Annotated in this window: 52 protein-coding genes, 1 tRNA gene and 1 pseudogene (1 of these 54 running past the window's edge); 26 read left to right on the top strand and 28 right to left on the bottom strand. The window is 67.6% G+C overall.

The window, feature by feature from the left end:
- Positions 1-345: 345 nt before the first annotated feature.
- Genes ACAG25_RS14780 through ACAG25_RS14770 form a run of 3 tightly spaced genes read left to right on the top strand, consistent with a single transcriptional unit; the run spans position 346 to position 5,127 of the window.
- Positions 346-1,092: a hypothetical protein gene (locus ACAG25_RS14780; protein ID WP_370489210.1), complete on the top strand. Its 747-nt coding sequence runs from the start codon at positions 346-348 to the stop codon at positions 1,090-1,092.
- Positions 1,089-3,257 carry an Rv1355c family protein gene (locus ACAG25_RS14775; protein WP_370489209.1) on the top strand — a complete coding sequence of 723 codons (2,169 nt, stop codon included), beginning with the start codon at positions 1,089-1,091 and terminating at the stop codon, positions 3,255-3,257. The genes ACAG25_RS14780 and ACAG25_RS14775 overlap by 4 nt, the downstream gene beginning before the upstream one ends.
- 7 nt (positions 3,258-3,264) lie before the next feature.
- Entirely contained in the window at positions 3,265-5,127 is a 1,863-nt protein-coding gene (locus tag ACAG25_RS14770) for a putative bifunctional diguanylate cyclase/phosphodiesterase (protein WP_370489208.1), read from the top strand.
- On the opposite strand, the gene ACAG25_RS14765 is transcribed toward ACAG25_RS14770, so the two are convergent.
- Entirely contained in the window at positions 5,105-5,890 is a 786-nt protein-coding gene (locus ACAG25_RS14765; RefSeq protein WP_370489207.1) for a hypothetical protein, read from the bottom strand. The genes ACAG25_RS14770 and ACAG25_RS14765 overlap by 23 nt on opposite strands.
- 261 nt (positions 5,891-6,151) lie before the next feature.
- On the opposite strand from ACAG25_RS14765, the gene ACAG25_RS14760 reads away from it, so the two are divergent.
- The gene (locus ACAG25_RS14760; protein ID WP_370489206.1) at positions 6,152-7,384 is read left to right on the top strand and encodes an acyl-CoA dehydrogenase family protein; all 1,233 of its coding nucleotides are present in this window, start codon (positions 6,152-6,154) and stop codon (positions 7,382-7,384) included.
- A gap of 10 nt (positions 7,385-7,394) precedes the next feature.
- A complete protein-coding gene (locus ACAG25_RS14755) occupies positions 7,395-8,537 on the top strand; it encodes an acyl-CoA dehydrogenase family protein (RefSeq protein ID WP_370489205.1) in 1,143 nt (380 codons plus the stop codon).
- A 19-nt stretch (positions 8,538-8,556) separates the two neighbouring features.
- On the opposite strand, the gene ACAG25_RS14750 is transcribed toward ACAG25_RS14755, so the two are convergent.
- The gene (locus ACAG25_RS14750) at positions 8,557-9,438 is read right to left on the bottom strand and encodes a universal stress protein (RefSeq protein ID WP_370489204.1); all 882 of its coding nucleotides are present in this window, start codon (positions 9,436-9,438) and stop codon (positions 8,557-8,559) included.
- Positions 9,439-9,562: 124 nt separating this feature from the next.
- Positions 9,563-10,330, bottom strand: coding sequence for an endonuclease/exonuclease/phosphatase family protein (locus ACAG25_RS14745; protein ID WP_370489203.1), 768 nt, complete (start codon positions 10,328-10,330; stop codon positions 9,563-9,565).
- A gap of 18 nt (positions 10,331-10,348) precedes the next feature.
- On the opposite strand from ACAG25_RS14745, the gene ACAG25_RS14740 reads away from it, so the two are divergent.
- On the top strand, positions 10,349-10,918 hold the full coding sequence (locus ACAG25_RS14740; RefSeq protein WP_370489202.1) for a nucleotidyltransferase: 570 nt from the start codon (positions 10,349-10,351) through the stop codon (positions 10,916-10,918).
- Here the strand turns inward: ACAG25_RS14740 and ACAG25_RS14735 are convergent.
- Both ACAG25_RS14735 and ACAG25_RS14730 read right to left on the bottom strand, forming a co-directional pair.
- On the bottom strand, positions 10,915-12,279 hold the full coding sequence (locus tag ACAG25_RS14735; RefSeq protein ID WP_370489201.1) for a diguanylate cyclase domain-containing protein: 1,365 nt from the start codon (positions 12,277-12,279) through the stop codon (positions 10,915-10,917). The genes ACAG25_RS14740 and ACAG25_RS14735 overlap by 4 nt on opposite strands.
- Positions 12,280-12,364: 85 nt before the next feature.
- Complete coding sequence (locus tag ACAG25_RS14730) at positions 12,365-13,963, bottom strand: PE-PPE domain-containing protein (protein ID WP_370489200.1); 1,599 nt, start codon at positions 13,961-13,963, stop codon at positions 12,365-12,367.
- A gap of 144 nt (positions 13,964-14,107) precedes the next feature.
- Between ACAG25_RS14730 and ACAG25_RS14725 the strand changes: the two genes are divergently transcribed.
- On the top strand, positions 14,108-15,661 hold the full coding sequence (locus tag ACAG25_RS14725; RefSeq protein WP_370489199.1) for an HNH endonuclease signature motif containing protein: 1,554 nt from the start codon (positions 14,108-14,110) through the stop codon (positions 15,659-15,661).
- Between the two features lie 48 nt (positions 15,662-15,709).
- On the opposite strand, the gene ACAG25_RS14720 is transcribed toward ACAG25_RS14725, so the two are convergent.
- The 9 genes from ACAG25_RS14720 to ACAG25_RS14680 form a co-directional block, all read right to left on the bottom strand.
- Entirely contained in the window at positions 15,710-17,137 is a 1,428-nt protein-coding gene (locus ACAG25_RS14720; RefSeq protein ID WP_370489198.1) for a carboxylesterase/lipase family protein, read from the bottom strand.
- Positions 17,134-17,640, bottom strand: a complete 507-nt coding sequence (locus tag ACAG25_RS14715) for a VOC family protein (protein WP_370489197.1) — start codon at positions 17,638-17,640, stop codon at positions 17,134-17,136. Before ACAG25_RS14715 ends, ACAG25_RS14720 begins: the two co-directional genes overlap by 4 nt.
- A gap of 1 nt (position 17,641) precedes the next feature.
- Complete coding sequence (locus ACAG25_RS14710; RefSeq protein ID WP_370489196.1) at positions 17,642-18,886, bottom strand: DUF1214 domain-containing protein; 1,245 nt, start codon at positions 18,884-18,886, stop codon at positions 17,642-17,644.
- Positions 18,886-20,037: a sulfotransferase gene (locus ACAG25_RS14705; RefSeq protein ID WP_370489195.1), complete on the bottom strand. Its 1,152-nt coding sequence runs from the start codon at positions 20,035-20,037 to the stop codon at positions 18,886-18,888. The genes ACAG25_RS14710 and ACAG25_RS14705 overlap by 1 nt, the downstream gene beginning before the upstream one ends.
- A complete protein-coding gene (locus ACAG25_RS14700; protein WP_370489194.1) occupies positions 20,034-21,158 on the bottom strand; it encodes an LLM class flavin-dependent oxidoreductase in 1,125 nt (374 codons plus the stop codon). The genes ACAG25_RS14705 and ACAG25_RS14700 overlap by 4 nt, the downstream gene beginning before the upstream one ends.
- 62 nt (positions 21,159-21,220) lie before the next feature.
- A complete protein-coding gene (locus ACAG25_RS14695) occupies positions 21,221-21,475 on the bottom strand; it encodes a DUF3297 family protein (RefSeq protein WP_370489193.1) in 255 nt (84 codons plus the stop codon).
- Positions 21,476-21,686: 211 nt separating this feature from the next.
- Positions 21,687-22,085, bottom strand: coding sequence for a DUF302 domain-containing protein (locus ACAG25_RS14690; RefSeq protein ID WP_370489192.1), 399 nt, complete (start codon positions 22,083-22,085; stop codon positions 21,687-21,689).
- A 23-nt stretch (positions 22,086-22,108) separates the two neighbouring features.
- Entirely contained in the window at positions 22,109-22,378 is a 270-nt protein-coding gene (locus ACAG25_RS14685; protein WP_370489191.1) for a metal-sensitive transcriptional regulator, read from the bottom strand.
- A gap of 60 nt (positions 22,379-22,438) precedes the next feature.
- Positions 22,439-23,068: a rhodanese-like domain-containing protein gene (locus tag ACAG25_RS14680; RefSeq protein ID WP_370489190.1), complete on the bottom strand. Its 630-nt coding sequence runs from the start codon at positions 23,066-23,068 to the stop codon at positions 22,439-22,441.
- Between the two features lie 168 nt (positions 23,069-23,236).
- On the opposite strand from ACAG25_RS14680, the gene ACAG25_RS14675 reads away from it, so the two are divergent.
- The 5 genes from ACAG25_RS14675 to ACAG25_RS14655 all read left to right on the top strand — a co-directional run bounded on the left by ACAG25_RS14675 (position 23,237) and on the right by ACAG25_RS14655 (position 27,908).
- A complete protein-coding gene (locus ACAG25_RS14675) occupies positions 23,237-24,616 on the top strand; it encodes a rhodanese-like domain-containing protein (RefSeq protein WP_370489189.1) in 1,380 nt (459 codons plus the stop codon).
- A gap of 32 nt (positions 24,617-24,648) precedes the next feature.
- The gene (locus ACAG25_RS14670) at positions 24,649-25,422 is read left to right on the top strand and encodes a sulfite exporter TauE/SafE family protein (protein ID WP_370489188.1); all 774 of its coding nucleotides are present in this window, start codon (positions 24,649-24,651) and stop codon (positions 25,420-25,422) included.
- A 19-nt stretch (positions 25,423-25,441) separates the two neighbouring features.
- Entirely contained in the window at positions 25,442-26,788 is a 1,347-nt protein-coding gene (locus ACAG25_RS14665) for a rhodanese-like domain-containing protein (RefSeq protein WP_370489187.1), read from the top strand.
- A gap of 155 nt (positions 26,789-26,943) precedes the next feature.
- Positions 26,944-27,270, top strand: a complete 327-nt coding sequence (locus tag ACAG25_RS14660; RefSeq protein WP_370489186.1) for a hypothetical protein — start codon at positions 26,944-26,946, stop codon at positions 27,268-27,270.
- A gap of 20 nt (positions 27,271-27,290) precedes the next feature.
- Complete coding sequence (locus tag ACAG25_RS14655) at positions 27,291-27,908, top strand: hypothetical protein (RefSeq protein WP_370489185.1); 618 nt, start codon at positions 27,291-27,293, stop codon at positions 27,906-27,908.
- A 91-nt stretch (positions 27,909-27,999) separates the two neighbouring features.
- On the opposite strand, the gene ACAG25_RS14650 is transcribed toward ACAG25_RS14655, so the two are convergent.
- From ACAG25_RS14650 to pgm, 3 genes are all read right to left on the bottom strand, one after another.
- Positions 28,000-28,072, bottom strand: a tRNA-Ala gene (locus tag ACAG25_RS14650).
- Positions 28,073-28,125: 53 nt separating this feature from the next.
- Positions 28,126-29,394 (bottom strand): MFS transporter, encoded by a 1,269-nt coding sequence (locus tag ACAG25_RS14645; protein WP_370489184.1) that lies wholly within the window; start codon positions 29,392-29,394, stop codon positions 28,126-28,128.
- Complete coding sequence (gene pgm, locus ACAG25_RS14640) at positions 29,391-31,025, bottom strand: phosphoglucomutase (alpha-D-glucose-1,6-bisphosphate-dependent) (protein WP_370489183.1); 1,635 nt, start codon at positions 31,023-31,025, stop codon at positions 29,391-29,393. Before pgm ends, ACAG25_RS14645 begins: the two co-directional genes overlap by 4 nt.
- 59 nt (positions 31,026-31,084) lie before the next feature.
- Between pgm and crcB (ACAG25_RS14635) the strand changes: the two genes are divergently transcribed.
- The 5 genes from crcB (ACAG25_RS14635) to mbtN all read left to right on the top strand — a co-directional run bounded on the left by crcB (ACAG25_RS14635) (position 31,085) and on the right by mbtN (position 34,926).
- Positions 31,085-31,465, top strand: a complete 381-nt coding sequence (crcB, locus tag ACAG25_RS14635) for a fluoride efflux transporter CrcB (protein WP_370489243.1) — start codon at positions 31,085-31,087, stop codon at positions 31,463-31,465.
- Positions 31,465-31,833 carry a fluoride efflux transporter CrcB gene (gene crcB / locus ACAG25_RS14630; protein ID WP_370489182.1) on the top strand — a complete coding sequence of 123 codons (369 nt, stop codon included), beginning with the start codon at positions 31,465-31,467 and terminating at the stop codon, positions 31,831-31,833. The genes crcB (ACAG25_RS14635) and crcB (ACAG25_RS14630) overlap by 1 nt, the downstream gene beginning before the upstream one ends.
- 92 nt (positions 31,834-31,925) lie before the next feature.
- Positions 31,926-32,186 carry a mycobactin biosynthesis acyl carrier protein MbtL gene (locus ACAG25_RS14625; protein ID WP_370489181.1) on the top strand — a complete coding sequence of 87 codons (261 nt, stop codon included), beginning with the start codon at positions 31,926-31,928 and terminating at the stop codon, positions 32,184-32,186.
- Between the two features lie 5 nt (positions 32,187-32,191).
- Positions 32,192-33,754, top strand: coding sequence for a long-chain-fatty acid--ACP ligase MbtM (gene mbtM / locus ACAG25_RS14620; protein WP_370489242.1), 1,563 nt, complete (start codon positions 32,192-32,194; stop codon positions 33,752-33,754).
- Between the two features lie 8 nt (positions 33,755-33,762).
- A complete protein-coding gene (gene mbtN / locus ACAG25_RS14615; protein ID WP_370489241.1) occupies positions 33,763-34,926 on the top strand; it encodes a mycobactin biosynthesis acyl-ACP dehydrogenase MbtN in 1,164 nt (387 codons plus the stop codon).
- A gap of 10 nt (positions 34,927-34,936) precedes the next feature.
- Here mbtN and ACAG25_RS14610 read toward each other — a convergent pair whose 3' ends face one another.
- Together ACAG25_RS14610 and ACAG25_RS14605 are read right to left on the bottom strand one after the other, a co-directional pair.
- Positions 34,937-35,536 carry a GNAT family N-acetyltransferase gene (locus ACAG25_RS14610; protein ID WP_370489180.1) on the bottom strand — a complete coding sequence of 200 codons (600 nt, stop codon included), beginning with the start codon at positions 35,534-35,536 and terminating at the stop codon, positions 34,937-34,939.
- Between the two features lie 61 nt (positions 35,537-35,597).
- Positions 35,598-36,023, bottom strand: a complete 426-nt coding sequence (locus ACAG25_RS14605) for a hypothetical protein (RefSeq protein WP_370489179.1) — start codon at positions 36,021-36,023, stop codon at positions 35,598-35,600.
- Between the two features lie 31 nt (positions 36,024-36,054).
- On the opposite strand from ACAG25_RS14605, the gene ACAG25_RS14600 reads away from it, so the two are divergent.
- Both ACAG25_RS14600 and ACAG25_RS14595 read left to right on the top strand, forming a co-directional pair.
- Complete coding sequence (locus ACAG25_RS14600) at positions 36,055-36,252, top strand: hypothetical protein (protein ID WP_370489178.1); 198 nt, start codon at positions 36,055-36,057, stop codon at positions 36,250-36,252.
- A gap of 81 nt (positions 36,253-36,333) precedes the next feature.
- The gene (locus tag ACAG25_RS14595; protein ID WP_370489177.1) at positions 36,334-38,166 is read left to right on the top strand and encodes a hypothetical protein; all 1,833 of its coding nucleotides are present in this window, start codon (positions 36,334-36,336) and stop codon (positions 38,164-38,166) included.
- 4 nt (positions 38,167-38,170) lie between these two features.
- Here ACAG25_RS14595 and ACAG25_RS14590 read toward each other — a convergent pair whose 3' ends face one another.
- The gene (locus tag ACAG25_RS14590) at positions 38,171-39,112 is read right to left on the bottom strand and encodes a DUF808 domain-containing protein (RefSeq protein WP_370489176.1); all 942 of its coding nucleotides are present in this window, start codon (positions 39,110-39,112) and stop codon (positions 38,171-38,173) included.
- Between the two features lie 114 nt (positions 39,113-39,226).
- Here ACAG25_RS14590 and ACAG25_RS14585 point away from each other — a divergent pair, with 114 nt between their 5' ends.
- On the top strand, positions 39,227-39,913 hold the full coding sequence (locus ACAG25_RS14585; protein ID WP_370489175.1) for an HAD family hydrolase: 687 nt from the start codon (positions 39,227-39,229) through the stop codon (positions 39,911-39,913).
- 2 nt (positions 39,914-39,915) lie between these two features.
- Here ACAG25_RS14585 and ACAG25_RS14580 read toward each other — a convergent pair whose 3' ends face one another.
- Both ACAG25_RS14580 and ACAG25_RS14575 read right to left on the bottom strand, forming a co-directional pair.
- On the bottom strand, positions 39,916-42,756 hold the full coding sequence (locus tag ACAG25_RS14580; protein ID WP_370489174.1) for an RND family transporter: 2,841 nt from the start codon (positions 42,754-42,756) through the stop codon (positions 39,916-39,918).
- A gap of 156 nt (positions 42,757-42,912) precedes the next feature.
- Positions 42,913-43,131: pseudogene (locus ACAG25_RS14575) on the bottom strand (acyl-CoA synthetase); the annotation flags it as partial.
- Between the two features lie 24 nt (positions 43,132-43,155).
- Between ACAG25_RS14575 and ACAG25_RS14570 the strand changes: the two are divergent.
- Positions 43,156-44,280, top strand: coding sequence for an acyl-CoA dehydrogenase family protein (locus tag ACAG25_RS14570; protein ID WP_370489173.1), 1,125 nt, complete (start codon positions 43,156-43,158; stop codon positions 44,278-44,280).
- Here ACAG25_RS14570 and ACAG25_RS14565 read toward each other — a convergent pair.
- The gene (locus ACAG25_RS14565) at positions 44,271-44,912 is read right to left on the bottom strand and encodes a TetR/AcrR family transcriptional regulator (RefSeq protein WP_370489172.1); all 642 of its coding nucleotides are present in this window, start codon (positions 44,910-44,912) and stop codon (positions 44,271-44,273) included. The two genes, ACAG25_RS14570 and ACAG25_RS14565, sit on opposite strands and share 10 nt — an antisense overlap.
- Positions 44,913-45,031: 119 nt before the next feature.
- Here ACAG25_RS14565 and ACAG25_RS14560 point away from each other — a divergent pair, with 119 nt between their 5' ends.
- The 3 genes from ACAG25_RS14560 to ACAG25_RS14550 are packed head-to-tail and all read left to right on the top strand — an operon-like array spanning position 45,032 to position 47,725.
- Positions 45,032-46,003, top strand: coding sequence for an oxygenase MpaB family protein (locus ACAG25_RS14560; protein WP_370489171.1), 972 nt, complete (start codon positions 45,032-45,034; stop codon positions 46,001-46,003).
- Positions 45,993-46,742: a nuclear transport factor 2 family protein gene (locus ACAG25_RS14555; RefSeq protein WP_370489170.1), complete on the top strand. Its 750-nt coding sequence runs from the start codon at positions 45,993-45,995 to the stop codon at positions 46,740-46,742. Before ACAG25_RS14560 ends, ACAG25_RS14555 begins: the two co-directional genes overlap by 11 nt.
- A gap of 23 nt (positions 46,743-46,765) precedes the next feature.
- Entirely contained in the window at positions 46,766-47,725 is a 960-nt protein-coding gene (locus ACAG25_RS14550) for a DNA polymerase domain-containing protein (RefSeq protein ID WP_370489169.1), read from the top strand.
- Here ACAG25_RS14550 and ACAG25_RS14545 read toward each other — a convergent pair whose 3' ends face one another.
- From ACAG25_RS14545 to ACAG25_RS14530, 4 genes are read right to left on the bottom strand one after another with little or no spacing between them, the layout of a single operon-like run.
- Positions 47,726-48,031 (bottom strand): STAS domain-containing protein, encoded by a 306-nt coding sequence (locus ACAG25_RS14545; RefSeq protein ID WP_370489168.1) that lies wholly within the window; start codon positions 48,029-48,031, stop codon positions 47,726-47,728. It abuts the gene before it with no gap.
- Positions 48,031-52,179 carry a SpoIIE family protein phosphatase gene (locus ACAG25_RS14540; protein WP_370489167.1) on the bottom strand — a complete coding sequence of 1,383 codons (4,149 nt, stop codon included), beginning with the start codon at positions 52,177-52,179 and terminating at the stop codon, positions 48,031-48,033. The genes ACAG25_RS14545 and ACAG25_RS14540 overlap by 1 nt, the downstream gene beginning before the upstream one ends.
- Positions 52,180-52,204: 25 nt before the next feature.
- Positions 52,205-52,570, bottom strand: a complete 366-nt coding sequence (locus ACAG25_RS14535) for an STAS domain-containing protein (protein WP_370489166.1) — start codon at positions 52,568-52,570, stop codon at positions 52,205-52,207.
- Positions 52,571-52,609: 39 nt separating this feature from the next.
- Entirely contained in the window at positions 52,610-53,287 is a 678-nt protein-coding gene (locus ACAG25_RS14530; RefSeq protein ID WP_370489165.1) for a PAS and ANTAR domain-containing protein, read from the bottom strand.
- A gap of 195 nt (positions 53,288-53,482) precedes the next feature.
- On the opposite strand from ACAG25_RS14530, the gene ACAG25_RS14525 reads away from it, so the two are divergent.
- Positions 53,483-54,313, top strand: coding sequence for a class I SAM-dependent methyltransferase (locus ACAG25_RS14525; RefSeq protein WP_370489164.1), 831 nt, complete (start codon positions 53,483-53,485; stop codon positions 54,311-54,313).
- Here ACAG25_RS14525 and ACAG25_RS14520 read toward each other — a convergent pair.
- The gene (locus ACAG25_RS14520) at positions 54,303-55,643 is read right to left on the bottom strand and encodes an APC family permease (RefSeq protein WP_370489163.1); all 1,341 of its coding nucleotides are present in this window, start codon (positions 55,641-55,643) and stop codon (positions 54,303-54,305) included. The genes ACAG25_RS14525 and ACAG25_RS14520 overlap by 11 nt on opposite strands.
- Positions 55,644-55,780: 137 nt before the next feature.
- Here ACAG25_RS14520 and ACAG25_RS14515 point away from each other — a divergent pair, with 137 nt between their 5' ends.
- A protein-coding gene (locus tag ACAG25_RS14515; protein WP_370489162.1) for an LLM class flavin-dependent oxidoreductase crosses the window boundary here: on the top strand, positions 55,781-56,779 show its 5' portion. Its footprint extends 156 nt past the window's final position; 999 of the gene's 1,155 nt are visible here — the first part of the coding sequence; it begins with the start codon at positions 55,781-55,783; the stop codon falls past the right edge of the window.

The raw sequence follows: 56,779 nt of genomic DNA, 5'->3' as shown, positions 1-56,779 counted from the left end.
CCGACACTCGGCCACGCATGTTAGCGAAAGATGTTGATTTATCGCATATACCGAGAAAGAACGATTGTCATACTCTTTGGGGGATTCGCTCGATTTCACTTCCCCGGATGTTGTCCGAGAGTTTATCGCCGAAATTCACCATACCAAATGGCTTCTTGCGGTATGTCTTTAGTGCAACCTCAGTTCCCTACCCAGTGGCAACAGGGAAATCAGTGTGACTAGCTGGAAACCGCGCGGACTCGGCGACATACTGAATGCGCCGTTTTCCGCGGTGAATACCAATTCCGACAAGCAGCAGTCGGGTTCCCCGCCGGGTATCTCGATTGCATGACGATAGGAAAAAACATGTCCGCTCCGCTCGCCCTCACCTCTTCCGAAGAGTTTGCCCTGCCGGCACGGCACGCCTGGTGGGACGCGGAAGCGCAATGCACGTTGGTGATGTCGCAACCGCACCTGGATCGCGACCTCTGGTTCGAATATCTCGAAGGCGCCGAACGCAGCTACCGCAAGTTCGGGGTCGACTGCGCCATCGACGTCGACGACATCAGCGACGGTCACGACACGGCCATGTTCTGGGCTGCACTGGACTCTGAGGGGCAGGTCATCGGCGGCCTGCGCGCCAAGGGACCACTGACAGGAGCCGACGACTCCCACGCGGTCGTCGAATGGGAGGGTCAACCCGGCTTGGCCGCGGTGCGCAAGATGATCGACGACCGCGTGCCGTTCGGCGTGCTGGAGATGAAGGCGGCCTTCGTCGATGCACAGAAGGGACAGTCCGGGGCGGTCACTCGGGCGCTCGCGCGCAGCGGCGCGCACGCCATGGCGGTGATGGACGTCCAGTTCTGCATGGCCACCTCTGCGCCCCATGTGCTGGACAAGTGGCGCACCTCGGGCGGTCTGGTCGCCGACATCCCCGCCACCCCCTACCCGGATCCGCGGTACCGCACCAAGATGATGTGGTGGGACCGCAGGACGTTCGTTCGCCACTCCGAGCCCGCACAGGCAGCCCGGATGATCGCTGATGTCCGCGAATTGGAGCGTGCGGGGGTCCTCTACGGCGGGCCGGCGGCGTTGCGCGATAATGCGTTGTGACGTTCGAGCCTCCGCAGTCCGATTCGTTCCACACCACCACCGTCGACGAGACCTCCTCGCAAGCCGTCATTCTCGATCCCGCCAGTGCGTCCGATGCGCGCACCATCGCAGCGCTGCGGGCCGACCCGCACGTGACGGTGATCGACCAGATCGACGGTCAGGCAGCGACATTGCGCAAGCTGCTGCCCACCCCGGATGACGACCTGACCGGCGAGCGCCCCCGGTGGGCGTACTACCCGTGGCGGCGCACACTGGTCGGCGTCCTGGGCCCCCGCGCGTACGCACGGACGCGAACGGATCGCAACCGCAACCTGATCACCATCGACGAACACGACAAGCTCGCGTCGTTGCGCGTCGGCGTGGTGGGTCTGAGCGTGGGTCACGCCGTCGCGCACACGCTCGCGATGCAAGGTCTGTGCGGACATCTGCGCCTGGCCGACTTCGATGACCTCGAGCTGTCGAATCTCAACCGCGTGCCCGCAACGGTTTTCGACCTCGGAGTGAACAAGGCAGTGGCAGCGGCGCGCCGGATCGCCGAGGTGGACCCGTATGTCGATGTCGAGGTGCTCGAGGCCGGTGTCACGGAGCAGACGATCGAGGCGTTCCTCGACGGCCTCGACATCGTGATCGAGGAGTGCGACTCACTGGATGTGAAGACACTGGTGCGGGAAGGTGCGCGCGCCCGGCGGATACCGGTGTTGATGGCCAGCAGTGATCGCGGCCTCATCGACGTCGAGCGGTTCGACGAAGATCCGCAGCGGCCGTTGTTCCACGGGCTGCTCGGCGATGTCGACGCAGCCGCACTGTCCACGCTCGACGGCCGGCAGAAGATCCCGTACGTCCTGCGCATCCTCGATGCGGCGAGCCTGTCACCGCGCGGAGCCGCATCGCTGGTGGAGGTCGGCCAAACACTGGCGACCTGGCCGCAGCTCGCCGGCGACGTACTCGTCGGCGCATCCACGGTCGCCGAGGCGGTGCGCCGTATCGCGTTGGGGGAACCCTTGCCGTCCGGACGCGTGCGCATTGATGTGGCGGCCGCGTTGGACGCCCTCACCGACCCGGTGGACGAGCCCGCCGAGCAACCTCGACCATCGCCCGACGACCCGAAGCACACACCGCAATCCGCCCCGCACGCCGTGGCGCTCGCCGCCGTCCGGGCACCGTCCGGCGGAAATGCCCAACCGTGGCACATCGAGACCTCGGCGCAGACCGTGACGATCCGGCTGGCTCCCGAGTTCAGCTCGTCCCTGGACATCGGGTTGCGCGGTAGCGCGGTCGCGCTCGGCGCGGCGGTCTTCAATGCCAGGGTCGCCGCCGCCGCGCACGGCGTGCTGGGCCCGCTGCGGTTCCGTGAGGACGACCGCGACCGGCTGCGTGCGGAGCTCACTCTCGAAAACGGCGAGGATCCCTACCTGGCCGACCTGTACCCGATGATCGAGGCGCGTGAGACCAACCGCCACGGCGGCAGCCGCGTGGCCATGTCCGAAGACGTCCGGTCGACCCTCGAAGATGTCGTGCGACGCGAAGGCGCGGGGCTCACCCTGCTGCACGAGGCCGACGACCTGCGCCAGGCGGGCCAGATCCTGGCCGCCGCCGACCGCATCCGGTACCTGACTCCGTACCTGCACGCCGACATGGTTTCGGAGTTGCGCTGGCCCGGTGATCAACCGGAGGACTCCGGGATCGACGTGCGCAGCCTCGAGTTGCCCACCGACCAGCTTGCAGTCCTGGATGTCCTGCGGCGTGGCGACGTGATGGCGATGCTCGCAAAGTGGGACGCCGGTACCGTTCTGGGCGCCGACACCGGCACTCGGGTGGCGCAGAGTTCAGCTCTGGCCGTGGTTACCGTCGACGACCGTTCCCTGACCGGCTATGCGCGCGGCGGCGGCGGCGCCGAGGCATTGTGGTGCACTGCGCAACGGCTGGGATTGGCCGTGCAACCCGTCTCGCCGGCATTCCTCTATGCCCACACCGATGAGGAAGTCGCCGCATTGTCCCCACCGTTCGCCGCCGAGTTGATGGAGCTCGGATCACGGTTTCGTCACGCGACGGGCACGAATGCCCAGCACGGCCTGTGCTTACTGCTGCGTTTGACCGAAGCGCCACCGACATCGGTGCGCAGTCGGCGTCGACCGCTCAGTTTCGATCCCGCGCCCGTATTCTGAGCGGACCATGTCAGCAAGCTCGGCGCCACCCACTCTCGACGCGGTCGTCACCTCGGTGGCCACCAAGTTGATGGTCGCCTCCGCGGCCACCACGGTCCAGGTCCACCAACAGGTCCTGGGCGACCTCGTCGAGTACTTCGGCGTCGACGTCAGCTTCCTTCGCTACAACGACCACGACATCAGAGCCTCCAGGCTCGTCGCGGAATGGCCCGTCCGTCCCGACATTCCGGACCCCGATCCCCTGGCGCTGGTGTATTACGCCGATGCCGATCCGGTGTTCGCGCACAGCGAACACGCCAAGCGGCCGATGGTCTTCCGCCCGGAACCGGCCACCGACGACTACCAGCGGCTCATCGAGGAGGGGCGCGCGGTGCCCCAGACGTCCTTGGCCGCGGCCCCGTTGGTGTCCGGCGACGTGACGACCGGCGTGCTGGGTTTCGTGAAGTTCGGCGATCGCGAATGGACCACCGAGGAACTCAACGCCCTGGAGGCCATCACCTCACTGATGGCCCAGGTACAGGCCCGGGTACTCGCCGAAGACCAGTTGCGCTACCTGGCCGAGCACGACGATCTGACCGGCCTGTTCAACCGCCGCGCGTTGCTCGCTCACCTCGACGAGCGGCTGGCCGCCGATCAGCCCGGTCCGGTCGCCACGTTGTTCTTCGACCTCGATCGCCTCAAGGCGATCAACGACTATCTCGGACACACCGCCGGAGACTGGTTCATCCGCATACTCGCCGAACGCCTGCGCCGGGAGGCCGACAGCGACTGCTTCATCGCCCGCCTGGGCGGCGACGAGTTCGTGGTCGTGCCGCGCGAACCCATGGACGCCGCGACCGCCGAGGCGTTCGCCTACCGCTTGCGCGGCTCCCTGAACGAACGCGTCTCGATCGACGGCGAGATGCTGACGCGAACCGCGAGCATCGGGATCGCCCTGGGCGCGCCGGGCCGGGACACCACCTCGGATCTGCTGCGCCGCGCCGACCAGGCGGTGCTGACGGCCAAGAGCACCGGCGGCAACGTCGTCTCGGTGTTCAGCGAGGAGATGGCGCTCAAGAGCGCCCTGCGCAACGACGTCGAGCTGCACCTGCAGAGCGTGATCGAGAACAGCGCGCTTCTGCTGCACTACCTCCCGGAAGTCGACATGCGCACCGGCGAGATCCTGGCCATCGAAGCGTTGGTGCGGTGGCAACATCCGACGCGGGGCCTGCTGTCACCCGAGTCGTTCATCGGGGTGGCCGAGTCGATCAACCTCGCCGGCGAACTCGGACGCTGGGTGATGCGGACGGCCTGCAGCGAGTTCGCCAGTTGGCGGTCACGCGGCATCGGCCAGAGCATCGTGTTGCGCCTGAACGTCTCGCCCGTGCAACTGGTGACCGACGGCTTCGCCGACACCGTGGCCGGGATCATCGCCGAGTTCGACATCGAACCGGAGTCGGTGTGTCTGGAGATCACCGAGAGCGTGGTCGTCCAGGACATCGAGACCACCCGGGTCACCCTCGCGGGATTGAAGGACGCCGGTGTGCAGATCGCGATCGACGACTTCGGAACCGGGTACAGCGCCCTGTCACATCTGAAGTCGCTGCCGGTCGACACACTCAAGATCGATCGCAGCTTCGTGCGCGAACTCGGTTCGGACCCCGGCGATCTCGCGATCGTACGGGCGATCATCGCGCTCGCCGAATCCTTCGGCTTGGAGTTGGTCGCCGAAGGCGTCGAGACCGAGGCCGCGGCTCTGACCCTGCTGCGGCACGGGTGTCACCGCGCCCAGGGTTTCCTGCTCTCCCGCCCGATCGGCGGCGCGGCGATCGAAACGCTCTTGGCCCAGGGCCGGATTCCGCTGAAATTCAGTACGTCTCAGCGCCTGTAGGGCCGTCCAGTAATTCCACCCGGCCGAACCGACTGCCCGCACGGCCCACCAGCGCCACGCGCAACGGCGCACTGTCCGACACGCGAGCCGACGCGTGCCCGGCCGTCTGGATCTGCGGACAGATGAGCACCCCGTGGCGGGCCCGGACGGCATACGGGCCGTCGTCGGTGCCGAAGACCACACCGGCGACCGCCCCGGCATCGAAGACCAGTCGCTGCACGCCGGTGACCGAGACCCGGTCGACGTCCCGCGCGTCGGCCTCGGCGCTCAACCACTTGTGAACGGCGGCAACGGGATCACCGTGATCGGCGGGCACCGTACCGACCTCGACGATCTCCCAGCTCTCTCCCCCGCTGAGCACCACCGTGGCCGACGGCCAGTCCGTCACCCGGGTGTAGAGATAGCCGGTCGGTGAACAAATGCATTGCGCCGCCCAATCCCGCATCCGCGAGCCGACGAACGGCGGTACCGTGGCGGGCGCCTTGGCCGGCGCCGGAGTGATCGCCCGCACGGGGAGCACGTCCTGGTGGCCGTCGAGGCCGGCGATGTCGAGGTCGGCGGTCAGCTCCCCGAGGTAGCTCATGGTTTCGGGGTCGGCGCAGTCGATCGGCCACCAACTACGGTCCGGCTCTTCGGTGGGCCGTTCGGCGACCAGCACGTCACCGTCTTCGTCCACCGTTGAGATGGCGGTCGCCAGGCCGGCGACGCCGGCGCCGGTGCAGACGACGTCGGCCTCGTCGTCCCATTCCATCTCCGCACACATGGTTATTCGCCTCACCGTTGCCTGGACGTGGGATGCACCGCGTCCCACAGCGTAGGACACGTCGGAGAACATGCACGAGGATGCCCGAATGTCGCCCGGATGCCGCCGCGCCGACCGACGAGGAGATTCGCCGATGCCGGCCGTGGCAACGTGAGGACATCGCCACCGCACGGCGTCGAGGCGATCGCGCCCACACCCTGGGTTCCCCCACTTAACTAACTAGGTTTACTGTGTCTGTAGCTCACAGTGGGAGGGAACTTCATGGATTTGGAGTGGTCACCGGCCGACGCGGCGTTCCGTGACGAGGTACGCGCCTTTCTCGACGAGAAGTTGACGCCCGAACTTCGTCAGGCCGGACGCCTGATGACCAGCGTGTATGCCGATCACGACGCCAGCATGGCCTGGCAGGCGATCCTGCACGAGCGGGGCTGGGCCGCGCCCGCCTGGCCGGTGGCCCACGGCGGCTGCGACTGGACGTTGACGCAGCACTACATCTTCAGTCGCGAGTCGACGTTGGCCGGCGCGCCGTCGCTGTCGCCGATGGGGATCCGGATGGTCGCCCACGCGATCATCAAGTTCGGCACCGAGGAGCAAAAGAACTTCTTCTTGCCGCGAATCCTCACCGGCGAGGTGTTCTTCTGCCAGGGATACTCCGAGCCCGAGGCCGGGTCGGATCTGGCCGCACTGTCGATGGCTGCCCGGGATGACGGCGACCACCTGGTGTGCACCGGAAGCAAGATCTGGACCACCCACGCGCGCGAGGCCAACTGGATGTTCGCGCTCGTGCGCACCACCCGCTCGGAGAAGAAGCAGCGCGGCATCACGTTCATCCTCATCGACATGGCGACCCCGGGCATCGAGATCCGGCCGCTCGTGATGACCTCGGGCGAAGAGGTGCAGAACCAGGTCTTCTTCGACGAGGTGCGCGTGCCCAAGACCAACGTCATCGGTGAGATCGACGACGGTTGGACGGTCGCGAAGTATCTCCTGGAATTCGAGCGTGGCGGCGGCGCGACCGCCCCGGCATTGCAGGTGATGGCCGAGGAGATCGCCACGGTCGCCGCCGAGCAGCCAGGCCCCGACGGCGGCCGCCTGCTCGACGATCCCGGTTTCGCCCGTAGGCTCGCCGACGCGCGGATCCGCACCGAAGTCCTGGAGATCCTCGAATACCAGGTGCTCGCAGTGGTCGCCGGAGGCGGAAATCCGGGCGCCAAGTCCTCGATGCTGAAGGTGCTCAGCACAGAGCTCAGCCAGACCATCACCGAGCTGGCCATGGAGGCCGCCGGCCCGCGGGGACGCGCGTACCAACCGCACGCGACCTTCCCGGGTGGCCCTATCGCCGATTTCGAGCCGCCCGAAGACGGCTATGTCACCGGCGAGCCATGGCAGGCGGTGGCTCCGCTGCGTTACTTCAACGACCGGGCCGGATCAATCTACGCCGGTAGCAACGAGATTCAGCGCAATATTCTGGCCAAGGCCGCTCTGGGACTGTAGGGGGCTCTGAATGGACTTCAAACTCACCGACGAACAAGAACTGCTGCGCAGCGGGCTCACCAAGTTCCTGAGCACCCGCTACGACCTGGAATCCAGTCGGGCCGCGGCCAAGACCGGTGCGGGCTGGCAGCCCGAGATCTGGCAGGGCTTCGCCGAGGAGCTCGGCATCCTCGGCGCCGCGCTGCCCGAAGAGTACGGCGGGATCGGCGGCGGACCGGTGGAGATGATGCTCATCGCCGAGGCGCTGGGGCACGCCCTCGTGGTCGAGCCCTACGTCGACACCGCGGTGGTGGCCGCCGGGCTGATCGAACGCGCCGGTGGCGACTCGGCCGCCGGGCTTCTCGAACAGATCGCCGCCGGGTCGGCCGTGGTGACCTTGGCCGCGGGTGAAGTCACCTCCGGGGACAACTGGCGCGACGTGCGCACCGTCGCCGAACGCGACGGCGACGATTGGGTGTTGACCGGTTCGAAGATCGTGTCGATGTCCACGCCGCTCGCCAGCCACGTGCTGGTCACCGCGCGGACCTCTGGCGAGCAGTCCGACACCGCCGGGATCTCGTTGTTCCTCGTCGACTTGTCCTCGACACCAACGGGATTGACGCGCCACGACTACCGCACGATCGACGACCGACGGGCCTCGGACATCGAGTTCGACCGGGTCCGGGTGCCGGGCTCGGCGCTGCTGGGCGCCGAGGGCGCCGCGTGGCCGTCGCTGGCCCAGGCTCGCGACGAAGGTGCAGCCGCGGTGTGCGCCGAGGCGGTCGGACTGATGCGCAAGGTGCTCGCCGACACGGTCGAGTACTGCAAGCAGCGTCAGCAGTTCGGCCAGCCGATCGGCAGCTTCCAGGTGCTCCAGCACCGCATGGTCGACATGTACATGGAAGTCGAACAGGCCGCTGCGGCCGCCCTGCTGGCGGTGCTCAAGCTCGACTCCGATGAAGACACCCGGGCGCGCGCGGTGTCGGCGGCCAAGGCCACCGTCGGACGCGCCGCCCAGTTCGTCGGTCAGCAGGCGGTGCAGCTACACGGCGGCATGGGCATGACCGAGGAGCTGGCCATCGGCCACTACTTCAAGCGGTTGACCGCCCTGCAGTTCGAGTTCGGTTCGACCGACCATCACCTGACACGGTATGCGCGGCTGACCGGAGTGTGACCGGTCAGCCCGCACCGCGTCATCGCCGCGCGACGATGACCGGAATGCGGGCCGACTGCACGACCTCGGAGCTGACCGACCCCAGCAGCATCCCGGTGAAGCCGCCACGCCCGTGGCTTCCGACCACCAGGAGCTGCGCGTTCTCGGCCTCCTCGAGCAGGCACCGGGCCGGCTGGTCACGCTTGACCACCCGGCGCACCCGCACGTCGGGATAACGTTCCTGGTACCCGGCCAGCCGTTCGGCGAGCAGCATGTCCTCCTCGGGCTGCACCTCGCTCCAGTCGTCTCCGGGCAGTACGTAACCGGCGTCGCGCCACGTGTGCACCGCGACGAGCTCCACCCCGCGGCGCGACGCCGCGTCGAACGCGATCTCGGTCGCGTGCTCGGACGCCGGGGAACCGTCGATCCCGACGACCACCGGCGCCTGCGCCGGGTGCGGGATCAGCGGGTCCTCGTCGTGGATGACCGCGACCGGGCAGCGGGCGTGCTGGACCAGTCCGGTGCTGACGGAACCGAGTAGTCGGCGTCCCCACTTGCCCAGCCCCCGGCTGCCGACGACGATCAGGCCGGCCTGCTTGCTGATGTCGACCAGCGCGGGCACGGGAGCACCGGTGACGATCTGCTCGTCGATGTCGACGAGCTCGTCGCCGCCGGCGGCGCGAGCATCCTGGGCTGCCGCAGCGAGGATTTCCTTCCCGGCACGCCGCAATTCCTCGTAGTAGTCGGCCGGTAACGGGGCCTGGACCCAGGCCTGCATCGTCGCGCCGGGCAGCACGTGCACCAAGGTGAGACGCATCCCGCGCCGCGCGGCTTCACGGGCCGCCCAGTCGACGGCAACCCGCGCCTCGGCGGATCCGTCGACACCGACCGCGACGCCCAAGGGTGCCAATGGAGTGGTCATCAACGCATCTCCTCACGTGATCGGCGGCCAGTGCGCCGCCCGACGTCTCGACCGTATCGCGTGCGTCACTGCTCTTTCAGGGGGACTCGGTCACCGAGTGCCGGGACCAAAGTCCATCGGCGGACTACCGACCGCGACCCAGCTGCACCATCAACGGCCGGTGATCGCTGATCGCCAGCGCCGGCGCCCGGGTTTCGGTGGCCGTCAGGCTGGGGTCGTCGGTCAGCACATGGTCGAGTTGTTGGGTCGGATGGTCGGAGGGGAAAGTCGGCGCGACGGCCAGGGCACGCAAGCCCGAGTGGCGACTGGCCGCCCTTCCCGACATGTTGAGGTCTCCGGTGACGATGTGCGGCCGCGGCAGACCCCGCACGTCCCGCAACAGCCGACGCAGCTGGACGCGGTTCCACCCGGGCACGAACGACAGGTGGGTGTTGACGACGGTGAGCGCCCCCAGCGGGGTGTCGAACCGGCCGATGACCGCAGCACGTGGTTCCTCGTCGATGACCTGGACGCGTCCGGGGGCGCGCAGGTACATCGGGAACCTGAACGGGATGCGCGGCAGGCGCACGACCTGCCAGTTCAGTGCGGGATAGCGGGACAGCAGCGCCACCCCGTACGCGGCGGTCCCCGGTTGTTCCTCGCCGGTGGCGGCCATCCAGGTGGCACCTGGGGTACCCGCGATCGCAGCGACGAAGCGGTGGCTGCGGGCACCCATCGCCTCGGCCGCCAGAGCCGTCAGATCCGCCAACCCGGACCGTTCCTGGATGGAGTCGACTTCCTGCAGTGCCAGGATGTCGGCGTCCAGTGCCGCCACGCAGTCGGCGAACCGGTCGAGGTCGACGTCTCCACCGGGGGTGCGCCCGTGCAGGATGTTGAACGTCACCAACTTCATGGGTAACCACTACCCACCATGTCCTGCGAACCCACAGCAGTAACCCACGAGGATCTGCGCGCCGCGCTCAAGCGCGCCGCGTCGGCACTGAACACCGACGGTCCACCATTCGCGTTGGCCGGCAGCTACGCGCTCTGGGTGCACGGCGCACCCGAACCCGTTCACGACGTCGACTTCGTGGTGGCCGAGCGTGACGTCGAAGCCGCCACCGCGACGTTGACCGACGCCGGATTCGACATCCGCCGCCCGCCCGAGCAATGGCTGTTCAAAGTGGCGATGAGTCCGGAGTCCCCCGTGGTGATCGACGTGCTCCACCGGATCAACGGGGTTCCCGTGCAGCCGGCGATGATCGAGCACGCGCCCCGACAAGACGTGCTGGCGGTGTGTATGCCGGTGCTGTCGCCGACCCAGGTGATCCTGCAGAAGCTGCGCGCGATGCACGAACACCATTGCAACATCGAGGCACTGCTGCCGCTGGTGCGTGCCGTACGCGAACAACTGGACTGGGAACTGCTGCGACGCGAGACTGCCGACCATCCGTTCGCCGAGGCGTTCCTGTTGCTCTGTGACCGCTTGTCGATCGGCTAGTTGTCGCTCAATGCCCCTGTTCTGCAGCGAGATTCGGCCTTGGCGCGGTACATGTCGACGTCGGCGTCGTGGAGCACCTGGGCGAGGTTGCGGCGGTCGTTCTCGGCGACGAGGGTGGCTCCGACACTGACGCCGATCTGCAGTCTCCGGGTTCCGATCTCCATCTCGGCGGCCAACGCCTCGTCGAGCCGGGCGACGATCGTCTCGAGATCCTCGACGCTGTAGGGACCTCGCACGAGAACGAGGAATTCGTCACCGCCGATGCGCGCGACGAGGTCCTGCGTACGCAGGGTCGCGCGCATCCGCTGAGCGGCGATGCGCAGCACGTCGTCACCGACCGGATGTCCATAGCTGTCGTTGACGGCCTTCATCCCGTTGAGGTCCAGGAACAATACGGCGGCCAGTCGGTCGGCTCCGGTGGCCACCAGCGCAGCAGCGGCCTGATCGAGTGCATGGACGCGGTTGGGCAGGCCGGTGAGCCAGTCGTGGTTGGCTTCGTGACGGAGTCGTTCGCGTGCGTCGTAATGTTCGGTGATGTCGGTGAACGACATCAGCACCGGCGAGGTGGCCGGGTTCTGCGGATCCAGCAGACATCCGTTGCCCGTCACCCACACTCGGCGGCCGTCGGCGCGGTCGACGCCGATCACCTCGCCGATGATTCCCATGCCCGTCTTGATGATCCAGTTCATCGGGTACGAATGTGCGCCGATGCGTTCACCTTTCGCGTCGAACATTGCCAGGTTGAGCCCTTGGTCGCGATGGTGCAGTCCGACGAGTTCGCCGGCGCCGGCACCGATGATGCGGCGGGCCGCCTCGTTGACGAACTGGACCCTCCCGTCGTTGCTGGAGATCATGATGCCGACGTGGAGCATGTCGAGTACGGCATACAGTCGGTCGTCGGGGCGGGCACCGGACGGCGCGGTCGTGTCGGAAGCCGCGTCGATGCGCACATTCTGGCGCGGCGTCGAGATGTGCGGTGCACACACCACCTCATAGAAGCGACCACCGGCATCGACGCGCAGCGTCGACACCGCGGGCATCGAGATGGTGGTGCCGTCGATGCGTCGCATCGTCACCTCGACAGGCGCTGAGACGTCGCCGTCGGCGTTGAGCGACTCCAGTCCACTGCGAACGGCGGTCAATGTCGCCGGGTCGACGAAGTCGGCGATGGGGCGCCCGACGACCTGTCCCGGCGACGACATTCCCAACGCACGCACCCCGGCCGGGTTGACGTAGTGCACGACCTGCCCGTCGTGACGGCAGATCGGGGACAGACTGGCGTCGAGCAACGCGCGGTACCGGGCTTCCGCGGCATCGTCCGCAGACGGAACGACGGGTATCGCGGACTCCCCCTGCACCACACTGCCCTTCTCACTCGACGGACAAAAGCACAGGCACCGTGGTCTTCACGGACTCCTCCCCGAGTCCTTGGCCCGCACCGGCAGACTAGCAAGCCGGGCGGATACTTTCGGGCGGATCGCTGGGTTCCTCTGACCCCGATGGTCCACGCGGTCGGGATTCGGGACCGGCGTCCTCATCATGCGACGACGCCAACGGCTCCGGCTCGTCCGTTGTTCCGCGCGTGCGTCCGTCGGTCCTTGTGTCCGCGCTGCGGCCGGTGTCGGCCTCCGGCGTCTCGGACGTCTTGCGGTGCGTGCGCCGAGAGGTCGGAGGCTCCTTGACGGGGTCATCGTCGGTGGTGACGACTCGAACCGAACTCGTAGGTTCTTCCCCGTTCAGTGCTTCCTGCTCTCCTCCTGACGGTGTCGTCACCTGCGGCTCGGTGCGATGCATCTGCCGGGAAGTGTCTGCCACCTCCTCATGCTCAGGAACGTGGCTTCGCGGCACCTGACGCGCAGGTGAAGCGACGGGGTCGGGAATCTGGAGCAGCGGAGGCAGGCCGACCAGCGCCAGGGCATTGTTGATGCCTTGGCCGACGGCGTTGACCAGGTCGACGACCAGCTTGACCGGGTCGATTCTCGGGATCAGCCGCGCCGGCGTGGGTTCCCACGGCGGGATGGAGCGGTCATAGCCGAGCTCGACGAGCACGCGGAAGAACGGCTCGACGACGTCGATGACCGGCTCCGGTACACCCACTGTGCGTAGAGGTCCGAACAGCGGCAGGTCCGGATTCTCGAAGAGGTAGTAGCTCGAGTCACCATAGGTGCCCTGGTAGGCCGGCGACTCCGTCGGGTCCGTCGCGGGCAGACTGACATCCAAGAAATGCAGGTGCACGTAGACGATGCCGAGAATCGCGTTCAGGTCGGCGAGAAAATTCAGCGGATACAGCGGGAAATCGGTGAACCCGTCGTACTGCTTGGTGATCACCACGGTGTCGAACGGCGTGTCCGTTGCCGCAGGGCCGTTGAACAGTAGATCGAGGATCGGAATGTAGAAGCCGGGGAAGCGAGACATCAAGCCGCCGTTGGGCAGATTCGGGTCCGCGGCCAGCACGAAGTCGATGTCCGGGACAGCCGCTGCCCAATCGTATTGTGCAGCCAGCCTTCTCTTCACGACGTTCGCAACCCCCGCGCCCTGCGAGAGTCCGTAGATCAGTCGGTGAAGGTTTACGTTGGCGGCGATGGCCGCCTCCAATTGGTCGGCGCCGATCTTCAGCGACTGACTGGGGGTCCGGTCGAAGAGCCCCGACAACTTCCACCATGGCGCGTCGGGCCATGCCGGCCCACCGGTTGCGAACAGTCGCGGGTCTCCGAGCGCGAGTCCGATGAGCCTGAACAACCCGGTAATGGGCCAGAACTCCTGAGGCGTCGTCACGGGGACGTAATCGATGTCGCCTGGCCGGAGCGGGGCAATGTACTGACTCCTGACGATGTCGATGACCGTGTCATCGGGCGTGGGACATGTGGTGCCGCACATGATCAAAGCCGTGGTGTCAGCCGAAAGTTTCACTGCCGCAGCGCTGTTGGGCTCCGGCGTTGTCACCGCTGCGACCAGGACCAGAGCCGTCACCGCCGTGGTTGTCATCCGGGCGCCGACCCCGACGATCTTGCGGAGCCCGGCGGCGGCTTTGATTTGGTTCCTCATCGCAGACCCCCGCGCATTCTCCCGACCGATCGATGATGAAATCGTCCTCGTCTCGTAGTTCGGAGCGTTCAGTAGCGCGGTACTGCGATATCGACGTCCGTGCGTCGAGATGGCCGGTGAGCCACAGGATTTGTCGGTGGTCGAATGTATGTTCGAAGTGTGTCGGGTGAGGATCTGCGGGCCGCGGTCAGCGCGCTGCGTGCGGCCTTCGACGCGGTCGCCGCGTGTGAGGTGGACCTGCTGACCCGCCACGAGCTGCTCGAGGCGCTCGACGACCTGGAAACCCTGTCCTGTCAGCTGCCCTCGGTGGGGCATCGGCTGCTGGCGCGGTTGCAGACCGAGGCCACCCCGCAACAGCTGGGCGCCAAATCCTGGAAAGAAGCGCTGACGGTGCGGTGGCGCATCTCCGGCGGTGAAGCCTGCCGGCGCCTCGGCGAGGCCGCGGTGCTCGCGCCGCGCCAACCCTTGAGCGGTCCGGCGCTACCGCCGGTGCTGCCGGCCACTGCGGTTGCCCAAGCCCGCGGGCTGATCAACGCCGAGCACGTCGCGGTCATCCGCGCCGCGATCGCCAAACTGCCCGGCTTCGTCGATGCCGCAACCCGGGAACGCTTCGAAATGGATCTGGTACGTAACGCCGTCGGGGTCGGACCCAAAGAGCTCAAAGACAGTGCCGCGCTGACCTTGTTCCTGCTCGACCAGGACGGACCCGAACCCGACGACACCGACCGCGCCCGCAAACGCGGGATCACGAAGTGCAAGCAGGGTTCCGATGGGATGACCGATCTGTCGGCGACCCTGACTCCGGAGGCGTGGGCGGTGTTGGAGGTCATCTTCGCCAAGTTCGCCGCCCCGGGCATGTGTAACCCCGACGATCCGCAGCCGTGCACCTCAGGCACACCGTCGCAGGCCCAGATCGACAACGATCACCGCACCCTGGCCCAGCGTCGCCATGACGCGTTGGTCGCCGCCGGGCGCATCGCCCTGATGAGCGGGCAACTCGGTCAGCTCAACGGGCTGCCGGTGTCGATCATTATCCGCACCACGTTGCAGGATTTGGAGTCTCGGGCCGGGGTCGGCACCACCGGCGGCGGCACCGTCATCCCGATCAGCGACGTGATCCGGATGGCCGCCCACGCCAACCACTACCTGGCGGTGTTCGACCGCGCCACCGGCTCAGCACTGAACCTGTTCCGCGCCAAACGGGTCGCCACCCCCGCCCAACGGATCATGCTCATCGCCCGCGACGGCGGCTGCACCAAACCCTGCTGCCCCGTCGGGGCCTACGGCTGCCAGGTCCACCACGCCCACGCCGACTTCGCCCACGGCGGCAACACCAACGTCGACGAAAACGGCCTGGCCTGCCCACCGGATAACCGCAGCGTCGAACAAGGCGGCTGGACCACCCGCATGAACGACCGCTGCGAAGTCGAATGGATCCCCCCACCCGGCCTGGATACCGGCCGAAACCGCATCAACTACTACCACCGCCCCGAACGACTCCTCCGCCCACCCGAAGAACCCGAGTTGTGGAGCGAGAACGATGCTTCGGCGACCGACGATGCCGATGCAGCGGTTGATTCGGCGTGCAGCGACTCAGAAAACGTCCCGCCGCGCGACGACCCGGAATCCGGTGTCCCACCGCGCGATGACCCCGGCGAACCAGGCGGACCCGCACCACCCGACAACCACGTGGCCTGACGGCCCGACTACCACACCCGAACCGCACCCGGGTGCGGCCCGAACACGCTACCCGTACGCGGGATAGCGGTTCTCCCAGATGGCGAGTTGCTCTGCGCGATGCGCCCGCACGACAGAGGATTCGGGGCCGAGCAGCATGGTCGGACCGGCGGCATGGTTGTAGCGTTCCCACGGCTCTCCCCCACGGATGAAGTCCAGCCACAGCCCTTGGACGACATCGGACATGCGGCGGGCTGCCGCGTCGGTACCGGCGAGCACGGGCGCCGCGTCCAGGTTTCCGAAGACCAAGGGCAGACAGGAGTCGTGGCAGGACCCGAATCCTGGTCGCGGCGAGGGCCATTGCAGTTCGTAGCGAAACACCGGATTACCGCGCTCGGCATGTGCGCGGACGAACTGTTCGGTCGGCGCGGTGAAGTGGTAGTCGGTGACCATCGCGCTGGCGACGTCCCGCAGCGCAGCGTGGTCGGCCCGGTAGGTCTCCACGACCGCGTCGGGGTCGCGTGCGTTGCCCGCAAGTGCCCATGCTCGGTCGCGCACGTACTGCTCGGTGAAGACGTCGTCGTCGAGTGCGGCGTCGAAGATCCGCCATTCGTCTCGGGTGGTACCAGCGAGCACGGGGACCGCCGGCATGGCGCGAGAGCGTGCAACCACCAATGGGTGTTCGGCGATGAGGTCGCCGTCGATGCATGGGTGAAACGGGCCTTGCGGCGGCACGAAGCCAGGTTCGATACCGCGCTGGGCGGCAAGGATTTCCTCGACGGTCGGTTCACCGGCACGGAGGATGTTGAGCCCAGCGGCGACGGCAGCGGCGGCCTCCGTCGAGCGGACGCGTTCCAGTCCGCCACTCTGCAGGATCACGCGGTCGAAGAGTTCGCTACCCCCGGCCAGTAGAGCCGAGATCGCGATTGCGCCGGAGGACTGCCCCGCCACCGTGACCGCATTCGGGTCCCCACCGAAGGAGCCGATCTCCTCGCGCACCCAGGACAGCGCCTGCCGTTGGTCGCGCAGCGCCAGGTTGGTGGAATCGGGGCCGTGCCATTCGGGTGCGTACAGCGAACCCAGCACACCGAGGCGGAAGTTGATCGTGACCACGACGATGTCGCCACGGCGGGCCAGGCGTGCACCGTCGAGAAGCGGCGCAGACCCATGTCCCTGGGTCTGTCCGCCGCCGTGCAGGAACACCAGGACGGGCCGGCGTCCGTCGTCGGCTGCGGGGGTCCAGATGTTGAGTGTGAGGCAGTCTTCACCCATGGTGAGGCCGCGCTTGGTCAACCGTTCGACGGAGATGTCCTGAGGGGCGATCGGCCCGAATGCGGTGGCGTCGCGCACGCCGGGCCAGCCGGCCACGGGTTGCGGTGGACGCCAACGATGTTCGCCGGTCGGCGGTGCTGCGTACGGGACACCACGGAAGACGACGACGCCGTCGCCGGGATCACCGCGCAGCGCGCCGTACGTGGTGTGCGCGACGGGGATCACGCGCGCTCGATCAAGGGGAATTGCCGTCCCATCTCGCCGTTGAGCACCTGGGTCATGAAGTCGCGGCCCTTGAAGCTCACCACTTCCACGCGCAGCCCGGTGCGGGGGTCGCGCAGGTACGCCACGCCGGCGCCGGTGCGCTCCAGCTCCCACCCGTCGTCCTGCAGCCGTGCGACGTCGTCGCGCCAGCGTTGTGCGTAGTAGCCGACATGGTGCATGCCGCCCAGCTTCGGTTCGGCGAAGATCGAGTCGGCGACATCGACGACCTCGATGAGTTCCAGGTAGGGCGGACCGGAGGCGGAGAACGCGATGCGGACCGACTGGTCGTCGGTGGAGCCGTCCGGACGGGTGAAGCCGCTGCGCATTTCGAACGGCGGTGCCCACGTGATCTGCATGGCGCCGGCGAGTGTCTGCATGGCCGCCAACAGGTTCGGGACGAGGTGGCCGACGTGGTAGACGTTGTCGAAGGCCGACGCGGCGAGCGTCTGGAGTTTCGGGTCCATGTCAGATCCTGTATCTGCGGCGGATGGCATCGAAGCGTTCGTGCAGCTGCGCAGCCCGTTCCTCGGGCGTGACGCGGCGAGTATCGGAGGGCAGGACGTCGTCCAGGTCGGCGTGGCGGACGACGGAGGTGCTGACGTCGGGCAGCTGACGACTTCCGATGACGCGCATCGTGAGGTAGCCCTCGCTGAAACCCTGGGTGTCGATCCAGTTGTTCACACCAGGGTCTTTGTGGGCCAGCACCATTCGGACACGCCCGTCCGAGTCGACCGACGATCTGCTCGGCGTGTAACTCACCGGGCGGTACAGATAGTCCATGCTGTTCCAGAACGCGCCCATGTTGGTCAGCATCCAGAATTCGCCGTCGTCCGGGAACTCGAGAATCAGCGATTCGTCCGGACCGAGACGCCACGGCATCGTCACGATGAGCCGGCCGCGGCGCGCATCCCGTTGTTCGGCGGTGCCGGCGAAACGTACGCCGGGAAACACGTTGGGCTCCGGTTCGCCGAACAGCGATCCGATCTGCAGTTCCCGGTCCGGCCAGTCCGTCATTGCCCCGGTCAGGAAGTCCCCGGCCCACCGCATCGACGCGGTCAGGTCCTGCGGTGTCGGTACGGGCCGCGGCTCGTTCATGTCGAGGCGCTCGATGCTGAACTGCGCCGAGCGCTCCGTCCAGGAGTCGAAGCCCTGCCGCATGAACAGTTTTCGCGAACCCGGCGTGGTCGGTAGCCAATTCGGCTCCCGTCGCAGGCCACCGACGTAGAGGACGAAGCTGCCGTCGGCTTCGGTGACCAGGTCGTCACCGGTGATGTTCGCCTCGGGGGTGTCACCGAAGGGTTCGTGCAGATTCGGGTGATCGGCGCCGTAGTACACGTCTTCCTCGGGCCGCGGACCTTGGACGGTGAAGTTGATGAAGCGCGCCGTACCCCGGTTACCGGCGATGCGGTACGTCGATTCGCCGTCGATCCAAGCCTGCAGATAGACGAAATCGGCGTTGTCGCCGCCGAGCTTGCGGGTCGGTCCGCAGAACGGGTGGATCATCGGATAGCGGGTGTTCTTGGTCTCCAGCGCGAGATCAAAGGCTTGGCCGAGGTTCTGCGTCAGATAGCGGAATGCGTCGGCGCGCTGCAGTGCGTTCGCGGGTGAGGTGTCCTTGAAGGCGAGATCCCCTGCGGCCTTGAGCCGCTCGCAGAAGTCGTGCCACCCCGCCCGTAGCGCCTCGTCGTCAGAGGTGTCACCGAAGGCCATCAGCGCCTCGTCTCGATGTCGATGCCGAACCGGTCACGGTAGGCAGCGAATTCGTCGTGCAGCTGCGCCACGGGAACCGGCAGGACGTCGGTGGAGTAGGTGAACTTGCCGTACCGATCGCTGCGGTTGGTGGTGAGGTATCCGCGCATCGCCTTCTCGGTTTCGGCGGTGAACGGTACTCCGGCGAAGTCGTAGAAGCCGCCGATCGTGGCGACCGGGTCGGCAACGAAGTCGCGGTACCGAACGTGATGGATGCGGGGATCGTCGACGAGCGGGTCAGTCAGGTAGGCGTGGAAGTTGGCCCGCGAGCCTTCGATCGTGTCTTTGGCGTACCGGGTCCAGTCCAGGGTTCCGGCGAGGCTCTCGTTGATCTGCCCGAAGGCCACGATCTGGGAAGCGAGCACCTGCACCGGGTCGCGGTGCACCCAGACGATACGGGCATCGGGATAGGTGTCGAAGAGCGCGCGCAGACGCCGTCCGTGAAACCCCTTGAGTATCCATCGCTTCGGCTCTCGGGTGTGCTGGATGTGCTGGAGCATCATGCGGTGCAGCGCGTACTGCGCATGCGGATCCTGCGGGAAGTTCTGAATTGTCAGCGGAACTCGCCACCACGCACTCGGGTTCATCGCGCGGAAGTCGAACGCCCACGTGCGTTCGCATTCAGGTAAGCCGGCGCCGAGTAGGTCGTTGTAGGGGTGGCTGACGATCCACGGTGGGATTCGCTCGAGTATCTCGCGCCAGTCGGCGTCGGCCTGCGCACGGCGGGGGTCGTCGTCGGATGCCAGGCCCGGTGGCGGTGAGGGGTACATGACCTCCCAGAATCGCAGTGCGCGCGACTCCTGGTCCTCGGCGAGCAGGGCGTGCAGCAGCGTCGTTCCTGACCTCGGCTCACCGGTGGCGAAGAGTGGAGCGGTGATCTGTTCGTCCGCGAGCGGAAGGCGTGCGTGGTCGGCGATGAAGTTCAGGCGGCTGGTCAGCAGTCCGTTGATCGTGAGTGCGGCGGCATGCAAGCCACTTTCGTCAAGTTCGGCTCGGTTGAGGCGGTCGACTGCCAGCGCCACGCGCGCGGGCAAGGTGTCATCGCCGAAATCGGTGAGCCCGGTGGATTCCTGCGCATCGGCGATGAGGACGTCGGCGTCCAGTGATGTCATGGCCTACTTCCTGTGAGCTGCAACAGTTCGTCCTCGACCTCACGGACTTTGCGCGCCGACTCGGCGGCGTAGGCCTGCCCGGCCATCCCGCTGTAGTCGAGTATCGACACCACCTGCGCGCCGGCCTCTCCGAAGTCGGCGACCTGTGCTGCGACCTGTTCCGGTGTGCCGTGCGGGACGACGGATAGGATCGCGGCCGGGTCCACCTCGTCGAAGAGTCGCAGCAGCCGCTGGCGGGTCAGTCCGCGCGGGTCGATGTCCTGGATGCCGCGCCAGTGCTCCCCCATCGGGTGTCGGTGACCGGCGGCGGCCAGCGCGTCGGCCGTCAGCTGCAACACCAGCGACTTCACCAACGGTCGTTGCAGAATCTCATCCAGTTCGTCGGGTTCACCTATCAGGCAAACCACCATCTTCGCGGCGGTGATCGCGTCCGGATCCCGCCCGGCCTGTTCGGCCGCCTCCCGGATGCGCGCCAACTGCGCCGCGTACGTTGCGGGTCCGGCACTGCCGGTGGGCCACCAACCGTCGCCGAACTCACCGACCAGCTGCAACATCCGGGGCCCGTTGGCTCCGATCCATATCGGAGGCGGACCGGTACGGTGCAGGTCGGTGTCCAACCGGGCGTGCTCCAGCGTGAAGAACTGTCCGGAGAAGTCGACCGGTCCCTCGCTGTCCCACAGCAGGCGGATCAACCGGATCGCCTCGGCGAAGCGGCTCACCGTGTGCCGATGGTCGAACCCGTACGGGGCCAGGTTCTCGCGTTCACCGGCACCGAGGCCCAGGATGAACCTGCCGTCGGCGAGATGGCTCAGGGTCAGTGCCGACTGGGCCAGCAGCACCGGGTGGCGGCGCGCGGTGTCGAGGACGCTTGTCGCGAGCCGGGTGCGCCTCGTACGCGCCGCGACCGCGCCGGCGAGCGCGACGGTGTCCAGGTATCGGTGCGGCGACGGCGATACCTCGGCAAGGTCGGTGAACTCGGGCGTCCAGATCGAGTCCGGCCAGAAGCTCACGAGGTGATCCGGCAGCCACAGCGAGTGGTAGCGACCGTCATCCAGGGCGTCGAGCCGGCCGAGGTCGAGCGGCATCGTCGTCCGGTAGAACGCGGCCAGCTCCAAGGGCATGCAGCGCAAGCTACCCGAGGATCAGCGGCTGCGTCCCCAAATTGCTGTGCGTCTGCTCAGCGCTAGTCCGCCTGGCGGAAAAACGGTTCGACCGTGCCGGTGAGCTTCACGACCATGGGATTCCCGCGGCGATCCCTGGCGGGCACCTCCACGCGCACCCACCCCTCAGCCACGTTGTACTCGTGGACATTGGTCCGCTCCACGCCGTTGAAGCGAATGCCGACGTCGCGCGCGAGCACCTCTTCGCTGAAGAACGGACTGTTCGGGTCGATGGAGAGGTGATTCGGCGGAACGTCGGTGCTCTGGTCCTCGGACATGATGGCTTTCGGTAGGCGGCAGGTCGATCGCTGTGAACCTACCCGACGCAAACCGCGTGAGCGATTGCCGTGAAATCGTCGGCGTGCACCAGACGTCCTCAGCGCACTCGACGCGTTCGCCACGCGGGCCGGGCAACGCAACAGCCAGTTCGACTGGCCTCCGTCGTGACTGCCCCGTCACTTCGGAAAATTGCGCAGCGCGCGTCTGCGGTCAGGCCGTCAACGCCGCAATCGCGGCCTCGAGCTTCTCCCCCACTTCTCGGGCGACGGGCTGTAGTGCAGGGTCCTCGGTCACGTCGACGAGCAGTTGGGGGTTCATGGCCTCGACGAGTGTGGTGTCCGGGTCGTCGGGGTCGCTGCGCACCACGACGTTGCAGGGCAGCAGCAGGCCGATCTGGCGGTTTGCACTGACCGCGCGGTGGGCGAGCGGTGGGTTGCACGCGCCGAGGATCAAGTAGTTCTCCATATCCTCGTCGAGCTTGTTCTTCAGGGTCGCTTTGACGTCGATCTCGGTGAGAACTCCGAAGCCCTGCTGGGACAACGCTTCTCGGGTACGAGCAACGGCGTCGTCGAATGACGTCTTCAGGCTTGTTGCGAGCGCGATGCTCATGGTGACTCCTTTGTCATCGTCGGTCAGGCCAGCGCGAGGAACAGTTTCTCCAGTTCGGCTTCGGTCATGGGCTTGTCGGCGCCGGACGACTCACCGGCCAGGCATTCCCGCAATCCGGTGGCGACAATCTTGAACCCTGCGCGGTCGAGCGCACGGGAGACGGCCGCCAGCTGTGTGACGACGTCTTTACATTCGCGTCCTTGCTCGATCATCGAGATGACGCCGGCGAGTTGGCCCTGCGCCCGGCGCAGCCGGTTGAGGACCGCATCGATGGCTTCTTGGTCGCCGACCATGGTGTTCCCTTTCGTTGCAGCTCCAGCGAGGTTACCCGAGGGGGTATGACGCATACTTGGTCAACGGTTCCGCCCTTGCGGCGATTCCGTCGGTGCGACCGCAGATTCGGCGTCCCCCTTGCGGTCCGGCGCCAGCTGGTCCACGATCGTCGCGGCATCGCAGACGACGCCCCTGCGGTTGTAGGGAAGCCGCGCCAGCAGCATGCCCATGGCGCAGGTGTTCGTCAGCGCGGCGACCGTGAGACCGGCGCCGATCGCGAAGGCCACCCATTCGAGGTACGGAACAAAGACGCTGCCGAGCACACTCACAGCGACGATGAGGCCGGCGACGAGGCGCACCTGGCGCTCCAGGTCCCAGCGCTGGGCCCCGCGGTTGAGGGCGAACCCCTGCGCCTCCCAGCCGGTGATGCCTCCGTCGAGGAAGTGGACGTTCGTCAGACCAGCTCCTCGCAGTGCCTGCTCGGCTTGGGTGGCGCGCTGCCCCGAGCGGCAGATCAGAACGACATGTTGATCCAGGTGCCCGGCGATGTCGTTGCGATGCTCCCGCAGCAGATCGAGCGGCACGTTGTAGGAGCCGTCGATGTGGAGGGTCTCGAACTCAGCCGGAGTGCGGACGTCGACGAGGCGGGGCGGATGAGGCGAGGCGAGTAGTTCTTGCAGCTCGACGGCGGTGACCGTGGACGTTGCCATGAGGCGGGACTCTCCTGTCGGTTGTCTGATTTATACCTATGGGGGTATGTTGGAGCATACCCGCAGGGGTATCTATCGTCCAATCGGAATAAATACCCTAGGGGGTATTGTCGAGATGTGGCGGGCGACCGAACGCAGAGCCCCGCAACGGACTGAAAGGAACCGTCGATGATTCTCGAGCAGTACTACATCGAATGTCTGTCACACGCGTCGTACCTGGTCGGCGATGAGACCACCGGGCGCGCGGTGGTGGTCGATCCGCGTCGCGATATCAGCGAGTATCTCGCCGACGCGCGAAGGTTCGACCTCACGATCGAAGGGGTCATCAACACACATTTCCACGCCGACTTCGTCTCCGGACACCTGGAACTGGTCGATGCGACCGGCGCGTGGATCGGGTTCGGTGAGGCTGCCGAAACCGATTACCCGATCCGCAGGCTGGCCGACGGAGAACATCTGTCCCTGGGTGAGGTCGACCTGGAGATCCTCTCGACGCCGGGGCACACCTGGGAATCGATCAGCCTGCTGGTGCGAGAGCGGTCCGGCGCCGATCCGGTCGCCGTGCTCACCGGCGACTCGCTGTTCATCGGCGACGTCGGCCGACCGGACCTGGTCAACATCGGCGAGGGCTCCACCACGGATTTGGCGCGGGCGATGTATCGCACCATTCACGACAAGCTGATGACGTTGCCCGACAGTGTGATCGTGATGCCGGCCCATGGGGCGGGCTCGTCGTGCGGGAAGAACCTGTCGACCGAACTGACCTCGACCATCGGGGAACAACGGTTGAGCAACCCGTCAGTCCAGCCCATGCCGCAGGACGCGTTCATCGCGATGCTCACCGCGGGTCAGCCCGCCGCGCCGGCGTACTTCGCGTCCGACGCAGCGATGAACAAGCGGGTGCATCCCCTGCTTCGGCCGGGCCGCACCGTGCCCGAAATGGCCCCGCAACAGCTCCGTGCTGCATTGGATGCCGGGGTGCGCGTCATCGACGCACGCAGTGTCGAGGATTTCGCCGCTGGGCATCTCCGGGGGACGGTGAACGTGGGCTTCGACGGACGGTTCGCCGAAACCGGCGGCATGGTGACCGAGATCGGTGAGCAGATCGCCCTCATCACGTATCCGGGCGAGGAGCAGCAGGCAGCACTACGTCTGTCGCGCATCGGATTCGACGACACCATCGGCTATCTCAACGTGGGCCGAGACGGCCAGTTCCCCGCCGAGCTCGCCGACCTGGTGCAGACTGCGTCTCGCATCACGGTCACCGAGCTGGATACGCTGCTCGCCGACGATACGGTGACACTGATCGACGTCCGCAATCCCGGCGAGCGCGAGGGTGGCGCCATTCCGGGCTCGTTGCACATTCCGCTCGCCCAGATGCGCAACCGCGTCGACGAGATCCCGACCGACAAGGCGATCGTGGTGCACTGCGCGGGTGGTTGGCGCTCCAGTGTGGCCGCATCGTTGTTGCGCGCGAACGGTTTTGGGCCGGCCTCTGATCTTCTCGGCGGGTACAACGCGTGGGTCGACGCTCACGCTGCCGTGTGACACACAGCGATGGAGAAGGGTAGGTGACCCCCATGGCGACCGCACTGGCCCTGGGCCTCGGCGCGCTGATCGGAGTGCTCCTGGGACTACTCGGCGGAGGCGGTTCGATCCTTGCGGTGCCGGCCCTGGTCTACGCCATGGGGTTCGACATCCAACAGGCGATCCCGATCTCGTTGATCGTCGTCGCCGCAGCCTCGGCCGTCGGTGTGCTGCCCAAGATCCGCGCCCAGCAGGTCCGGTGGCGCATGGCCGGCATCTTCGCCGTCGCCGGAATCCCGGCCACGGTTGCCGGTAGCGCCATCAGCGCTCACCTACCCCACGCCGCACTGATGATCGGATTCGCCGTCGTCATGGTGGTTGCCGGCGTTCGCATGCTCACCGAGCAGGGTGACACCGGAACGGCCTGCAAGGTCGAGGCCGGACAGGTGAACTGGCGCCGCTGCGTACCGCGTTCCCTCGGTGCCGGCCTGCTGGTCGGCATACTGACCGGACTGTTCGGGGTCGGCGGCGGGTTTCTGATCATCCCGGCGCTGGTCGTGGTTCTCGGAGTCGAAATGTCCACGGCCATCGGCACTTCGCTGCTGATCATTATCGCCAACTCTGTCGTCGGCATCGGTACGCACCTGCAATCGGTCAGCATCGACTGGAAGGTCACCACCGTGTTCGTCGCCGCCGCGATGGCCGCGTCACTGGTGGCCGGATACTTCGGCACCAAGACCGACACCGCGCGCCTGCAACGCTGGTTCGCCTACCTCGTCTTCGTGGTCGCCACCTACGTACTCGTCGACACCGTCGTTCTCAACTGACACGCACAAAGGAGCAAACATGGACGTCACGATCATCGAAACCTCAGGACTCGGCGACCGTAGCTACCTGGTCACCCACGGTGATGTCGCCGTGGTCATCGACCCGCAACGGGACATCGACCGCGTGCTCATCCTCGCCGAAGAACGCAAGGCACGGATCACCCACGTGCTGGAGACCCACTTGCACAACGACTACGTGACCGGAGGACTCGAGCTCTCGCGCACTGTCGGCGCCGAATACGCAGTGCCCGCAGGTGATGAGGTCAACTACGCCCATCGTCCGGTCGCCGACGGGGACATCATCGACGCCGGGCCGATGCGACTGGAAGTGCTCCACACCCCGGGACACACCCACCACCACGTCAGCTACGCGCTGCGCGACGACACCGACGCAGTCCATGCCGTCTTCACCGGTGGCTCCATGTTGTACGGGACCACCGGACGTACCGACCTCGTCAGACCGGAGGACACCGAGGAGCTCTCGCGCGCCCAGTACCACTCGGTACACAAACTCGCCGACCGTCTGCCCGGAGACACCCCGATCTACCCGACCCACGGATTCGGCAGCTTCTGTTCGGCAACACCCGCGTCGGGCGACTCCTCGACCATCGAGGAACAGCGCGGCACCAACCCGGCGCTCACTCAGGATGAACAGAGCTTCATCGACGAGTTGATGGCCGGGCTGTCCGCCTACCCCGCCTACTACGCCCACATGGGCGTCATCAACCGCGAAGGGCCGGCTCCCGTCGATCTGACGCCGCCGGAGCCGATCGACCCGACGGAGCTGCGCCGACGGATCGACGCCGGCGAGTGGGTGGTCGACCTGCGCGACCGCACAGCGTTCGCCGCCGGCCACCTGCCCGGCACCCTGGGTTTCGAGCTGTCCGGTTCTTTCGTCAGTTACTTCGGCTGGCTCTACGACTGGGGCGCTCCGCTCACATTCATCGGAGACTCCCCCGAGCAGGTCGCCGACGCCAAGCGGGAACTGGTACGCATCGGGGTCGATTGGCTGACCGGCGCGGCCACCGGCGACATCCGAGATCTGAGCGACGGTGACCCACTGGATTCCTACCCCGTGGCCGACTTCGGCGCTCTGGCAGAAGAACTCGCCTCCGGCTCGCTGGCCGTGCTGGACGTACGACAAAGCCACGAATACGACGAAGAGCACATTCCCGGCGCTATCAACACCCCCCTGCACGAGCTGCCGGACCGTTTGGACGACGTACCCACCGGGCCCGTCTGGGTGCATTGCGGATCGGGCTACCGCGCATCGATCGCGACGTCGCTATTGGCCCGCGCAGGAGTCGACGTCGTGCTCGTCGACGACGCTTTCGCCAAGGCCGGGGAGTACGGACTGACCGCCTGAGACCGTTCGGGTGGAGTCAAGGGGATCCCCAGACCGTCGGGGTGAATTCGGGTGTGCCGGCTGGCATTCGGCGGCGACGGGGTATCGAGAAATCCCCGGCGGCGGATAAGTTGCATACCCTACCCGGCATAGTGTCTTGAGCGTATGGTTGAGCCATGACGGAACCTGTTCAGTCCCGACCGGAACAAGCCACCGTGACCGGGGAGCGCCGCGCCGTCGAGTCGCCGCCATACGAGGGTGGGCGCAACCGGGCGAGTTCCATCTTGATCTGGGTGGGTATCGTCGCCGGTGTCGTGTTCATCGTCGCTGTGGTGTTCTTCTCCGGTTTCTTCATGGGGAGATACTCATCCGGCGATTTTCGTGATGGACACCACCAGCCCGGCATGATGGGACCCGGCATGATGCGGCCCGGCATGATGGGGCCGAATCAGTGGCCCGGTCACCAGCCGACGACGACGGCTCCGACTACACCACGGCCATAGGCTTCTGCCCGAGTGCTGTGATGGCACAGTCGATGAACCGCCGAGTGGCACTGGCCGCCCTGGGAGCGTTGGCGGCGGGCAGCGCCCTGGGTCTGCGGTATGGCCGTCGCTACATCGACGAATCCGTCGGGACAGGTATCCGCCTCACGCAGGGCGGCATGATGGGCGGGCCGGCGGACATGCAGCTCTACATGGAGATGTTCGCCCGACACCACGAGATCAGGCGCACGGTGGAAGAGATACCGGGCGGGGTGCGCACCACTACCGAGTCGGACTCACCCGACCTCGCCGCACAGTTGCAGTCTCACGTGTCCAGCATGTACAGCCGCCTGGAGCAAGGCGCGGAGATGATGTGCATGAGCGCGACCCTGCCGACCCTGTTCCGCAACGCCGGCGGTTATCGACGCGAAGTGACCTTCACCCCGACCGGTGTGATCGCCGTGGAAACGGCTGACGACCCAGACATCGCAGCAGTGATCCGCGACCATGCCCGCGAGGTCACCGGCTTCGTCGAGCAAGGGATGCCGGCGATGATGCAGGACATGATGGGGCCCGGCGGCATGATGGGGCCCGGCGGCATGATGGGGCCCGGCGGCATGATGGGGCCCGGCGGTATGAGGGGACGGGGCCACCCGTAGTGCGATGCACCGTTTGACCGCAGCGGACCACCGAGCCGCACATAACGCAAAACCCGCCCTGGACCAGTGGTCCGAGCGGGTCTTCCGAAAGTGGAGCTAAGGGGACTCGAACCCCTGACCCCCACACTGCCAGTGTGGTGCGCTACCAACTGCGCCATAGCCCCGTGTTGTGCTCACCGAAGTTACACCACCAGCCGTTGACCTTCAAAATCGCTGGTCACGGCACTTCGCCTCCGGCCTCGGGTCCGTAGGGGCGGACCTCGGTGTGCTCGCGGGAGGTCCGGGGCCGGGTTTCGGGGGCGAAGATCCAGCCCACTGCGGCCACGGCCAGGATGAGCCCGCTGATCAGGAAGGCCCACCCGAACGAGGTGTACTGGGCGATCAGGCCCACCAGCAGCGAGCCCCCGATCGACCCGAGGTCGGCCATCATCTGGAAGGTCGCCACTGCGGTGCCGCCGCGCGATTTGTTGCCGACGACGTCGGCGACGGCGGCCTGCTGAGGGGAGACGAAGATGCCGGTCGCCGCACCGGCGACGTAGGCCGCGACGAGGAAGATCGGCAGCGAGGTCGTGAAGCCCACCAGCGCGGTGGACACCGCCGCCAGGGACAGCCCGAAGATCAGCAGCTTGCGACGCCCGAGCCGGTCGGACAGATAGCCGCTGGGGATGACCACCGAGATGTTGCCGACCGCGAACGCGGTCAGCGCCAAACCGGCCGCCCCGGGGCCGCGACCGAGCACCTCCACGACGAACAGCGGCACCAATGCGATCCGCAGCCCGAACGACGCCCACCCGGTGGCGAAGTTGGAGAACAACGCCGCCTTGTAGGCGCGGTGTCCGAACACGGTGCGGAACGACACCGGCGGCGCGGGATCCTCCTCGGGCGCGCTGACCACCGCCGAGTTGCGCAGGCTGACGAACACCACGGTCGCAGCGACCAGCAGGGCGGCGCCGTAGATCAGGAAAGGCGCCGACAGCCCGAAGCCGGCGGTCAGGCTGCCGAGGATCGGACCCCCGACCGAACCGATCATGAAGCCCGACGAGAACAGCCCGGCGACACGTCCACGCGCGTCGGACGGCGAGATCCGGATCATCAGCCCGAGCGAGGACACCGTGAACATCGCCGAACCGATCCCGCCCAGGGAGCGGAACAGCAGGAGTTGCCAATAGGTTTCGGCGAACGCGCACGCCGCGGTGGACACCGCGACGATGATCAGACCGCTGATGTAGACGCGGCGCTCCCCCATCCGCTGCACCAGCATGCCCGCCGGCGGCGCCCCGACCAGCCGCATGACCGCGAACGCGGTGATGACGAACGTCGCGGCACTGATGCTGACCCCGAAGTGGCGCGCGTACTGCGGCAGCACCGGGGCCACCACGCCGTAACCGAGCGCGACGACGATGTTCGCGGCGACCAGAACCCAGACTTCCCGGGGCAGGCGGCGCTTGCCCTCGGGTTGCGTGTCGCCCGGAGCGGGCGAACTCACGAAATGACCGCCGTCACCACATCCCGGGCGGCGGCCTGCACCTCGGCCAGGTGCTCCGGACCGCGGAAGGATTCGGCGTAGATCTTGTAGACGTCCTCGGTGCCCGACGGGCGCGCGGCGAACCATGCGTTCTCGGTCGTCACCTTGAGCCCGCCCAGCGGGGCGCCGTTGCCGGGTGCGGCGGTCAGCTTCGCGGTGATCGGCTCCCCCGCCAGTTCGGTGGCGCTGACCTGCTCGGGTGAGAGCTTGGCCAGGCGGGCCTTCTGCTCGCGGTCGGCCGGCGCGTCGATGCGGGCGTAGGTCGGTGCGCCGTACCTGTCGGCCAGTTCGGCGTAGCGCTGCGACGGCGTGGATCCCGTCACGGCGAGGATCTCCGCGGCCAGCAGCGCCAGGATGATGCCGTCCTTGTCGGTGGTCCACACCGAACCGTCGCGCCGCAGGAACGACGCCCCGGCGCTCTCCTCACCGCCGAACCCGATGGTGCCGCCGATCAGTCCGTCGACGAACCACTTGAACCCGACGGGCACCTCGACCAGGTCGCGTCCCAGCCCCGCGACGACACGGTCGATGATCGACGAGCTGACCGCGGTCTTGCCCACGGCGGTGCCCGCGGCCCAGTCGGGTCGGTGGGCGAACAGGTAGTCGATCGCGACGGCCAGATAGTGGTTGGGGTTGAGCAGCCCCGCGTCGGGGGTGACGATGCCGTGGCGGTCGGAGTCGGCATCATTGCCGGTCGCAATCTGATACTTGTCCCTGTTGGCGATCAGCGAGGCCATGGCGTTCGGGGAGCTGCAGTCCATCCGGATCTTGCCGTCGGTGTCGAGCGTCATGAATCGCCAGGTCGCGTCGACGAGCGGGTTGACCACGGTGAGCTCGAGGTTGTGCCGTTCGGCGATCGCGGCCCAGTAGTCGACGCTGGCCCCGCCGAGCGGGTCCGCACCGATGCGGATGCCTTCGGCGCTGATCGCGTGCAGGTCGACGACGTTGGGCAGGTCGGCGACGTAGGCGTCGAGGTAGTCGTGGCGCTGCGCATGCTGCAACGCCCGGGCCAGCGGGACGCGCTTCACCGCGCGCAGGCCGTCGCGCAGGATCTCGTTGGCGCGCGCGGCGATCGCACCGGTGGCGTCGGTGTCCGCCGGTCCGCCGTTGGGCGGGTTGTACTTGAAACCGCCGTCGCGGGGCGGGTTGTGCGACGGGGTGACGACGATGCCGTCGGCGCGTCCGGCGGTACGCCCCCGGTTGTGGGTCAGGATGGCGTGGCTGATTGCCGGGGTCGGGGTGTAGCGGCCGGCCGAATCGATCATGGCCACAACGTCGTTGGCGGCCAGCACTTCCAGCGCCGAGGACCACGCCGGTTCGGACAGCGCGTGGGTGTCGCGGCCGAGGAACAGCGGGCCGTCGATGCCCTGGGCCGCCCGGTACTCGACGATGGCCTGCGTGGTGGCCAGGATGTGCGCTTCGTTGAACGCGGCGTCCAGGCTCGACCCCCGATGGCCCGAGGTCCCGAAGCTGACCTGCTGGTCGACATCGTCGGGATCGGGCGCCACGGTGTAGTAGGCCGTCACCACCGCGGCGATGTCGATGAGGTCTTCGGGTTGTGCCGGCGTTCCGGCGCGAGGGTTGGCCGCCATGCGACCGATTCTGCTACGCCTGTCCCGCCTCCCGCACAACCGCAGGTCGGCATACTTCGCTGGTGGCCGTTGACGTACGTGAGGTCGCCGCGGTGTTCGTCGGCGGAGCGCTGGGCACGCTGGGACGCGCCGGCATCGAGGCGCTGGTCGCGCCCGATCCTGGACACTGGCCGTGGCCGACATTCGGGGTCAACGTCGTCGGCGCGTTCGTGCTGGGTGTGGTCCTGACCGCGCTCCAGCACCGCCCGAGCGGTTCGAAATATCCGCGAGCGTTGCTGGGCGTCGGCTTCTGCGGTGGTCTCACCACGTTCTCCACGATGCAGGTCGAGACGCTGACGATCGTCGAGCACGGGCACGTCGGGCTGGCACTGGGCTACACCGCGGCCAGCATCGCGGCCGGGCTGGCCGCATTCGCCACAGCGCGACGGCTGATGTCCTGATGACGGCGACGCTGGTGTGGGCCGGGGTGGCGGTACTCGGCGGGCTGGGTGCGGTCACCCGGTGGGTGGTCGACGGTTGGGTGTCCCGACGGGCGTCGGGTCCGTTCCCGGTCGGGATCCTGGCGGTCAACGTCACCGGGGCGCTGCTGCTGGGTGCCGTCGCCGGCCTGGCCTTACCGACGCAGGCGGCACTGTTGGCGGGGACGGCGTTCGTCGGTTCGTACACGACGTTCTCGACTTGGATGGCCCAGACCTACGAACTCGGCGAGCAGCGCCGCGGCCTGTTGGCGGCTGTCAACATCGTGCTCAGCGTGGCGCTCGGGCTGTCCGCGGCGTTCCTGGGCCATTGGCTGGCAACGCGGTGGTGAGGGTCGGCGCAACGCCGGAACCGGACGCAGGCGCGGCTGAGCGCGAGGGTAAGGGGAGCCTACCTTTACTCGGCGGTGTAACCTTCCGCCGCATGGAGACCTCTTCGCCGCAAGCCATCAGCGCGGCACTCACCGAGATCCTGCGCGATGACCTGAATGTCGACCTCAGCCGGGTCACGCGCGACTCCCGGTTGATCGACGACGTCGGCCTGGATTCGGTGGCGTTCGCGGTCGGGATGGTCGCGATCGAGGACAAGATCGGGGTGGCGCTCTCGGAAGAGGATCTGCTGACCTGCGACACCGTCGGCGACCTGGAGAACGCGATCCTGGCAAAGGTTCCCGCAGACCAGTGAGCGCGCTGAGTGCTGCGCTGTCGTCGGCGATGACGACGACGCCCCGCGACCTGGTGTTGTTCGACCGGGCCGACTCGACGTGGGTCCGGCACCCGTGGCAGGAGGTGCACGCCCGCGCGGAGAACATCGCCGAGCGCGTCGGTGCGGGCGCCGGCGGCGCGGTCGGTCTGGTCGGCGAGCCGACGGTCGAATTCGTCGCCGCGATCCAGGGCGCGTGGCTGGCCGGCCGGGCGCTGTCGATCCTGCCCGGTCCGGTCCGTGGCGCCGACCCCGATCAGTGGGCGCGTGCCACCGCCGAACGGTTCAGCGGAATCGGCGTGACCCAGGTGATCACCCCGGAGTATCGGGAATTGTTGTCAACCAACAACACCGGGCTGACCATTCATGACGCGGCAGCGATCGGCTCCGCACAGCGCTCGACCAGTCTGACACCGGCTACGCCGGGTGCAACCGCGGTCCTGCAGGGTACGGCCGGCTCCACCGGCACCCCGCGCACAGCACAGCTGCCCCCGGAAGCGGTGTACGCCAACGTTTCCGCTCTCCTGCAACAAACGCGCGTGGACCCCGCGGTGGACGTCGGCTGCAGCTGGCTTCCGCTCTACCACGACATGGGACTGACGTTCCTGCTCACCGCGATGCTGTCGGGGTCGGAGATCTGGCTGGCGCCCACCGCAGCATTCGCCGCGTCCCCGTTCCGCTGGTTGTCCTGGCTCTCGGAGTCTCGGGCCAGCCTGACCGCCGCCCCGAACTTCGCCTACACCGTGCTCGGCCGCTACTCGCGGCGCGTGTCCGACGTCGACCTGGGCCGGCTGCGGTTCGCCATAAACGGCGGCGAGCCGATCGACTGCGAGGGCTACCAGCTGTTCCTGACCGAGATGGCCCGGTTCGGGCTCGACCCGCATGCCGCGGCCCCCAGCTACGGGCTGGCGGAGTCGACCTGCGCGGTCACCTCGCCGCTTCCCGGCACCGGTCTGCTGTTCGACGAAATACCTGACCCCGTAACTGATTCCGTCAAACGGCATGCCGTACTCGGTCAACCGGTTCCCGGCATGGAGGTGCGGGTCACCCCGACCGAGCACCACGACGACCCCGACGAGCGTGGCATCGGCGAGATCGAGATCCGCGGCACGTCGATGATGTCCGGGTACCTCGGGCAGGCGCCGCTGGCGCCCGGGGACTGGTTCCGCACCGGCGACCTCGGCTATCTGACGGATTCCGGGCTCGTGGTCTGCGGCCGGATCAAGGAACTGATCACCGTCGCGGGACGCAACATCTTCCCCAGCGAGGTCGAGCGGGTCGCCGCGGGTGTCCGTGGTGTGCGCGAGGGCGCGGTCGTCGCGGTCAGCAGCAGCGGCGATTCCGCCCGCCAAGCCCTGGTGATCGCCGCGGAGTTCCGCGGGCCCGACGAAGCCGGGGCCCGCAGCGAGGTCATCGCCCGGGTCGCCGCCGAGTGTGGCGTGGTTCCCGCCGATGTGGTGTTCCTGGCCCCCGGCTCGCTGCCGCGCACCTCGTCGGGGAAACTGCGGCGCCTGGAAGTCAAGCAGAACCTGGAGGCCGTGCGCGCGTGACCACGTCTGTGCCCGTCGACATCGACGCCTACCGCGAACTCCTCGACGAGGTGTTCGATGACACCATCACCGAGTGGACCGCCGAGGCCGAGGACTCAGAACGGTTCCCGCGCAAGATGATCGAGCATCTCGGTGCCCGTGGCGTGTTCCGCAGCAAGTGGGGGGCACCCGAGGGCGGCCAGATGCCCGACGTCCCCAAACTCCTCGAACTGGCCTACAAGCTGGGCCATCTCGGCTCGGCCGGCATCGGCGTCGGTGTCAGCCTGCACGATTCGGCCGTCGCGCTGCTGCGCCGCTTCGGGAGGTCCGACCACCTCAAGAAGATCTGCGAGCAGGCCATCGACGGTGAGGCGGTGCTGTGCATCGGCGCCTCGGAGGAGTCCGGCGGTTCCGACCTGCAGATCGTGGAGACCGAGGTCCGTTCCGCGCGTGACGGTTTCGAGGTCCGCGGGATCAAGAAGTTCGTCTCCCTGTCCCCCATCGCCGACCACATCATGGTCGTCGCGCGCAGCGTCGATCATGATCCCACCAGCAGGCATGGCAACGTCCTGGTCATCGCCGTCCCGACCAGCCAGGTCGAGGTGCAGACGCCCTACCGCAAAGTCGGCGCCGGACCGCTGGACACCGCAGCGGTGCACATCGACACCTGGGTACCCGCCGATCATCTGGTCGCCCGCGCGGGCACCGGGCTGGCCGCCATCTCGTGGGGCCTGGCCCACGAGCGGATGTCGATCGCCGGGCAGGTCGCCTCGTCCTGCCAGCGGGTGCTGGGCATCACCCACGCCCGCATGGTGCAGCGCCGCCAGTTCGGGTCCACCCTGTTCGAGCACCAGGCGCTGCGGATGCGGATGGCCGACCTGCAGGCGCGCGTCGACCTGTTGCGCCACGGACTCAACGGCATTGCCGCACAAGGCCGTCTGGACTTGCGCGCCGCCGCGGCGGTGAAGGTCACCGCCGCGCGCCTCGGGGAAGAAGTGCTCTCGGAGTGCATGCACATCTTCGGCGGTTCGGGCTATCTGGTCGACGAGACGCCGCTGGGGCGCTGGTGGCGCGACATGAAGCTCGCCCGCGTCGGCGGCGGCACCGACGAGGTGCTGTGGGAGCTGGTGGCCGCTGCGATGCGCCCGGATTTCGACGGCTACGCCGAGATGATCGGCGGCACCACCGACTGAGAGGTTCGGCTCAGGACGGCCGGTGCAGCGCGTAGAGCGCCATCGTGCGATTCGACATCTCGTGGATGCCGAGGAACTCGCACTTGGCGAACTCACACAGCCGCCGCGCGCCGGTGTTGCGGTGGTCGGGGTCGAACATGATCCGCCGGCACTGCGGTTCCAGCTCGAACAGGCTCGCGGCCAGCCGCGGCAGCAGCAGCGGGCCGAACCCGCGGTTGACGATCTGCAGATCGGCGATCGCGGCGTGCAGCCCGAGGTCATGCGGGTCGGCGTCATAGCGCGTCGCGATCGAGTCCTTGGCGGCCCGGTAGACCTCGACGTAGCCGTACTCCGTGCCCCGCAGGCTGCCGATCACCGGGCGGGAATAGTCACCGGCCAATTGGGCCCGCAGATAGCCGTGCCACCACTGCACGGGCCGGTCGTACTCCCATGCCTCGGCCAGGTGGGGCCGGTTCATCCACTCCGAGATCATCGCGGCGTCGGTATCCGGGTCGACGACACGCGTCGCATACGGCTCGGCCAACTGCGGGATCGGCGGCGCCGGGACGGCGCGAACTTCGTCGCTGAGCTCGGTGAGCTCCCGGGGCAGGACGGGCAACACGTCAGTCATCGTGAGCGCAGAGCCTACCCGAGCAGGTGAGGGTAGCTTTCCCTACCTTCGGGCCTTCTGATCACGCCGTGAGCAGCAGGACGCCCGCGCAGATCAACGCGACCACCTTGACCGCCTCCAGTCCCACGTAGACGAAATGCGCGTGCGACCGGGGACCCTCGTGGCCGGCCAGTACCGCGTCCGATCGGCGGGTCAGCGCCGGCCGCACGAACAGCAGTTGCCCGGCCAGCATCACCGCCGCCACGATGACGGCGACAAGCGTTGCGTACGACTGGCCGCCGACCAACAGCGCGATCACCGCCACCGCACCCAGGACCACCTCGCAGCTGTTGAGCGCACGGAACACCAGACGACCGATCCCGAGACCGACCTGCAAGGTCACCCCGGGCGCCCGGAACTTCAGCGGCGCCTCCAGAAACGAGATCGCCAGGACCATTCCCAACCAGATGAACGTCGCCGCAACGGCGACCGCGGACGCGGCGTGCATGACCTCCAAGTTAGGTGACAAGGTGGCGGTCATGAATGTCGACCGGGTTGCCGAGTTGCAGCGATGGGAGGACGCCGGCGCGGTGTGGCAGGTGCTGCACCGGCGCGGCGAGGAGATCACCGTCGCGTTGTTGCGCTGCGACGGCGGCGAAGAGGTGGAACGGTTCACCAGCAGTGACGCCCGGTTGCGCGCGTTCATCGGCGACCGCACCGGCAGCGAAGACCGCTAGCCGGCGGATCACGCTGTTTCGCCGTGCCGCGGACCCGGTGTTGGTTACGGTACGGGCGGGTAGCAGCGGAAGGATCCGCCGATGGCACCACCGTCTCGGATGCGACACGAACGGATGCTCGGACGGTTCGGCGCACTGGCCGTGATGGCCGGCGTCGGAGTGGCGCTGGCCCACAGTCCGGCGATCGCCTCCGCCGACGACACGTCGTCGCCGCGGTCCCGCGCCGACGACAGCTCGGCACGCGACTCGCAGCGAGCACGGACGCCGGAACGGGCCGACAGACCGACTCGCGCCGCAGTCGCCCAAGCCGCCGAAGAAGACCCTGCCGACGAGGATCGCGTCTCCCGCCGCGCGCAGCGACGCGCCACGGTGACGCTGCGCGAAGACCCGGTGGACCGGCCCGAGGACACCGAGGCACCACCCCCGGCCGATCGCACCGGCCCGGCGGACCCGCCCGCCGAACCCGCCTCCACGGCGCTGTGGACGTTGGCCGGTTCGGCGCGCCGAGACGCCGTCACCGAGGATGCGCCGCCGGCCAGACCGCTGGCCACCGAGCAGCAACTCGAGGCCGAACGCATCGCGACCAGGACGGTGGCAACCCTGCCGGTGCGGTGGATGAAGGGCGTGCTGCGCAGCGGGTGGCTGGCCACCGCGCGCCGCGAGTACCGGGACCTCGGCGGGGTCGACCGCGCGAACATGGACCGGCTGGCTCGGGCGGTCGACGAGTACGCGATGGCGGCGGCGTTCCAACAGCAACTGCTCAACCCGATGCGTCCGACCGTGGTGGCCCAGGTGGCCCCGCCGCACTCCTGGAACGGGCTGACCGTGCCGGGGTCGCGGATCCTCTACGACAACCCCGACACCGTGTACCGGTTCATGGGGGTGAACAAGACGTCGTCCTACGTCATCACCGGCCGCGTGACCGGTGCGCCGGCCAGCGACCTCACCTTCAGTGTGCTGACCGGCCTGTCGGGGGTCACCGCCGACCTCCTCACCGGCCGGGAACTGCAGGTGGGCGCTGACGGCTCGTTCACGGTCACGGTCAGCGGTGATCCCGCGGCGCCCGGTCAGGTCAACCATCTACAGCTCACCGACGACACCACCTTGATCGCGGTCCGCGACACCCTCGCCCGGTGGGACACGCAGCTGCCGATGGAGCTGGCGATCGAACGGGTCGGCGGCCCACCCGACAGCCTGTTCAGTCAGCTCGGCGGATTCGCGATCCCGCTGATCGGTCCCACGGTCACCCGCAGCCGGCTGCTCACCACGCTGGTCTCGCTGATCCCGCCGCTCCCCGTGCAGCCGACACTGCTGCGGGGCACCGTGACCGCCGCGGTGATGGCCCTGGGGCTGTCCATGGAGGCCAAGTACATCAAGGTCGCCACCAGGAACCCGGAGACCGGAGAGCGTCTGGCGCCCAACGAATTCCGGGATCCGGCCCGCAACGCCGAGTTCCTCGCCAACCAACTGCAGAGTGCCGGCTATTTCCAGCTGAGTGACCGCGAGGCCCTGGTGCTGACCATCGATCCCGGCAACGCGCGCTATCTCATTGTCCCGGTGACGGATCTGTGGACGGTCACCGGCGACTACTGGGATCAGCAGACCAGTCTGAACAACGCTCAAGCACAGCGGAACTCCGACGGCACCTACACGTTCGTCGTCTCCGCCCGCGACCCGGGCGTACACAACTGGGTGTCCACCGGCGGATTGAACCAGGGCACCATCGCGATCCGTTTCCAGGATCTCGATCCCGATTCCGACGTGACACCGACCGTGCGCGCCCAGGTGGTGGACCGGCGCCGCCTGGCCGCCGTGCTGCCTGCCGACACCCGCTACCTCACCCGCGCACAGCGACTCGACCAACTGGCCGAGCGTCGCGCCGGCTTCGAGTTGCGCTACGGATCGCCGGTCTGACGTCTCAGGTGTGTTGTTCGGCCTTGTGGCCGAACGGCAGTACGTGCATGACCCCGACGACGATCGTGCCGACCACCAGACCGATCACCGCGGATGCCGCGGTGTTGACCAGCCATGCCAACACGGCGCCGATCCCGGCGATGTGGTGCACCGCCTCCTCGAAGTGGTGCACCAGGCTGTAGGGCCCATGCCAGCCGAGTTCGTCGGTGCCGACGAGCAGGATGTGTCCGCCCACCCAGAGCATCGCCACCGTGCCGATGACCGACAGCGCAGCCAACAGCTTGGGCATGCCCTTGACCAGTCCCTTGCCCACTTTCTGGACGAACGCCGACGACCGCTCGGTGAAGTGCAGTCCGACGTCGTCCATCTTCACGATGGCCGCGACCACGCCGTAGACCACGACGGTGATCACCACGGCCACCACGGCCAGGATGATCAGCCGCGGCCAGAACGACTGGTCGGCGACCTCGTTGAGCGCGATCACCATGATCTCCGCGGACAGGATGAAGTCGGTGCGGATCGCCCCACTGACCATCTGCTTCTCGGCGTCGGGTCCTGCGGTGGCCACCGGTTCGTCGTGCGAGGCGTGCCCGGTCAGACGCCCCCAGACCTTCTCGGCGCCCTCGTAGCAGAGGTAGGTCGCACCCACCATCAGGATCGGTGTCAGTAGCCACGGCAGGAACTGACTGAGCAGCAACGCCGCCGGCAGGATGAACACCAGCTTGTTGCGCAGCGAGCCGATCGCGATGCGCCTGATGATCGGCAGTTCCCGTTCGGCTGCCAGACCCCGGACGTACTGCGGCGTCACGGCGGTGTCGTCGATCACCACACCCGCGGCCTTGGCGGTCGCGCGACCGGCTGCCGCACCGATGTCGTCCACCGAGGCCGCGGCCAAGCGCGCCAGTACGGCGACGTCGTCGAGTAGCGCGAACAGTCCTCCGCTCATCGGACCCTCTCGCTCGGTGGGACGGACGTGGATCGCAACGATACCCGCGGATTCGGCATGTGAGCAGACGACCACCGGCGTTTGATCGCCTGGACGCCCGGGTACCTGCCGCGGATGACGACGGAGCGCGCCGCCGTCCTTTTCGACGTGGACGGCACCCTGGTGGACTCGAACTACCTGCACGTGCACGCCTGGCTACGGGCATTCGACGCCGAGGGCGTGCGCGCCGACGGCTGGCGTATCCACCGCTGCATCGGCATGGACGGCACGACGCTGGTGCGGTCCCTGGCCGGGGACGCCGGCCAGGACGTGCTCGACCGACTCAAAGACCGCCACAGCGAGTTCTATCGGGAGAGCGCGAACCTGTTGGCGCCACTGCCCGGGGCGCGCGATCTGCTCCGCCGCGTCGCCGGGTTGGGACTGCAGGTGGTGTTGGCGACGTCGGCCCCCGAGGACGAGCTGGCGATCCTGCGGGAGGTGCTCGACTGCGACGACGTGGTCGCGGAGATGACGTCGTCACAGGACGTCGACGTCGCCAAACCGAAACCCGACATCGTGGCCGTGGCCCTCGACCGGGCCGGGGTGAGCGCGCAGGACGCGGTGTTCATCGGGGACGCGGTGTGGGATTGCGAGGCCGCCGCACGCGCCGGGGTGGCGTCGATCGCGGTGCTCAGCGGCGGGGTGTCGCGCGGTGAACTCTACGAAGCCGGGGCGATGGACGTTTTCGAGGACGCGGGTGATCTGCTCGCCAAACTCGACTCCACGCGCATCGGTGAGCTCGCCCACCGCGCCGGCGGGTGATCTCAGGGCGCGACCGGCTGCCGCCGGAGCTCCTCCAGTCGCCGCTTGGACGCCTCACTCTGGATGCGCTGCGGCCACCAGAACCAGCGGCCCAGCAGTGCCGCGACCGCCGGTGTCATGAAGGACCGCACGATCAGCGTGTCGAACAACAGCCCCAGCGCAATCGTCGTGCCGACCTGGGCCATCACCAACAGATCGCTGAACGCGAATGTGGCCATGGTGAACGCGAACACCAGCCCCGCGGAGGTGACCACCGAACCGGTGCCGGCCATCGCGCGGATGATGCCGGTCCTCATGCCGCCGGAGAGTTCCTCCTTGAACCGCGACACCAGGAGCAGGTTGTAGTCGGAGCCGACGGCAAGCAACAGGATGACCGCCATCGGAAGCACCATCCAGTGCAGCGCCAAACCGATGATGTGCTGCCACAACAACACCGACAATCCGAACGACGCTCCCAGGGACAGCAGCACGGTGCCGACGATCACCGCGGCGGCCACCACGCTGCGCGTGATGATCAGCATGATGACGAATATCAGTGTGGCCGCGGCGATCGCGGCGATCAGCAGGTCGTAACGCGCCCCGTCACTCATGTCCTTGTAGGTGGCCGCGGTGCCGGCCAGGTAGACCGTGGAGCCCTCCAGGGGCGTGCCCTTGATGGCTTCTTTGGCCGCGGTCTTGATGGGGTTCACCCGCGCGATGCCCTCGACGGTCGCGGGGTCGCCTTCGTGGCTGATGATGAAGCGCACGGACTTGCCGTCGGGTGAGATGAAGTTCTCGATGCCTCGCTGAAAGTCGGCGTTGTCGAACACTTCCGGCGGTAGATAGAACGAATCGTCATTCATGGAGTCGTCGAAGGCGTCGCCCATGGCAGACGCATTCTCCTGTAGCGCCGCCCGCTGGTCGGTTTGGCTTTTCTGCGACTGGTACATCGTCAGCGTCATCGACCGCATCGACTTCATCGACTCGATCTGCGACGGCAGCAGCGCGATCAACTGCGGCATCAACGCGTCCAGCCGCTCCAGATCCGGCACCAGGGCCTCGATGTCGTCGGTCGTCGTGTTGACTTCGTCGAGCGTGTCGAAGATCGAGCGCATGGTCATGCATACCGGGATGTCATAGCAGTGCGGCTCCCAGTAGAAGTAACTGCGCACCGGCCGGAAGAAATCGTCGAAATCGGCGATGTGGTCCCGTAATTCGGCGACATCGATCGCCGTGGAACGGGTCTTGAGCACCATCTGGTGTGTGGTGTCGGACATCTGCTGCATCAATCCCGACATCCGTTCCATGACATCGATGTTGGTCTGCATTTCCTCGGCCTGGACCAACATGTCGGCCATCCGGTCCTGCTGGTACTTCTCGTTGAGCTGCGTGGTGGTGCCCTGCCTGCTCATCTGGAAACCGAGCGTGGTGTGCTTGATCGGCTTGCCGTCGGGTCGGGTGATGGTCTGTACGCGCGCGACGCCTGGCACCCGGAAGATCGACTTGGCGATCTTGTCGATCACCAGGAAGTCGGCGCTGTTGCGCAGGTCGTGGTCGCTTTCCACCATCAGCAGCTCCGGATTCATCCTGGCGCTGCCGAAATGGCGGTCGGCCACCGCGTAACCGACGTTGGCGGCGATGTCCTCGGGCAGATAGTCGCGGGCGTCGTAGTTGGTCTGGTATCCCGGCAGGGCGAGAAGGCCGACCAGCGCCAGCGCCAGCGTGGCGGTCAGAATCGGACCGGGCCAGCGCACCACCGACACGCCGATGCGTCGCCAGCCACGGGAGCTGATGCTGCGCTTCGGGTCGAACAGACCGAACCGACTGCCGATGACCACGACGGCCGATCCCAGTGTCAGCGCCGCCACCACCGCGACGAACGTGCCGATCGCACACGGCACCCCCATCGTCTGGAAGTAGGGCAGCCGGGTGAAACTCAGGCACAGCATGGCGCCGGCGATGGTCAGCCCCGAACCGAGCACGACATGGGCGGTGCCTCCGAACATGGTGAAATACGCCTGCTCTCGGCTCTCCCCCGCGCCGCGTGCTTCCTGGTATCGGCCGATCGCGAAGATCGCGTAGTCGGTGCCCGCGGCGATCACCATCAGTGTCAGCAGGCTCGTGGCGAAGGTCGACAATCCGATGATCTCGGCGTTGGCCAGGAAGGCCACGATGCCGCGCGCGGCACCGAGCTCGGTGAACACCATGAACAGGATCAGCAGCATGGTCACCACCGACCGGAAGACGATCAGCAGCATCACCGCGATGACGCCGATGGTGATCAGCGTGACCCGCAGGACGCTCTTGTCGCCGGCGCTGTGCTGATCGGCGACGAGCGGCGCCCCGCCGGTGACGTAAGCCTCGATACCGGGCGGCGCCGGGGTGTGGTCGACGATCTCGCGTACCGCGGCCACCGCCTCGTTGGCGCGCGGTTCACCCTGGTTGCCCTGCAGATAGACCTGGACGTAGGCCGATCTGCCGTCGGCGCTCTGTGCGCCCGCAGCGGTCAGCGGATCACCCCAGAAGTCGGCGACGTGCTGGACATGGACGGTGTCGGCTTCGAGTTCGTCGACGAGTTCGTCGTAGTAGCGGTGCGCGGCGTCGCCGAGCGGCTGCTCCGCCTCGAGAACGACCATCGCGGCGCTGTCGGAGTCGAACTCGTCGAAGTTGGCTCCGACGCGGCTCATCGACCTCATCGACGGAGCGTCGCGGGGGCTCATTCCCACGGTGCGCTCTTCACCGACCTTCTCCAGCGACGGCAGCGCGACGTTCGTGGCGATGGTCAACAGGATCCAACCGATCAGGATCGGCACCGCCAGGGCACGGATCACGCCGCCCACCCTGGAACGCTGACCCACGGTCATGTGCTCGCCCCTGCTCGGTTCCGGACGTCGGCTCCGCGAAAGCCGTGGCGGCACCCGCATGGCGCGCCCTACACATCTAGCCCGTCAAACCTTTTCCTGTCGATGACATCGGCGGTCATTGACAGGAAACTCACAGGGCCGGGGGCGGCGCCTGTGTCAGCTCGGTCCGGTTGTTTTTGCGTAGCGCTGCACGAGGTCCCGCTTGTTGAGCTTGCCCACCGGTGTGCGCGGGAGCTCCGCGACGAAGGTCAGCGTCCGCGGGCACTTGTAGTGCGCCAGCCGGTCTCGCAGCCAGTCGAGTAGTTCCCCGGCGAACGCCTCGGTGGCATCAGCCGGATCCACGGTCTGCACCACGCCGGTCACCGACTGCCCCATCGACCCTCAGCTAAGGAGTAGGCCGTGGACTTCGAGCTCAACGACGAACAACGGGGACTGGTCGACTCCACCAAATCGCTTCTGACACGGCGCTCGTCGGTGACGCGGGCGCGCCAACTCATTGACGCGGCCGAAGGTTTCGACGTCGAGTTGTGGAGGGACGGGACAGAGCTGGGCTGGCCGGCGCTGGGTATCGCCGAGAGCGACGGCGGGCTCGGCCAGCAGGTCGTCGAGTCGGCGCTGGTCTGCGCCGAGCTCGGGTACGGACTGGGTGCCACGCCGTTCATCCCGGTCGTCGTCGCCGCCGACGCCCTGGCCGGTTCCGGGAGCGCGGACAGAACCAAACTGCTGCAACTGATTTCCGAAGGTTCACTGATCGCGAGCTGGGCCTTCGCAGAGGAAGGGCAGTCGTGGGGGCTGTCCGGGATGGGCATGCAGGCGGTGCGCAGCGACGCGGGCTACCGCATCGACGGCACGAAAGTCTGCGTGCAGGACGCCGACGCCGCGCAGATCCTCGTCGTCGACGCGCTACTCGACGGCGCTCCGGCGCGCTTCGTCGTGCCGTCCGACTCCCCCGGGGTCACGATCCGTCGCGCGCAGACCCTCGACGTGACGCGCAGCTACTGCGACGTCACCTTCGACGGGGTGGCGCTCACGGAGTCCGCGTTGTGTCTGTCCGGTGAGGCCGCACAGCAGGCCATCGCCCGGTCGATGCAGCTGAGCACCGTGCTGTTGTGCGCCGAACTGGTCGGCATCGGGCAGCGGCTGCTCACCATGACCGTCGACTACGTCAAGGAGCGTCACCAGTTCGGGCGGCCCGTCGGCAGCTTCCAGGCCGTCAAGCACAAGTGCGCCGACATGCGGATCTGGGTGCAGGCCAGCACCGCTGCCACCTACCACGCGGAGCTGACCCTCGACGCCCCCGACGCCGACGCCGACCACGCGGTCAGCGTCGCGAAGGCGTATGTCTCCGAGGCCATCAGCCGCGCCGCCGGTGAAGCGCTGCAGCTGCACGGCGGTATCGGCTTCACCTGGGAGCACGATCTACATCTGTACCTGCGGCGTGCGCGCACCGACGCACTGCTGTGCGGCGACGCCGTCTTCCACCGCGAACGGTTGTGCCACCTGCTCGAGACCGCTCAGGCCTGACCTCCGCCACCGGAGTCGCTCGGCATCGTCGTGCCGGCGAGCGCGGTGACGACCCGCACGGCCGCTTCGGCGACCGCCTCCCGGGTGACGTTGAGCCGCCCGTCGGCCCACTCCAGATACAGCGCCACCAGCGCACCACCGAGCACGGTGGACAGCACCTCCAGGCCCGCGGGGTCACGTCCGACGGTGACCGGTAGATGTGGGCCGACCACCGGGATCAGAGCCTGGATGAACGCCGGGCTCCGGCTCACACTGTGCTTGCGCAGGGTGTCGTCGGCCAGCGGTTCGCGGAGCAGGATGCGGGCCCGCCGCGGATCCTCCTCGAAGAAGTCGGCGCAGCGTTCGAGAATGTCACGCGGGGTCAGCGGGGCCGGCGATCCGCCGCCGGTGATGTGGTTCATCAGTCGTTCCTCGACCCGGTTGTAGACCGCGACGAGCAGTTCTTCTCTGGTGTCGAAGCTCTCGTAGAAGTAGCGCAGGCTCAGGTTGGCCTCGCGACACACCGCACGCATCCCCACCGCCGCCGATCCGTGGGCGCCGAGCAGTTGCTCCCCGGCGTCGAGCAGTTGCATCCGTCGTTCGGCCGACCGGTCGCGCATCGTCTGTCCGCGCCATCGCTTCGGCGTCGTCATCGGCTGATCATCCCACGCTCGATTTCCGACATATGGACATCGACCGATCCCTATGAGACCCGCGCCCACAGCAGTGCACTGATTGACATCGGACACCTAATAGGAAACACTTGATTCCTATGAATGGCGCCGAGTCCGCGGGACTCTTCAGTCCCTCGTCGGTCGCGTGGCGGGTGCTCAGCGATCCGTCGACCGCGCTGATGATCGCGCAGATCACCAACCTGCTCGAGGTTCCGCACCGGGACTTCCAGGCCGTCCTGATGGGGCACGACCCACTGTTCCCGACCAACCAGCGACGCCAACGCGGAGCCGGCGCCAAGAGCGGCAGCTTCCACGACCGACTGCGCCGCACCGTGTCGGTCCCGTTCCCGATCATCTTCGGCGATCGGGCGACTGCAATCGCCTGCGCCAGAAGGCTTTTCGACTACCACCGCCCGATGAATGGTGTGGTCGCAGCGACCGGGGACCGGTACTCGGCCACCGATCCCGACGCCATGCTGTTCGCTGCGACGACCATCTCGCACGCAGCGCTGATCGCCTACGAGAACTACTCGGTGTCCGACGCGCTGCTGCCGCGCCGACTGGCCGACCCCGAACGCGACCGGTACTTCCGCGACATGGCCGAACTGGCCGTGTTGATGGGCGTGCCCCGTGACCGTGTCCCGGTCACCTCCGCTCAGGTGGCCCGGTACTACCGATCACTGTCCGACCGGATGTCTTTTCTGCCCGGATGGACTGCCGCACAACGGAAGACCGGTCTGACACTGGCGCGCCCCGCAGGTCTTTCCGACCTCAAGTCCACGCTGGTGGACCTGCTGTTGATGGCCTCGGCGGTCTGGGGATACGCGGCCCTGCCGGCCCCCGCGCGCCGACTGCACCGGATTCCGACGGTCCTCGACCCGGTCCTGGCGCTCGTCCGCCGGTCCGCACTGCCCGTGTTCTGGCTGCTGCGCATCGACCGGGTCCGCAGCTTCGCACTGTCTCGCTATCTGGGCGACGAGGCCGCCGCCACCCTGGCCGACGCGAACCGTCGCGCCGGCGTACCGACCCGCACACCCACCGCAACCAGAGGAGAACCCAGTGTTCGATGAGGAAAAATTCCAGCAGGCCCTCGACCAGCCGCGGCTGCGGGGACCGGTTCCGACGTTTCTCGAATCCAACAGGGCCGAACCGGTCCGGGTGTACCAGGAGCACGAACTGCAGGCGATGACCAAGCAGTGGTTCGTCGACTTCCAGACGAAACTGGACCACTACAGCAAGGCATTCGATCAGGACCTGTCCTGGGTGATGACGTGGGCCAAGAAGTACTGGTGGAGCTTCCTGGTGCGCGACATGGACCTCAACCACGAGCTCTACGCCCCCGACATCCGCTACACCGACGTCAGCGCGCTCGGACACACCATCGTCGGCATCGACGAGTTCGTGAAGTACAACTTCGCGTTCTTCGCCGCGATCCCCGACTGGCGCTATGACCCGCTGCCCGACCAGGTCTACATCGACGTCAAGCCCGACGGCACCGTGCGGACGATGATCCGCTACATCGGCAGCGGACACTGGACCGGGGCGCTGCGGCTGCACCCCTACGACGACTCGGCACCCTGTGTCTACGGCAACGGCCAGTTCATCCAGTGCCCTGCGGTGGACCGCTACCACTTCAACGCCGACGGCCTGATGGAGGAGGGCGAGACGCTCTACGACATCGTCGACGGCCTGCAGCGCGGCGGTGTCCTGCCCGGCGGCGACAGCCGGCTGCTCCGTCTCCTGTTCTCGGCCAGCAAGATCCCGTCGACCGTCACCAAGGTGCGCAGGAAACTGAGCCTCTCCGGCTGAGGCCGTCGCCCTACACTGTGGCGATGGGAACCCGGGAACAGCGGGCCGGCGTCGAGTTGACCAACCTCGACGAGGAGCTGGCCCCGGATGCCGGTGTCACCAAGCGCGACCTGGTCGACTACCTCGACGCGGTGGCCGACCGCATCCTGCCTGCCCTGGCCGGCCGACCGCTGACCGTGCTGCGTGTGCTGCGGGGCCGAGATCCGTTCATGCAGAAGAACGTGCCCAAGTACACCCCGGACTGGGTGCGCACGGTGACGGTGTGGGCCGAGTCGTCACACCGCGAGATCCGTTACGCGGTCTGCGACGACCGACGCACACTGCTGTGGTTGGCCAACCAGCGCGCCGTGGAGTTCCATCCCGCGTTGGGCCTGGCCGACGACACGTATCGGCCGACGCATCTGATCCTCGACCTCGACCCGCCCCACGGCGCCGATTTTCGCGCCGTGGTCGCGGTCGCGCATCTGGTTCGGGATGTGTTGTCCGACAACGGTTTGACGGGTGCGGTCAAGACCAGCGGTTCGCGCGGACTGCACATCTTCGTGCCGATCGACCGGCATGCGCCGGCCGACGACGTCGCCGCGGCCACCCGCGCACTGGCGGCCCGCACCGAGGCACTCGATCCGGCCATCGCCACCACCGCGTTCATCGTCGAGGACCGCCGGGGCAAGGTGTTCGTCGATGCGACCCGTGCGGGAGGGGCCACCGTGGCCGCCGTCTACAGTCCACGGCTGCGACCGGGCACCCCGGTGTCGTTCCCGGTGGCGTGGTCCGACCTCGACCGCGTGACCCCGGCGGACTTCACCGTCCGGACCGCCGTGGACGTCCTGTCCGGGCGCGATCCGTGGGCGGAGGCCATGCCGCCGCCCCAGCGACTGCCGGCAGCGCTGATCGAGCACGGCCGCACCATTCCCGTGGCGCGGGTGGCCGCCATGCACGAGGGCAAGCGCCGGGCCCGCGCGCGGCGCGAACGGGGCGGGTGATCACACCGCCGGCGTCACGCGCACCACGTCGACCAGCCCGCTGTGGGTGAGCACCGGCAGCAGGATCGGGTTGACCACCAATTCGATGGACGCTGCATGCTCGAAGAGCACGTTGATCGCGCCGCTGTCGAGATAGTCGACGCGGCCGAGGTCGATGCGCAGCGGTGCTCCGCCGGCGTCGGCCGCGGCGACCGCGAGGGCGTCGGCCAACGCGGCCACGTTGCTCAGGTCGAGCTCGCCGACCACGACGATCGTGCGTCGTCCGTCCTCGGTGCGTCCGGTGCGCACGTCCAGCGGTGTTGCCATCATCTGATCCTCAACTGCATACGCACGGTGGTGCCGTCGTTCTGCGAGTCGATGGTGACATCCTGCATCAAGGCGCGCATCAGTGCGATGCCTCGGCCTCGGTGCAGGGAGGGCTTCTCGTCAGGCACCTTCCAGCGGCCGCTGTCGGTCACGGTCAACGACAGGGTGTCGCCGGTGACGTCCGCATGCAGAGAAACAGTGCCCTCCGGCAGGTCCCGGTGGCCGTGTTCGATCGCGTTCGCCAGCGCTTCGCCGGCGGCGATCAACACATCGAGGGCCTGTTCGGTCCCGAGTCCGGAACGATCCAGCCAGTCCCTCAGCGCCGAGCGGCACGGAGCCAGTTCGTCGACGTCGGCCCGGATCTGCAGGTCCAGCGGCGCAGGTTGCCGGTACAACAGCAGGGCGACGTCGTCGTGGTAGCCGTCGGTCGGCGACAGCCGCGACATGATCTCGTCGGCCAGCGACTCGAGTGCGGTGTCGTGGTGCTCGGCCACGGCGCCGCTGGCGCGCGCGATCCCGTCGTCGATCGATTCGCGGCGGCGTTCGACCAGCCCGTCGGTGTAGAGCAACAACGTCGACCTCGGGGGCAGAGTGACCCGCGCTTCGGGCCGTTGCGGTGCGTAGCTCAACCCCAGCGGGGTGGCGCGGGCTTGGTCGAGTAGGCCTGCGCTGCGATCGGCGTGCACCAGGATCGGCGGAGGATGGCCGGCGCAGGAGTAGACGACCTCGCCGGTGCTGCAGTCCAACACCGCGGCGAACGCGGTCGTGCACCGGGCGCCGGGCAGCCGCGCCGCGAAGCGGTCCAGCGCCTCCAAGGTCCGGGCAGGGCTGGGCTGCTCGAGAAGCAGTGCGCGACAAGCACTTCGCAGCTGACCCATGACCGTCGCGGCGTCCAGACCATGACCGACGCAGTCACCGACGACCAGGGCGATCCGGCCGTCGTCGAGATTGACCACGTCGTACCAATCGCCCCCGACCTGCAACGGACGGGTGGCGGGTTGGTAGCGCACGGCGAAGCCGCTGGAGACCGCCGGCCCGAGAATCGCGTGCTGCAACGCCAGCGCGGTCTCGCGCTGCTGATCGATCTGATGCACGCGCTGCAGCCCCTGACCGAGCCGACCGGCGAGCACGGTCAGCAGGGTGTGGTCCTCGGAGGTGAAACATCGCGTCTCGTAGAGCTCGATGTAGAGCACCAGGACGCCCTGGGGATGCTGAAGCGCCACCCCGGCCCAGCCGGGGTACGCGACGTCGGGTGCCAGCAGGTCGCCGTCGCGCAGGCCGAGGATGATCCCGCGGGTCTGCTCCGGCAACTCGTCCCAGGTGACGGGCTCGCCGACACAGACCACCGAGGGTACCGACGCACGGCGCTCCCCGGCAGGCACCGTCACCGCCAGCACGCGGCGAGCGTGCCAGACCTGCCAGAGTTCGGCGGTCGCCGCCGCCACTGCATCGTCGACCGTATCCGCTTGTGCGAGAGCCTCGTTCAGTGATGCCAGCGCAGTCTCGCGCTGCACCAGATAGTAATCGGCGGTGATGTCGCGCAGGGTGCCGACGACGACTTGGCGACCGGTGTTGGGGTCCTCGGCGCGGGTGAACGTCGCGGTGACCCACAGGCGACGACCGTCGCGGTGGGTGACCGGCAGCGGCGAGATGGTGCCGTGGGCCCGCCGTAGTACGTCGCCGAGCGCCTGACCCACCTGGCGGTGCGCTTCGGGATCGCTGTCGACCGTCGGCCACCACGGGTACTCCGGCTGGTAGGGCAGGCCCGACGCGTCGTAACCGAGCATGGCGCAGAACGCGGCATTGATCTCGATGACCGCGCCGTTCTCGTCGCAGACGAAGAACGCCTCCTGCAGGGAGTCCACCAGCGCGGTGCGCCACCGCGCATGATGGTCGCGCAGTCGTGCCAGTTCGACGTTGGCCCGCACCCGCGCGAGGAGTTCGGCCGCGGCGAAGGGCTTGACCAGATAGTCATCGGCGCCTGCTTGCAGACCGCTGATCGAAGCTTCCTGCCCGGCGCGCGCAGAGAGCAGGAGCACCGGCAGCGCTGCGGTCCGGGGATCGGATCGCAGCGCGGCGACCAGCGCCAGACCGTCGATGCGCGGCATCATCACGTCGCTGATCACCAGGTCCGGCGCGTGCGCACGCACCGCGTCCAACGCCTGCTGACCGTCGCCGACCGCCTCGACCCGGTAGCCGTCGGAGCGCAGCAACCGGGTCAGGTAGTCGCGCATGTCGGCGTTGTCGTCGGCGACGAGCACCCGGACCGTCTCGGACCGGTGGGCACCCGCCAGCGACGACACGGTGGTGTCCAATGTCACTGGGTCGCTGTCGGTTTCGTGCTGGGGGTCGCTCATGCCGGACGGCAACCACCGCATGGCTTCTTCGACGTAGGCCTCGGCTCCGCTGGCGGTGCTGCGCCGGCCCGCGCTCGGCGCGATCGCATCGGGTGGAAGATGTGCGGTGCCGAACGGCACGCGGACGGTGAACGTGGTGCCGACCGCCTCGGCGCTCTCGGCGACGATGGTCCCGCCGTGGAGTTCGACGAGCTCCTTGACCAGGGCCAGCCCGATCCCGCTGCCCTCGTGCGACCGCGCGTGGGCGTTCTCGATCCGGTGGAAACGCTCGAACAGGCGGGGCATCTCGTCGGCGGGGATTCCGGTGCCGGTGTCGGCGACGACGATCACCGCCTGCCCGTCGGTGCGGTGCACGCGCACGCTGATGCTGCCGTCGAAGGTGAACTTCAACGCGTTGGACAGGAGGTTGAAGATCACCTTCTCCCACATGTCACGGTCGATGTAGACCGGTTCACCGAGCGGCGGGCAGTCGACATGGAACTGCAGCCCCGCCCGGTCGACGGCGGAACGGAACACGCTGGCCAGTTCCGCGGTCAGGGTGGCCAGGTCGACGGGGGCGTAGGTGGCCTGGGTACGGCCGGCTTCGATGCGGGAGAAGTCCAGCAGCGTGTTGACCAGCTTGGCCAGCCGTAAACCATTGCGCCACACGACATCGAGCTCGCGACGGGTGTCTTCGTCGACGTGATCGGCGCGACGCAGCTCGGCGACCGGGTCCAGGATCAACGTCAGCGGGGTGCGGAACTCGTGACTGATGTTGGAGAAGAACGTCGTCTTGGCCCGGTCGAGCTCGGCGAGTTCCTCGGCGCGCCGCTGCTGGCTGCGGTAGCTGCGGGCCAGTCCGATCCCGGCAGCGATGTGACCGGCGACCAGGGTGAGGAACCCGCGGTAGCCGTCGTCGAGGGGGCGGTACCGGTTCAGCCCGGCCACCAGGAAGCCCACCGTCGAACTCCCCTGCTGCACAAGCGGTACCACCAACGCCTGCACCGGAGGCGCGGGCCAGTCGCCGACCGGCAGATCGGGGTAGCGTCCGGCGTCGAGTTCGACGAGCACCGACTCCCCCGATGCCGGCTCAACCACCGGCCACAGTCCGTTACCGTGGCGGCTCAGCTCGGCCGGCGCGATCGGATGCCCCTCGGCCACACCACTATGTCCGACCAGGCGCGCGGTGCCGTCATCGTCATAGAGGTAGGTCAGCGTGAACGGCAGATCGCGCATGTTCTGGGAGAGCTGGTGGTCGGCGAAGGTCAGGATCTCGGACTCGGTGCGCACCACACTGGGGTCCGAGCCCAGGTCGCGCAACGTGGCCATCCGGCGTTCACCGATCACCTGCTGGGTGTCCTCGCTGACCACACACAGCATGCCGACGACCGCACCGGAATCATCTTGCAGCGGACTGTAACTGAAGGTGTGGTAGGACTCCTCGACGTAGTCGTACCGTTTGAGGAACAACAACAGGGCGGTATCCCAGGTGGCTTCCCCGGTTCCGAGCACCTGCTCGATCCGCGGACCGATGTCCGGCCAGATCTCCGCCCACACCTCCTGGGCCGGGCGTCCCAGCGCCCACGGGTACTTGCGCCCCAGCGTGTCGCGGCGGTAGGCGTCGTTGCAGAAGAACGTCAGGTCCGGCCCCCAGGCCATCCACATGGGGAAGCGCGACGACAACAGGATGCTCACCGCGGTCTGCAGACTCTGCGGCCAGGACTGCGGCGGTCCCAGCGGTGTCGCCGCCCAGTCCACCCGCGCGTGGTCGCGCCCCACCGAACCGCCGGCGTCGAACACCGTCGGGGTCACCGGAGCGATACCCCGACGCGCGCCGTCACGCGGGATCGCGATCGTCGTCGCGCGCAGAGTCGACGGATCGGTAGGTCTGCAACACCTGGTCGAGTTTGGTGATCTCCAGCGGACGCACCACCTCGGCGTTGGCGGCCACCAGTCGCACGGCGATGCCGTCGGCGACCCCGCGCTCGTGGGCGCCCACCAGCGCGTTCAAACCGGCGCTGCCGAAGTAGGTGACCTCGTCGAGGTCGACGATCATCATGCGTTGCCTCGCTTCGCCCGCCATACCGATGCCGTCATCGAGAACGCGCAACAGTACGTCGACAGTGCCCGAGTCGACCTCGCCCTTGACGGACACCACCGCTACCCCGTCGGTGATCTCGCACCGGACATCCAACAGACCCACGCGCCTCCGTATCCACCCCTCGCAGAAAGATCGATTCTCTCAGTTCTCGTGTCCCGCTGCACCGACACGGCGGTGCACGGTCAGCAACAGATGGTCGAGCTCACGGCGCAATGCCCCCACATCAGCCTCCACGCCGGCGAATTCGCTGACCAACTGGGCGGCAAGCAACCGCAGCTTGGTGTTGGTCTGCTGCGAGCGCCATTGTAGGAGTTTGAACGCCTCGTCGGCGTCGACCCGGTACACCAGCATCAACGCGCCCTTGGCCTGTTCGATGGCCGCGCGGGATTCGAACAGATCCGGCAGCGACTCGTCGAGTGCGGCTCGACGCGCGTCGTCGAAACTTGCGGTCAGGTCGACGTAGTACCCCTCGGTGCCGACGACCGCGCCGCGTTCGTCGTACATCCGGTCGGCCAGCACGAGGACCGAATGTTCGCGACCACCGGTGTCGATGAAGCGATGGCGGCTCGAGAAGGACCCGCCCGTATGCAGCGCACGGTCGAGCAGTTCTTGGACGTGACGGCGGCCCTGCGGGTGCTTGTGGGACAGCAGCAACTCCGTGGTCGGGGTGACCGTGCCGGGCTGGTAGCCATGCATCCGGGCCACCTCGTCGGACCACTCCCAACGCTCCCCGAAGAACCAGAACCGGAAGCTGCCCGCCTGCAACTCATCGGTCGCCGGCGGCGGGCGCCGGCCGGTCGACGATGCGAGCTCTGCCATCGCCGCATTATTTCACTTTGTCCACCCTGTCACCGTCGTTCGGGTGCGCGGCACCGCAAGGACGCGCAAATCCACCGTTTTCGCTGATGAGCGCGTCCGCGGGACTACCATCAGGCTGCGGGACGCATCGCGGGCGCGTGCCACCATCCGGCCCGGTCGCCGACGGGCCGGTGTAGAAGCGGACCGGGAGCCGTCATGAGTGATCCATCGACCGGACGCGGGGTGAAGGCGGCCCACCGCGCCCTGTGGGCCTCCGGTGACTATCCGGCAGTGGCCGCCGAACTGATCCCGGAACTCGGGCCGCGGCTGGTCGACGCATGCGGCGTGCGGGCCGGGCAGCGCGTCCTCGACGTCGCCGCCGGATCCGGCAACGCCGCGATCCCGGCCGCCGAGCGGGGCGCCACCGTCACCGCCGGTGACCTCACCCCCGAGTTGTTCGACGCCGGGCGGGCGCGCGCTGCGCAACGGGGAGTGGAGGTGAACTGGGTGGAGGCCGATGCCGAGGCGCTGCCGTTCGCCGACGACGAATTCGACGTGGTGATGTCCTGCGTCGGCGCGATGTTCGCACCGGACCATCAGGCGACCGCCGACGAACTCGTGCGGGTGGCCCGGCCCGGCGCCACGATCGGGATGATCAATTGGACCCCCGAGGGGTTCATCGGGCAGTTGTTCGCCACCATGAAGCCCTACGCGGCGCCTCCGCCGCCCGGGGCAGGTTCGCCGCCGCAGTGGGGCAACCCGGAACACGTGCGGGAACTGTTCGGTGAGCGGGTGTCCAGCCTGCACATGGACCGGCAGACCGTGGTGATGGACCACTGCGCCAGCCCCGAGGAGTTCCGGGACTACTGGAAACGCAACTACGGGCCGACCATCGCGGTGTACCGGAACGTCGCCGACACCCCGGAACGGGTCGACGCGCTCGACCGGGACTTCCTTGCCCTGTTGGCGCAGTGGAACCGCGGCAGCACTCCCGGTCGCACGGAGTACCCCGCGGAGTACCTCCTGGTCACCGCGATCAAGCGCTGAACACCGACCGGCCGGTCACCCGTCGCGCCACGGCATAGAGCACACCACCCACGGTGAGCATGACGCCGCCGAACATCCACACGGTGGCGCTCTGCTGCGTCAACAGCAACACACACGACGCGACCGCCAGCACCGGGATGGCCGTCCACACCCGGAAATGGTCGTGTTCGACGTGGTCGCGCCGTAACACCAGCACCGCCACGTTGGTCGACACGAACACGAAGAGCAGGAGCAGCACGACCGTTTCGGCCAGGGTCGACAGGTCGCCGGTCAGTGTGAGCGCCATCGCCACCGCAGTGGTGGCCACGATCGCCACCCAGGGTGTCCGGCGATTGGGCAGCACGTTCGCGAGGACACCGGGCAGAAGTCCCTGCGCGGCCATGCCGTAGGTGAGGCGACTGGCCATGATCATCGTCAGCAGTGCGCCGTTGGCGACCGCGACCAGCGCGATGAAGCTGAACAACCACTCGGGCACCCCGACACCCGATGCGGAGACGACCTCGAGCAGCGGGCCCGAAGACTGCGCCAGTTCCTCGGGCGGCAGCGCGATCGCGCTGGCCAGACCGACCAGGACGTAGACCACGCCCGCGGCGATCAACGCGCCGAACAGCGCACGCGGGTACACCCGACGGGGTTCGGTGATCTCCTCGACGACGTTGGCCGACGTCTCGAACCCGACGAACGAGTAGTACGCGATGATCGCGCCGCCGAGCACAGCCAGCCCCGGTGACACGCCGTCGGGGAACTGGCCGACCCGCGCGACGTCGCCGTCCCCGCGTCCGACCATGACCGCGACCGCCGCGACCACGATGAGCAGGCCGGTCAACTCGATCATCGTCATCACGACGTTGGACTTCAGGGACTCGCTGATCCCCCGCGCATTCAGGCAGGCCACCAGCAGCAGGAACAGCAGCGCGGCCGGAATCACCGGGATGTCGACGAAGGTCGCGAGGTAGTCCCCGGAGAACGCCAACGCCAGGCCCGCCGCGCTGGTCACACCCGCCGCCAGCATGGAAAAGCCGACGAGGAACGACACCAACGGCGTCTTGAACGCCCGCTCGGCGAACACCGCGGCACCACCGGCCTGCGGGTACTTCGTGACCAGTTCGGCGTAGGAGCCGGCCGTCAGCAGCGCCAGCACCAGAGCCAGCAGCATCGGCGCCCACAGCGCGCCGCTCACCTCCTCGGCCAGCACGCCCATCAGGGCATAGACGCCCGCACCCAGGACGTCGCCCAGGATGAACAGGAACAGCAGCGGACCGGTGATCTTGCGGGCCAGTTCCGAGCGTTTCGGCTGGGTGCCCTGCTCGGTGTCGGTATCGGACGACATGCGCGGTCTCCTGTCGGGTCAGGGGTTCGCCGCGAGACATACCCCGCGAAGCGCCTTCGAGAACAGCCACGGCCGTGGCGGTCCCCGTATTGCGGCGTTACGGACACACGCCGGGTCGCGACCGACAGAATCGTCGGATGCGTTTCGGCAACTTCATGGCACCTTTTCATCCCGTCGGTCAGAACCCCACCCTGGCGCTCGAGCGCGACCTCGACCTGATCGTCGCGATGGACCGTCTCGGATTCCACGAGGCCTGGGTCGGCGAACACCATTCGGCGGGCTTCGAGATCATCGCCTCGCCCGAGGTGTTCATCGGGGTGGCGGCCGAACGAACGAAGCACATCAAGCTCGGCACCGGCGTGAGCTCGCTGCCGTACCACCACCCGCTGATGCTGGCCGATCGCATGGTGCTGCTCGACCACCTGACCCGCGGACGGGTCATGCTCGGCTGCGGACCCGGACAACTCACCTCCGATGCGCACATGCTGGGCATCCCGGCCGACGCGCAGCGACCCCGCATGGAAGAGTGCCTCGAGGCGATCATGCGCCTGCTGCGCGGCGAGACCGTGACCATGTCGACCGACGGGTTCACCCTCCGCGACGCCCGGTTGCAGCTTCGCCCCTACAGTGACCCGTGCTTCGATGTCGCTGTCGCCGCGTCGTTCTCACCGACCGGGCCGCGGGGCGCGGGCAAGCACGGCATCGGCATGCTGTCGATGGCGGCGACCGCCCGGCAGGGCATGGACCTGCTCGCCACGCACTGGAACACCTGGCAGGAGGTGGCTGCCGAGAACGGCCACGTGGCGGATCGCTCGAAGTGGCGACTGGTCGGCCCGATGCACCTGGCCGAGACCCGCGAACAGGCCGAGCGCGACGTCGCCTACGGCATCGCCGAGTTCTCGCGATACTTCACCCACGTGCTGCCGGCCGGCCCCGTGCAGGGCGACACGGTCACCGAGATCGTCGAGAACAACCGGGCGTCTGGCTTCGCCGTGATCGGCACCCCCGACGACGCGATCGCCAAGATCGAGGAACTCGTCGAGGCCAGCGACGGCGGCTTCGGCGCCTTCTTGTTGTTCGACCACAACTGGGCACCCCCGGCGGCCAAGCTGCACAGCTACGAACTGTTCGCCCAG

Origin of the sequence: Mycobacterium sp. pV006, from assembly GCF_041287115.1 — a bacterium.
GTDB lineage: Bacteria > Actinomycetota > Actinomycetes > Mycobacteriales > Mycobacteriaceae > Mycobacterium.
Note: the sequence above shows the minus strand (reverse complement) of the source record. Positions and strands in the feature narration are given on the sequence as shown.

Bases quoted from the DNA above. Each gene is read 5' to 3' on its own strand.
- ACAG25_RS14780 (WP_370489210.1), top strand. From the start codon at position 346: ATGTCCGCTCCGCTCGCCCTCACCTCTTCCGAAGAGTTTGCCCTGCCG.
- ACAG25_RS14770 (WP_370489208.1), top strand. From the start codon at position 3,265: ATGTCAGCAAGCTCGGCGCCACCCACTCTCGACGCGGTCGTCACCTCG.
- ACAG25_RS14765 (WP_370489207.1), bottom strand. From the start codon at position 5,890: ATGTGTGCGGAGATGGAATGGGACGACGAGGCCGACGTCGTCTGCACC.
- ACAG25_RS14760 (WP_370489206.1), top strand. From the start codon at position 6,152: ATGGATTTGGAGTGGTCACCGGCCGACGCGGCGTTCCGTGACGAGGTA.
- ACAG25_RS14755 (WP_370489205.1), top strand. From the start codon at position 7,395: ATGGACTTCAAACTCACCGACGAACAAGAACTGCTGCGCAGCGGGCTC.
- ACAG25_RS14750 (WP_370489204.1), bottom strand. From the start codon at position 9,438: ATGACCACTCCATTGGCACCCTTGGGCGTCGCGGTCGGTGTCGACGGA.
- ACAG25_RS14745 (WP_370489203.1), bottom strand. From the start codon at position 10,330: ATGAAGTTGGTGACGTTCAACATCCTGCACGGGCGCACCCCCGGTGGA.
- ACAG25_RS14740 (WP_370489202.1), top strand. From the start codon at position 10,349: ATGTCCTGCGAACCCACAGCAGTAACCCACGAGGATCTGCGCGCCGCG.
- ACAG25_RS14730 (WP_370489200.1), bottom strand. From the start codon at position 13,963: ATGAGGAACCAAATCAAAGCCGCCGCCGGGCTCCGCAAGATCGTCGGG.
- ACAG25_RS14725 (WP_370489199.1), top strand. From the start codon at position 14,108: ATGTATGTTCGAAGTGTGTCGGGTGAGGATCTGCGGGCCGCGGTCAGC.
- ACAG25_RS14715 (WP_370489197.1), bottom strand. From the start codon at position 17,640: ATGGACCCGAAACTCCAGACGCTCGCCGCGTCGGCCTTCGACAACGTC.
- ACAG25_RS14710 (WP_370489196.1), bottom strand. From the start codon at position 18,886: ATGGCCTTCGGTGACACCTCTGACGACGAGGCGCTACGGGCGGGGTGG.
- ACAG25_RS14705 (WP_370489195.1), bottom strand. From the start codon at position 20,037: ATGACATCACTGGACGCCGACGTCCTCATCGCCGATGCGCAGGAATCC.
- ACAG25_RS14700 (WP_370489194.1), bottom strand. From the start codon at position 21,158: ATGCCCTTGGAGCTGGCCGCGTTCTACCGGACGACGATGCCGCTCGAC.
- ACAG25_RS14695 (WP_370489193.1), bottom strand. From the start codon at position 21,475: ATGTCCGAGGACCAGAGCACCGACGTTCCGCCGAATCACCTCTCCATC.
- ACAG25_RS14690 (WP_370489192.1), bottom strand. From the start codon at position 22,085: ATGAGCATCGCGCTCGCAACAAGCCTGAAGACGTCATTCGACGACGCC.
- ACAG25_RS14685 (WP_370489191.1), bottom strand. From the start codon at position 22,378: ATGGTCGGCGACCAAGAAGCCATCGATGCGGTCCTCAACCGGCTGCGC.
- ACAG25_RS14680 (WP_370489190.1), bottom strand. From the start codon at position 23,068: ATGGCAACGTCCACGGTCACCGCCGTCGAGCTGCAAGAACTACTCGCC.
- ACAG25_RS14675 (WP_370489189.1), top strand. From the start codon at position 23,237: ATGATTCTCGAGCAGTACTACATCGAATGTCTGTCACACGCGTCGTAC.
- ACAG25_RS14670 (WP_370489188.1), top strand. From the start codon at position 24,649: ATGGCGACCGCACTGGCCCTGGGCCTCGGCGCGCTGATCGGAGTGCTC.
- ACAG25_RS14665 (WP_370489187.1), top strand. From the start codon at position 25,442: ATGGACGTCACGATCATCGAAACCTCAGGACTCGGCGACCGTAGCTAC.
- ACAG25_RS14660 (WP_370489186.1), top strand. From the start codon at position 26,944: ATGACGGAACCTGTTCAGTCCCGACCGGAACAAGCCACCGTGACCGGG.
- ACAG25_RS14655 (WP_370489185.1), top strand. From the start codon at position 27,291: ATGGCACAGTCGATGAACCGCCGAGTGGCACTGGCCGCCCTGGGAGCG.
- pgm (WP_370489183.1), bottom strand. From the start codon at position 31,025: ATGGCGGCCAACCCTCGCGCCGGAACGCCGGCACAACCCGAAGACCTC.
- crcB (WP_370489182.1), top strand. From the start codon at position 31,465: ATGACGGCGACGCTGGTGTGGGCCGGGGTGGCGGTACTCGGCGGGCTG.
- ACAG25_RS14625 (WP_370489181.1), top strand. From the start codon at position 31,926: ATGGAGACCTCTTCGCCGCAAGCCATCAGCGCGGCACTCACCGAGATC.
- ACAG25_RS14610 (WP_370489180.1), bottom strand. From the start codon at position 35,536: ATGACTGACGTGTTGCCCGTCCTGCCCCGGGAGCTCACCGAGCTCAGC.
- ACAG25_RS14605 (WP_370489179.1), bottom strand. From the start codon at position 36,023: ATGCACGCCGCGTCCGCGGTCGCCGTTGCGGCGACGTTCATCTGGTTG.
- ACAG25_RS14600 (WP_370489178.1), top strand. From the start codon at position 36,055: ATGAATGTCGACCGGGTTGCCGAGTTGCAGCGATGGGAGGACGCCGGC.
- ACAG25_RS14595 (WP_370489177.1), top strand. From the start codon at position 36,334: ATGGCACCACCGTCTCGGATGCGACACGAACGGATGCTCGGACGGTTC.
- ACAG25_RS14590 (WP_370489176.1), bottom strand. From the start codon at position 39,112: ATGAGCGGAGGACTGTTCGCGCTACTCGACGACGTCGCCGTACTGGCG.
- ACAG25_RS14585 (WP_370489175.1), top strand. From the start codon at position 39,227: ATGACGACGGAGCGCGCCGCCGTCCTTTTCGACGTGGACGGCACCCTG.
- ACAG25_RS14580 (WP_370489174.1), bottom strand. From the start codon at position 42,756: ATGACCGTGGGTCAGCGTTCCAGGGTGGGCGGCGTGATCCGTGCCCTG.
- ACAG25_RS14565 (WP_370489172.1), bottom strand. From the start codon at position 44,912: ATGACGACGCCGAAGCGATGGCGCGGACAGACGATGCGCGACCGGTCG.
- ACAG25_RS14560 (WP_370489171.1), top strand. From the start codon at position 45,032: ATGAATGGCGCCGAGTCCGCGGGACTCTTCAGTCCCTCGTCGGTCGCG.
- ACAG25_RS14550 (WP_370489169.1), top strand. From the start codon at position 46,766: ATGGGAACCCGGGAACAGCGGGCCGGCGTCGAGTTGACCAACCTCGAC.
- ACAG25_RS14545 (WP_370489168.1), bottom strand. From the start codon at position 48,031: ATGGCAACACCGCTGGACGTGCGCACCGGACGCACCGAGGACGGACGA.
- ACAG25_RS14530 (WP_370489165.1), bottom strand. From the start codon at position 53,287: ATGGCAGAGCTCGCATCGTCGACCGGCCGGCGCCCGCCGCCGGCGACC.
- ACAG25_RS14525 (WP_370489164.1), top strand. From the start codon at position 53,483: ATGAGTGATCCATCGACCGGACGCGGGGTGAAGGCGGCCCACCGCGCC.
- ACAG25_RS14520 (WP_370489163.1), bottom strand. From the start codon at position 55,643: ATGTCGTCCGATACCGACACCGAGCAGGGCACCCAGCCGAAACGCTCG.